Annotated in this window: 53 protein-coding genes and 1 pseudogene (1 of these 54 running past the window's edge); 11 read left to right on the forward strand and 43 right to left on the reverse strand. The window is 55.7% G+C overall.

The annotated features are described in order from the left end of the window. Positions 1–222 (forward strand): transposase (locus LARV_RS02385; protein ID WP_236709907.1); only part of this gene is annotated, 222 nt, incomplete at its 5' end. A 362-nt stretch (positions 223–584) separates the two neighbouring features. Here LARV_RS02385 and LARV_RS02390 read toward each other — a convergent pair. The 6 genes from LARV_RS02390 to LARV_RS02410 all read right to left on the reverse strand — a co-directional run bounded on the left by LARV_RS02390 (position 585) and on the right by LARV_RS02410 (position 7879). Then, a complete protein-coding gene (locus LARV_RS02390; protein ID WP_075072138.1) occupies positions 585–1283 on the reverse strand; it encodes a hypothetical protein in 699 nt (232 codons plus the stop codon). Continuing rightward, positions 1280–2689, reverse strand: coding sequence for a ComEC/Rec2 family competence protein (locus tag LARV_RS20020; RefSeq protein WP_152031665.1), 1410 nt, complete (start codon positions 2687–2689; stop codon positions 1280–1282). Before LARV_RS20020 ends, LARV_RS02390 begins: the two co-directional genes overlap by 4 nt. Positions 2690–2914: 225 nt before the next feature. Next, complete coding sequence (locus tag LARV_RS02395) at positions 2915–4495, reverse strand: xylulokinase (RefSeq protein ID WP_075072139.1); 1581 nt, start codon at positions 4493–4495, stop codon at positions 2915–2917. A 6-nt stretch (positions 4496–4501) separates the two neighbouring features. Continuing rightward, positions 4502–5734, reverse strand: a complete 1233-nt coding sequence (locus LARV_RS02400; protein ID WP_075072140.1) for an MFS transporter — start codon at positions 5732–5734, stop codon at positions 4502–4504. 10 nt (positions 5735–5744) lie between these two features. Beyond that, complete coding sequence (locus LARV_RS02405; RefSeq protein ID WP_075072141.1) at positions 5745–7190, reverse strand: aspartate aminotransferase family protein; 1446 nt, start codon at positions 7188–7190, stop codon at positions 5745–5747. Positions 7191–7192: 2 nt separating this feature from the next. Next, complete coding sequence (locus LARV_RS02410; protein WP_075072142.1) at positions 7193–7879, reverse strand: class II aldolase/adducin family protein; 687 nt, start codon at positions 7877–7879, stop codon at positions 7193–7195. Positions 7880–7964: 85 nt separating this feature from the next. Here LARV_RS02410 and LARV_RS02415 point away from each other — a divergent pair, with 85 nt between their 5' ends. Continuing rightward, on the forward strand, positions 7965–8594 hold the full coding sequence (locus tag LARV_RS02415) for a TetR/AcrR family transcriptional regulator (RefSeq protein WP_075072143.1): 630 nt from the start codon (positions 7965–7967) through the stop codon (positions 8592–8594). A gap of 39 nt (positions 8595–8633) precedes the next feature. Here LARV_RS02415 and LARV_RS02420 read toward each other — a convergent pair whose 3' ends face one another. Beyond that, positions 8634–9950, reverse strand: a complete 1317-nt coding sequence (locus tag LARV_RS02420) for a glycosyltransferase family 4 protein (RefSeq protein WP_201785856.1) — start codon at positions 9948–9950, stop codon at positions 8634–8636. A 323-nt stretch (positions 9951–10273) separates the two neighbouring features. Between LARV_RS02420 and LARV_RS02425 the strand changes: the two genes are divergently transcribed. The 3 genes from LARV_RS02425 to LARV_RS02435 all read left to right on the forward strand — a co-directional run bounded on the left by LARV_RS02425 (position 10274) and on the right by LARV_RS02435 (position 14082). Then, the gene (locus LARV_RS02425) at positions 10274–10780 is read left to right on the forward strand and encodes an REP-associated tyrosine transposase (protein WP_075075077.1); all 507 of its coding nucleotides are present in this window, start codon (positions 10274–10276) and stop codon (positions 10778–10780) included. A gap of 570 nt (positions 10781–11350) precedes the next feature. Further along, a complete protein-coding gene (locus LARV_RS02430) occupies positions 11351–12181 on the forward strand; it encodes a DUF2726 domain-containing protein (RefSeq protein WP_236709908.1) in 831 nt (276 codons plus the stop codon). Between the two features lie 380 nt (positions 12182–12561). Further along, complete coding sequence (locus tag LARV_RS02435) at positions 12562–14082, forward strand: DEAD/DEAH box helicase (protein WP_075072146.1); 1521 nt, start codon at positions 12562–12564, stop codon at positions 14080–14082. A gap of 115 nt (positions 14083–14197) precedes the next feature. On the opposite strand, the gene LARV_RS02440 is transcribed toward LARV_RS02435, so the two are convergent. The 13 genes from LARV_RS02440 to LARV_RS02500 all read right to left on the reverse strand — a co-directional run bounded on the left by LARV_RS02440 (position 14198) and on the right by LARV_RS02500 (position 25986). Then, positions 14198–14620: a nitroreductase/quinone reductase family protein gene (locus tag LARV_RS02440; RefSeq protein WP_075072147.1), complete on the reverse strand. Its 423-nt coding sequence runs from the start codon at positions 14618–14620 to the stop codon at positions 14198–14200. A gap of 172 nt (positions 14621–14792) precedes the next feature. Beyond that, positions 14793–15296, reverse strand: coding sequence for a lipopolysaccharide assembly protein LapA domain-containing protein (locus LARV_RS02445; RefSeq protein WP_075072148.1), 504 nt, complete (start codon positions 15294–15296; stop codon positions 14793–14795). A 175-nt stretch (positions 15297–15471) separates the two neighbouring features. Continuing rightward, on the reverse strand, positions 15472–15966 hold the full coding sequence (locus LARV_RS02450; protein WP_075072149.1) for a hypothetical protein: 495 nt from the start codon (positions 15964–15966) through the stop codon (positions 15472–15474). Between the two features lie 36 nt (positions 15967–16002). Continuing rightward, a complete protein-coding gene (locus tag LARV_RS02455) occupies positions 16003–16785 on the reverse strand; it encodes a hypothetical protein (RefSeq protein ID WP_075072150.1) in 783 nt (260 codons plus the stop codon). 113 nt (positions 16786–16898) lie between these two features. Then, the gene (locus LARV_RS02460; protein ID WP_075072151.1) at positions 16899–17588 is read right to left on the reverse strand and encodes a dienelactone hydrolase family protein; all 690 of its coding nucleotides are present in this window, start codon (positions 17586–17588) and stop codon (positions 16899–16901) included. Between the two features lie 49 nt (positions 17589–17637). Further along, positions 17638–17955 (reverse strand): hypothetical protein, encoded by a 318-nt coding sequence (locus LARV_RS02465; RefSeq protein WP_075072152.1) that lies wholly within the window; start codon positions 17953–17955, stop codon positions 17638–17640. A 132-nt stretch (positions 17956–18087) separates the two neighbouring features. Further along, a complete protein-coding gene (locus LARV_RS02470) occupies positions 18088–18852 on the reverse strand; it encodes a class I SAM-dependent methyltransferase (protein ID WP_075072153.1) in 765 nt (254 codons plus the stop codon). A 195-nt stretch (positions 18853–19047) separates the two neighbouring features. Continuing rightward, positions 19048–19890 (reverse strand): SAM hydrolase/SAM-dependent halogenase family protein, encoded by an 843-nt coding sequence (locus tag LARV_RS02475; RefSeq protein ID WP_075075078.1) that lies wholly within the window; start codon positions 19888–19890, stop codon positions 19048–19050. Between the two features lie 27 nt (positions 19891–19917). Further along, positions 19918–20754: an energy-coupling factor transporter transmembrane component T family protein gene (locus LARV_RS02480; protein ID WP_075072154.1), complete on the reverse strand. Its 837-nt coding sequence runs from the start codon at positions 20752–20754 to the stop codon at positions 19918–19920. Further along, a complete protein-coding gene (locus LARV_RS02485; RefSeq protein WP_075072155.1) occupies positions 20751–22460 on the reverse strand; it encodes an ABC transporter ATP-binding protein in 1710 nt (569 codons plus the stop codon). Before LARV_RS02485 ends, LARV_RS02480 begins: the two co-directional genes overlap by 4 nt. A 90-nt stretch (positions 22461–22550) precedes the next feature. Further along, positions 22551–23108, reverse strand: a complete 558-nt coding sequence (locus LARV_RS02490) for an ECF-type riboflavin transporter substrate-binding protein (protein ID WP_075072156.1) — start codon at positions 23106–23108, stop codon at positions 22551–22553. Positions 23109–23283: 175 nt separating this feature from the next. After that, complete coding sequence (locus LARV_RS02495; RefSeq protein ID WP_083522268.1) at positions 23284–24483, reverse strand: M24 family metallopeptidase; 1200 nt, start codon at positions 24481–24483, stop codon at positions 23284–23286. Between the two features lie 696 nt (positions 24484–25179). Next, positions 25180–25986 carry a CPBP family intramembrane glutamic endopeptidase gene (locus tag LARV_RS02500; RefSeq protein ID WP_075072157.1) on the reverse strand — a complete coding sequence of 269 codons (807 nt, stop codon included), beginning with the start codon at positions 25984–25986 and terminating at the stop codon, positions 25180–25182. 210 nt (positions 25987–26196) lie between these two features. Here LARV_RS02500 and LARV_RS02505 point away from each other — a divergent pair, with 210 nt between their 5' ends. Further along, positions 26197–26631, forward strand: a complete 435-nt coding sequence (locus tag LARV_RS02505) for a YajG family lipoprotein (RefSeq protein ID WP_075072158.1) — start codon at positions 26197–26199, stop codon at positions 26629–26631. A gap of 64 nt (positions 26632–26695) precedes the next feature. On the opposite strand, the gene LARV_RS20280 is transcribed toward LARV_RS02505, so the two are convergent. The 6 genes from LARV_RS20280 to LARV_RS02530 all read right to left on the reverse strand — a co-directional run bounded on the left by LARV_RS20280 (position 26696) and on the right by LARV_RS02530 (position 32569). Further along, positions 26696–26857: a DUF4143 domain-containing protein gene (locus LARV_RS20280; protein ID WP_236709909.1), complete on the reverse strand. Its 162-nt coding sequence runs from the start codon at positions 26855–26857 to the stop codon at positions 26696–26698. Positions 26858–27001: 144 nt separating this feature from the next. Beyond that, positions 27002–27529, reverse strand: a complete 528-nt coding sequence (locus LARV_RS02510; RefSeq protein ID WP_172797765.1) for a GNAT family N-acetyltransferase — start codon at positions 27527–27529, stop codon at positions 27002–27004. After that, a complete protein-coding gene (locus LARV_RS02515) occupies positions 27516–27944 on the reverse strand; it encodes a tetratricopeptide repeat protein (protein ID WP_075072160.1) in 429 nt (142 codons plus the stop codon). Before LARV_RS02515 ends, LARV_RS02510 begins: the two co-directional genes overlap by 14 nt. Before the next feature lie 173 nt (positions 27945–28117). Then, positions 28118–29539 (reverse strand): right-handed parallel beta-helix repeat-containing protein, encoded by a 1422-nt coding sequence (locus LARV_RS02520; RefSeq protein WP_075072161.1) that lies wholly within the window; start codon positions 29537–29539, stop codon positions 28118–28120. A gap of 571 nt (positions 29540–30110) precedes the next feature. Further along, positions 30111–31328, reverse strand: a complete 1218-nt coding sequence (locus tag LARV_RS02525; protein ID WP_075072162.1) for a glycosyltransferase — start codon at positions 31326–31328, stop codon at positions 30111–30113. Between the two features lie 254 nt (positions 31329–31582). Beyond that, complete coding sequence (locus LARV_RS02530) at positions 31583–32569, reverse strand: serine hydrolase domain-containing protein (protein WP_075072163.1); 987 nt, start codon at positions 32567–32569, stop codon at positions 31583–31585. 160 nt (positions 32570–32729) lie between these two features. On the opposite strand from LARV_RS02530, the gene ung reads away from it, so the two are divergent. After that, a complete protein-coding gene (gene ung / locus LARV_RS02535; RefSeq protein WP_075072164.1) occupies positions 32730–33401 on the forward strand; it encodes a uracil-DNA glycosylase in 672 nt (223 codons plus the stop codon). Between the two features lie 17 nt (positions 33402–33418). Here ung and LARV_RS02540 read toward each other — a convergent pair whose 3' ends face one another. Beyond that, entirely contained in the window at positions 33419–34504 is a 1086-nt protein-coding gene (locus tag LARV_RS02540; RefSeq protein ID WP_083522270.1) for an alpha/beta fold hydrolase, read from the reverse strand. Positions 34505–34737: 233 nt separating this feature from the next. Then, positions 34738–35394, reverse strand: coding sequence for a hypothetical protein (locus LARV_RS02545; RefSeq protein WP_075072165.1), 657 nt, complete (start codon positions 35392–35394; stop codon positions 34738–34740). 135 nt (positions 35395–35529) lie between these two features. On the opposite strand from LARV_RS02545, the gene LARV_RS02550 reads away from it, so the two are divergent. Together LARV_RS02550 and LARV_RS20895 are read left to right on the forward strand one after the other, a co-directional pair. Further along, complete coding sequence (locus LARV_RS02550; protein ID WP_075072166.1) at positions 35530–35808, forward strand: type II toxin-antitoxin system Phd/YefM family antitoxin; 279 nt, start codon at positions 35530–35532, stop codon at positions 35806–35808. Next, positions 35777–36068, forward strand: a pseudogene (locus tag LARV_RS20895) (Txe/YoeB family addiction module toxin). Before LARV_RS02550 ends, LARV_RS20895 begins: the two are co-directional and overlap by 32 nt. Positions 36069–36201: 133 nt before the next feature. Here the strand turns inward: LARV_RS20895 and katG are convergent. From katG to LARV_RS02575, 4 genes are all read right to left on the reverse strand, one after another. Continuing rightward, entirely contained in the window at positions 36202–38394 is a 2193-nt protein-coding gene (katG, locus tag LARV_RS02560) for a catalase/peroxidase HPI (protein ID WP_075072167.1), read from the reverse strand. Positions 38395–38717: 323 nt separating this feature from the next. After that, positions 38718–39140 (reverse strand): iron chaperone, encoded by a 423-nt coding sequence (locus LARV_RS02565; RefSeq protein ID WP_075072168.1) that lies wholly within the window; start codon positions 39138–39140, stop codon positions 38718–38720. Between the two features lie 308 nt (positions 39141–39448). Next, positions 39449–43225, reverse strand: coding sequence for an N-6 DNA methylase (locus tag LARV_RS02570; protein WP_075072169.1), 3777 nt, complete (start codon positions 43223–43225; stop codon positions 39449–39451). 581 nt (positions 43226–43806) lie between these two features. Next, positions 43807–44622: an alpha/beta fold hydrolase gene (locus LARV_RS02575; protein ID WP_075072170.1), complete on the reverse strand. Its 816-nt coding sequence runs from the start codon at positions 44620–44622 to the stop codon at positions 43807–43809. Between the two features lie 526 nt (positions 44623–45148). Between LARV_RS02575 and LARV_RS02580 the strand changes: the two genes are divergently transcribed. Next, positions 45149–45430 carry a hypothetical protein gene (locus LARV_RS02580; RefSeq protein WP_075072171.1) on the forward strand — a complete coding sequence of 94 codons (282 nt, stop codon included), beginning with the start codon at positions 45149–45151 and terminating at the stop codon, positions 45428–45430. Positions 45431–45650: 220 nt separating this feature from the next. Here the strand turns inward: LARV_RS02580 and LARV_RS02585 are convergent, their stop codons facing one another. The 4 genes from LARV_RS02585 to LARV_RS02605 form a co-directional block, all read right to left on the reverse strand. Beyond that, on the reverse strand, positions 45651–46595 hold the full coding sequence (locus LARV_RS02585) for a phosphotransferase family protein (RefSeq protein WP_075072172.1): 945 nt from the start codon (positions 46593–46595) through the stop codon (positions 45651–45653). Positions 46596–46844: 249 nt separating this feature from the next. Then, entirely contained in the window at positions 46845–47849 is a 1005-nt protein-coding gene (locus tag LARV_RS02595) for a C45 family autoproteolytic acyltransferase/hydolase (protein ID WP_075072174.1), read from the reverse strand. Between the two features lie 695 nt (positions 47850–48544). Next, on the reverse strand, positions 48545–49138 hold the full coding sequence (locus LARV_RS02600; RefSeq protein WP_075072175.1) for a DUF1254 domain-containing protein: 594 nt from the start codon (positions 49136–49138) through the stop codon (positions 48545–48547). Beyond that, positions 49135–49812, reverse strand: a complete 678-nt coding sequence (locus LARV_RS02605) for a DUF1214 domain-containing protein (protein WP_075072176.1) — start codon at positions 49810–49812, stop codon at positions 49135–49137. Before LARV_RS02605 ends, LARV_RS02600 begins: the two co-directional genes overlap by 4 nt. Before the next feature lie 653 nt (positions 49813–50465). Here LARV_RS02605 and LARV_RS02610 point away from each other — a divergent pair. Next, positions 50466–52541 (forward strand): LVIVD repeat-containing protein, encoded by a 2076-nt coding sequence (locus tag LARV_RS02610; RefSeq protein ID WP_075072177.1) that lies wholly within the window; start codon positions 50466–50468, stop codon positions 52539–52541. 219 nt (positions 52542–52760) lie between these two features. Here LARV_RS02610 and LARV_RS02615 read toward each other — a convergent pair whose 3' ends face one another. From LARV_RS02615 to LARV_RS02645, 7 genes are all read right to left on the reverse strand, one after another. Beyond that, positions 52761–53300, reverse strand: a complete 540-nt coding sequence (locus LARV_RS02615; RefSeq protein WP_075072178.1) for a DinB family protein — start codon at positions 53298–53300, stop codon at positions 52761–52763. 31 nt (positions 53301–53331) lie between these two features. Next, positions 53332–53940 carry a putative immunity protein gene (locus LARV_RS02620; protein ID WP_201785858.1) on the reverse strand — a complete coding sequence of 203 codons (609 nt, stop codon included), beginning with the start codon at positions 53938–53940 and terminating at the stop codon, positions 53332–53334. Between the two features lie 165 nt (positions 53941–54105). Next, positions 54106–54669, reverse strand: coding sequence for a shikimate kinase (locus LARV_RS02625; protein ID WP_075072180.1), 564 nt, complete (start codon positions 54667–54669; stop codon positions 54106–54108). Positions 54670–54832: 163 nt separating this feature from the next. Beyond that, the gene (locus tag LARV_RS02630; RefSeq protein WP_075072181.1) at positions 54833–55384 is read right to left on the reverse strand and encodes a cysteine hydrolase family protein; all 552 of its coding nucleotides are present in this window, start codon (positions 55382–55384) and stop codon (positions 54833–54835) included. Positions 55385–55557: 173 nt separating this feature from the next. Next, positions 55558–56151: a putative immunity protein gene (locus LARV_RS02635; protein WP_201785859.1), complete on the reverse strand. Its 594-nt coding sequence runs from the start codon at positions 56149–56151 to the stop codon at positions 55558–55560. Between the two features lie 73 nt (positions 56152–56224). Further along, complete coding sequence (locus LARV_RS02640) at positions 56225–57193, reverse strand: hypothetical protein (protein WP_075072183.1); 969 nt, start codon at positions 57191–57193, stop codon at positions 56225–56227. Beyond that, positions 57190–57671, reverse strand: the final stretch of a protein-coding gene (locus LARV_RS02645; protein WP_172797766.1) for an ATP-binding protein. The gene runs 1018 nt beyond the window's last position; the window shows 482 of its 1500 coding nt (coding positions 1019–1500); the start codon falls outside the window, past its right edge — the gene reads right to left on this strand; its stop codon occupies positions 57190–57192. Before LARV_RS02645 ends, LARV_RS02640 begins: the two co-directional genes overlap by 4 nt.

Below are 57671 nucleotides of genomic sequence, written 5' to 3' on the forward strand. Positions count from 1 at the left end.
AGGTCCTGCATTTTACAGAAACAATCCTACACTACTCACCAGCGTTTGATTCGCACCACCAATGGGCTGGAACGGCTCAATCGTGAAATCAAACGACGAACCCGGGTGGTAAGCATTTTCCCAAACGAAGGAGCCTGTTTGCGGTTGGTAAGTGCCATCCTGATGGAGACCAGCGATGAATGGGAAGTCGGCAGGCTTTACCTCAACCTGGAAGCAAGGTAGTTTTACTCGATTGAACCTTTACTTTGGAATAACCTGATCGATTTTACAGAAAAAGACTTGCTCAATCCCATACCGCGGCCTGAACGTCGGCTCTTCAGGGGAGTCTGGGGCAAATTGCAGCCTGTACCCGCCGCCCCCTCCGAGCCGACCTACATTGGGACTGTCAACGAAGAGCGCACCGCACCCACCACCAGCCTGGCCCCCTTCGACACATAGTTAATGAGAATAGAAACCGAAATGTGCGGTCAAAATGCCCCTACGGGACGCAGGCTGACCGTATTATCTATAAACTGTATCTTGTGCTTCATACTTTGTAATACTGACACGATGTCTATGAACCATACAATTATAAATCTTTGCTGTTAATAACAGAATTTCTTCTCAATAATATCAGTCATAAATTTCTCTACCTGTACTGGATCTTCAAGGCAATAACCTAGATATTCTTTTTCGCTTGGGAAATACTTCAAATGTAAATCGATAGCCTCAAGAATCAACATCCCTGCCATCTTTTTATAATTGTTTATGCTCTCACTTTCCCATTTATTATTACGATTCACTGTTCTTTTTTCCTCATTTGCTGAAACTAGAAAATAGACTATTAAAATTGAGAGTACTTCAATGGAAAAAAGGATTAAAAAGAAGAATCCAATAACATAATAGATCCATGAGCTTGGAATTTGGACAATAAGAGTAGGCAAGCTAATGCCTAGTATGCCTAACCCTGCGACAACTGCCTTAACCCAATAATTTCCTTTCGATAGTGGAGATAAATTTCTAAGATTTTCAAGGAGTTCATCTTTTTTCTTTTTTTTGCTCTCTATAGATTTCCAAACATCCGCAATCCTATCTCGTTCAACTGAAAATGCCCGGACATATGCAGAAATAACAGAGATCATTTCGTTGTTAAACTGTGATTCTATTGGGTTTTCCCCCAATGTTCTATATTCAAATAGAAAATCCATTATTTTCTCGCCGAATTTTTGATGTCCGGAATTATTTGAGCGATGTGCAGGAAGAGCTAATACTAACGATATTGCTTGTGGAATTTCGAGTCTCATTTTTTAACTCCATTCACAACAAATATCCTTGTTATATCTATATTTTTTTCCTTATTTTTTATTCGGCATCTTAAAAGATGTATACCTTCATATGATACTTCACGATCAAAATAAAATTTAGAAGTATTTTCATGATCACCCTTGTAGTAAATCTCCTGGTGTTCATGATCATCGTTTATTCCACCATTCGATACTTCCCAAGAAATATCCACTTTATTTGATGGTTCAAGAATCGGATCATGAGTCTTAATATAGAATTTCAAACCACTCCCAATTTTGAAATCGCCGCCTGAAGTACCAGGAATATTTTTATTCTCACCAAAATCATAATTGCAACCAATTTGAAAAGAATATTTTTCTGTAGATTCGTGCGGAGTAAAACATGATCGTGAAACAGTCCATCTATTATCTCGACTAATAAATCCGACAAATGTGCCTAAAACATTCGTCGTATATACTTGATTATTTACAGCGTTTTCCATATATATCTTTACTGCTTCTTCATCTGGATGCCCATACTGTTCTTTTTGACCACAAGAAATAAGTACAATTGCGGGATCGATAAAATTAATTGAATCTATATATGTGCTTTCAGGATTTTTTTTGCTATCAATTACTTCATTTAATTGGGGATCAGTAAAGAATGATCTTGAGCCATGATGCGAAGCAATCAATATATCCGATTTCAATCTGCCAAATTGGGAAAATTGAGGAACGATTTTGTCTCTCCATGCAATATAGTCTGAATCACTCGTTAATAAGAGATTGCGATTTCCATACGATATCGACAATACAATTGCGTTAGTGTGTTGGATTTTTGCTTCCTTAATAGTAGATGCTTCTTCTAATAAGAAATGTTCACCATATGACATTACCATTTTTTCACTTAAGAAGTCTCTGGAGGAACATAGACAGTAAACAGTAGCTCCTCCAAAATTACGAAGAGGAATTAATGATGGTGCGGGAACAACAACTGCATTTTCACCATATTTTTCAACTAATCTACGTCGTAGATCCATATAATACTGATAATCATCGTCATTTGTTGTGGCTCCAGACTCGCCCGAGTCCCAAATTGACTTAATACCAATTTTCTTTCCACCAAATTCAGAAACTATTTCCCTTAACCCTCTATAATGATCCCGATCCCTGTGCGAATTTACATAAATATCAATCCACTGAAGGATTTCTTTGGATTCTGAGTCAATTCTCCATGGAATATTTGTTTTTAAGTAGTCAATGACTCTATCCTTATTCCCTTCCATAATATTGCAGTCATAAATCATGGTAGTTTGGTCGGGAAATACAATCAATATCATCAAGCCTTGTTCTACATCAATTACATGAAATAGGAGAGGCAAATCATCTTCAACATTATAAAAACTAATAGGTCGTGGAATGTTCATTTTCCCCCCGTAAAGAGTAGTATTGATATTGTAAAGCAGGAAATATTTTCTATTTTAGCATAGTGTCATGTAGAGAATGTGGGTTACGTTAGTGATTAAACACACCTCAGCCACCGCTAACCTGCTTCTTCGGTAAACAGATATTTAAAATTATAGTATAAAAATTGGAAATCACAATCAAAATATCATGGTGCGGTCAATAATAGACCGCAACCTACGCAAAATCTATTTCGTTCTATTCAACCGCGCGTACACGCCCTTCATCTGTGTATAGATCTGTTTGAACACAGCGAACTTCTCATCGTACAGCGCGCGGTTCCGCGCCTGCGGGCTATAGATCATCCTGAATTGCACCAGGTTGGGAATATCTTCGAAGCGGATCTCGCCCATGCCGACCGCGCCGATCCAGGCCGCGCCGCGCGCGTTGGCGTACAGCGGATCGCTGACCTGCCGGATCTCGACGTTCATCACGTCGGCGAAGATCTGGCACCACACGTCCGACTGGGCGCCGCCGCCGACGATGTTGATCGACTTCACCCTGCGCCCGAGGAACTTCTCGACCGGCGCCATCAGCCAGCGCGTATTGAAGGCGATGCCCTCCAGGAAGGCGCGGATGATATCCTCGCGGGTGTTGTTCAGCGACAGGTTGTACAGCCCGGCGCGCAGCGTGCGGTCCTCCACGGGCGCGCGCTCGCCCCAGATCCAGGGCGTGTAGAGCACGCCGTTGGCCCCGGCCGGGACGCGCTCGGCGATCTGGTCGAGCACCTTGAAGATATCCGGCACGTCGGCTTCCTGGAGCAGCTCGTCTTTGTGATACAGGATGTTGTCGCGCAAATAGGTCAGGTTGCCGCCGGCGGTGGCCTGCAGCGCGGTCAGCAGATAGCGCCCCGGTACGGCGCACGGGATGGACGCCAGGCTGGAGGCCACGTCCGTCTTCTTGAAGGGCACGTGCGCGGTGATCCAGGAGGAGGTGCCGATGTACAGGTGCGCGGCGTAATCCTCGACCGCCCCGGCGCCGATGGCGGCGGCGGTGTTGTCGATGGCGCCGGCCACCACTTTGACGTCCGTGGAAAGTCTCAGCGCAACGGCCACGTCGCGGCGCAGGCAGCCGATCACGTGCGTGCACGGCACCAGGTCCGGCAGCTTCCGGCGGTCGATGCCCAGGATGCCGATCAACGAATCATCGTAATGGATCGCGTTCGGGTCGCGGTTGTCGGTCACCCAGGAGGTCACGATCGAATCGTAACTGGCGACGAACTCGCCGGTCAGGCGTAGGTTCAGATAATCGAGCACGTTCAGGAATTTATAGGTCCGCGCGTAGACCTCGGGCAGATCGTCGCGGATGAACGGCATGTGCGCGGCGGGGTCCTTGCCGGTCATGGAGGGCATGCCGCCGGTCAGGCGCACGAAGCGCAGCACCTTAAAGAGGTCCGCGCCGTCCAGGTTGAACCAACCCCGCATCTGCCTTTTCAGGTTCGGCTCGCCGCGCATGTCCATCCACAGGATGGCGTTGCCCAGGGCGTTGCCGGCGCGGTCGACCGCCACCGTCCCCTCGCCCTGCGTGGAACAGCACACCGCGATCACGTCCGCGGCTGCATCGCGGTGGCGCGCCAGCATCCGCCCGGACGCCGAAAGAAAGGCCTGCCACCACTCCTCTGGCGACTGCTCCGCGCCGCCGTCTGGGGTGAGGATGAGGCGCACGGGTTCACTTTCCCAGCCCAGCACCTTGCCGCTGAGGGTGATCAGGGCCACTTTCATGCCGGACGTGCCAAGGTCCACTGCGAGGATGATTTTTTCGTTGGGCATAGGGGTTTAGTCGATTGCAGGCTGGCTTTCGAGTTCAGGGGGTTTTTCGGGGTTCTTCATCCGGGTCACCAGCAGCGCGCTCAGCACCAGCAGCCCGATCATCAGAACCATGGCCGGCGTGAAGGAGCCGTCGGCGGTCTTCAGGGCTTCCATGATGTAGACGAAGACGACCGATGCCTGGCCGAACAATTGGATCAGGCCGTTGGAGGTGCCTTCGGGGGTCGGGTGGGTGATTTCGGCGGCGTACTGCATGCCGACCGGGTTGGTGCTCACCAGGAAGAAGCCCATGACGAAGGCGGAGATGAAGATCAACGGGCGGCTGGTGGCGAAGGTCACCCCGATCAGGCCGGGGATGGCCAGCAGCAGTCCGAGCAGGATGTAGGGCTGGCGCTTGTGGCTCTTATCCGAGAAGGGCGGGATGATCACCGCGCCCAGCACGCCGCCCACCAGCATCAGCGCGCCCAGCGTACCGGCGTCGGTGGGGGTCAGGCCGCGCGGGCGGATGATGTTCTCGACCCAGGTGGTGATGCCGTTGAAGAGCCCCAGTCCGATGAACGAAACGCACAGGTACAACCAGAAGGATTTCACCGTGAGGGCGTGTTTGAGGCCGTCCAGCATCAGAGCGCGCGCCTCGCTGCCGGCCGGGCCGGGCGGGGTGGCGGGGGCTTCGCGGGCGAAGACCAGGAACAGAACGGATGAAAAAGCCGCAATGCCGCCGTAGATCCATTGTACGTTCGGAATGGAAATGGTCTCGATCAAAATGGGGGTCAGCACCATGCCCAGCGCCGTGCCGACCAGGTTGGCAAGCTGGACCATGCCCACGGCGGTGGCGCGTTCTTCGATGGAAAACCACTTGGCCGGGACCGTGGTCCACGCGTTGAGCAGAAACGGCTGCGCCGCGGCGATACCGATGGTGCTCCACAGGACGAGGGTATAGTTTTGGCCGGCGAAGCCGCGCAGCAGACCGAAGACGCCCATCAGCACCGCGCCGATGCTGACGGCCAGCCGGAAGCCGTAGGTGTCGATGACCCACGAGACCGGGATCGACAGCGGGATGAAGGCGATCATGAAGGACATCGCCAGGAAGCCGATCTGCAAATCCGTCACGCCGTAATACGCCGCCGCCGGCCCGGTGATCGGGGCGTAGGCGATCCACAACATCTGGATGGTCAGATTGATGAACATGAAAACGGCCAGCACCACCCAGCGGTACTTGTAGAGTTTGAAATCGGTCGCCATGCTGTTCCCCCTAAGCGCAAGCCGCCAGAACCGTCTCAAATTTGCCCAAGGCGTCGTCGATGACTTCGTCCGTGTCCGCCAGGGAGGTGTACATGCGCGAACCCGCCAGCGTGATCAGGCCCTGCGACATGTACGCCGCTCCCATTTCTTCCATCATGCGCTTGCGCGGTTTGAGCTCGCGCGCCAGCCGGATGGGGTTGCGCAGGTCGAGCAGCATCACCCCCGAGGTCTCCAGGTGGACGATCGAGCCCTGGTTGTAGGTCACGAAGGGCAGGCTGTATTTGTCGATAAGGACTTGCAGGCCCTGTGTCAGCCGGTCGCCGGCCCGCCCGGCGATGACCGGGGCATTGGTGCGCTCGAGCTCGAGCAGCGAATGATAACCCGCCACGCACGAGAGCGGGTTGGCCGAGAGCGTCCCGCCGATGTAGGCGCGCTCGCCGGTGCCGCCGATGCCGGCCGCGAAACAGCGGATCACGTCCGCCCGCCCACCGACGCCGCCCGCCATGGGGTAGCCGCCGGTGATGCACTTGCCGAACACGGTCAGGTCAGGCTTGATGCCGAAATAGCCCTGGGCGCCGCCCAACCCCACGCGGAAACCGGTGACGACTTCGTCGAAGATGAGCAGCGCGCCGAACTCGTCGCACAGCTCGCGTACCTTCTGGTTGAAATCGTACGGCACGGGGCGGGTGCCCGATTCGGGTCCCAACGGTTCGACGATAACCGCCGCGGTCCCGCCGCGCAACCGGTTGAGGATCAGATGCCGCTTCAAGTCCGCCAGGCTGTTGGGGAAAATTTCCTCGGTCGAAGAGGTGCCCCCGCGCGGGATGCCGGTCGATTCGAGGCGGCCGGTGCCCGGCACGTGCAGGCCGTAGACCATCGAATCACTCCAGCCGTGATAGGCGCCGCCGACCTTGATGACGTAGCGCTTTTTGGTGAACGCCCGCGCCGCGCGGATGGCCGCCATCACGCCCTCGGTGCCCGAACCCAGCATGCGGAACATCTCCACGGCCGGCATGAGGCGGTTGACGAGCTGGGCCAGCTTCAATTCGTATTCGTGGAACAGGCCGGTCACCGGACCGCAGGTCTCGAGCATCTCGAAGACCTTCCGGCGCACCGGTTCGTAGTTGCTGCCGAGCAGTGTGGGACCGCCCGCCTGCAGAAAGTCGATGTAGCGGTTGCCGTCCACATCCCACAGGTAGGCGCTGTCGGTCTTCTCGATGGCCATGGGGAAGGGATAATTGAAGGCCAGGTTGTGCTGCACGCCGCCGGGGATGAACTGCCCGGCCTCGTCCGAGAGCTGCTTCGAACGCTGGCAGTGATCGTCGAAGTAGGCCAAAAATTCCTGCATCTTCTCGCGCCGGACCGGGCGCATGGGCTGGCCGATGAGCCGGTCCAGCCTGGCATAGACTTCTTTGACGTCCGGATACTGGCTGATGGCGTATTTTTGCTCGTCCATGATTATTCTCCGCTTGCCTCGAGTGCGTTCTTTGCGACCCGCTCCTGGTCCTTGCGCAGTTTGGCGAAGGCAATCTCGCGCACGGCCAGCGGCACTTTGCTGACCTTGCGCTCGCTGCAGATCGCCAGCAGGTAAGCCAGGGAGCATTTTTCCAGGATTTCGACGTTGTGTGCGGCGCGTTCCATGTCGGTGCCGAAGACCAGCGCGCCATGGTTCTGCATCATGAAGGCGTTGTTGTGATTCCGGATGTGTTTGGCCACCGTGTTTTTGAGAAGCCCCGTGCCCGAGGGCACGTAGGGGATGATCTCCACGCTGCGCCCCAAAAAGCGGGTCTGCTCGTCGAACAGGGCCGGGATGGGCGCCTGGATCAGGGTCAGCGCGCTGGCGTACACCTGGTGGGTGTGGACGATGGCGTTCACGTCCGCCCGCACCTGGTACACGGCGGCGTGCATGGCCGATTCGACCGACGGCTTGAGGCGGCCTTCGAGCCTCTTGAGGTCGAAATCCAGCACGCAGACGTCATCCGGCGTCATTTTGAAATAATCGTAGTCGGAGGGAGTGATGGCAAAAGCGTTTTGTCCCGGGATGCGGACTGACAGGTTGCCGCCGGTCGCCATCAGATAGCCCTTGCGGGTCAGATCCTGGGCGGTATCCACCACCTGCTTTTTAAATGCGTCGTAGTTTCCCATAAGTCGCCCCTTTTCAATCTAGACACTGTAAAGATTATAGACTTTAATCTTTACAGCGTCAAGATTTTCCTATAAAATATTACATATGTCACTCGATAATTATCATCACGGCGATCTGAAGAACGCGCTCATCCAGGCCGGGATCGAGATCCTGGCTGAGGAAGGCGTGGGCGGCCTGAGCCTGCGCAAGGCGGCCCGCCGGGCCGGCGTCAGCCACGCTGCGCCGTACGCCCACTTCGCCGACAAGCAAACCCTGATCGCGGCCATCGCTTCCGACGGGCACGCCCGGATTCACGAACGCATCGAAAAGGTGCTGGCGGACCATCCCGAAGACCCGCTGCGCCAGTTGGTCGGCGCGGCCTGGGCCTACGTCCAGTTCGGGTTGGAAGCCCCGGCGCACTATAAGATCACTTTTTCGGGCGCCATCCAGGACGAACACGGGCACCCGGAATTCATGGAGATCTCGCAGCGCAACATGCAGGTGCTGAAGGCCATCGTCGAGCGCTGCCGCGCAGCCGGGATCATGGACAGCGGCGGTATGGATGCCGAACTGCAGGCCGTCAGCCTGTGGGGGTTGATCCACGGGCTGGTTTCGCTGTGGATTCAGGGCCAGCTTCCCAGCCACCTGATGCAGCGCATCACCCCGGAAGCGATGCTCATCGCCGCGCTGCAGCAGGTAGTCAAAACGCCCATCGCAAAGGACGTGCTCGCCTGAGGCTGCCCCTGCGCGGGGGAACGCTTTTACCGGCAGCTTCTAACCATCCATCCCCAGGCAATTCGTCACCAGCAGTTTCAACTGGTGTTCGAGCATGGTATACGAATAATAACGGCGGGCCAGCTCGAAGTTGCGCTCCCACTTTTCGGCGTACTTTTGCGGGTTCAACAGAATGTCGCGGGCCTTCTGGATGGTCTGGTCGCTGATGAAGCCGTCGAACTCGACCACCTCGAAGCCCTTGGGCTTGATATCCGCCTCGAAGATCGAGTAATTGTTGATCACCAGCGGGCGTTTGTAATACACCGCCTCCAGGAAGGCGTTGCCGAAGCCCTCCAGGCTGGAGGGATAGGTGACCAGGTCGGCCAGCGGATAGATATCGCCCAGCGAATAGATTTTTCGCCCGTCTTCGGTCGTTCCGCGGGTGCGCGAGACGATGTTCGACTCGAAGTTGACCGTCACGTTCAAAAGGTTGGCAAACTCGCGGACGTGTTTTTCATATTCCGTGCCCTCGTCGCCGGAGGCGTGGCTGATGACCAGCCTGGCCGGTAGGTCCAGGCGGCGGGTCAACTCGATAGCGTGCTCGATGCCCTTGCGCTGGATGATGCGGGTCGGCTGCAGGATCAGGTATTCGCCGTCAGCCAGTCCCAGGTCTTTGCGCGCGTTTTTCGCGTACCCGTTGATCAGAGGCGGCGGCGAGGCGTAATCCATGACGTTCGGAATCTGGGTCGAAGGCACCCCGACCCGCGCGGCCAGGGCCTTGGCCTGGATCGAGTTCAGCACCACGTGCCGGATCGAAGGCAGTTTGGGCGGGAAGGCCGCCGCCAGATAATCGTCCACCGAATTGTTCAGGAAACGCTGGCGTTCCCAGTAGAAATCGTGATGGTGGGCGATGACCGGGTAGCCCGTCTCGGCCACGAAATCGGTGATCGCCAGGCCCAGGGGGATGTTCAAAGGAATGGCCAGGGCGTTCTCGACGATCAGCAGTTCCAGCTCAAAGCGCCTGGCGAAGCGGTACAACTCCTCCAGCAGGAGAGCCCGCAGCGCCTGGATCTTCTTCGTGATGTCCCGGGGGCGGATATAGATCGAAAAATAATCCCGGCTCAACCCCTTGAGCCCATTGTTTTCGGTAAACATCCGGTGCATCTGGCCCCAGGAGCCGTTGAAAACGATCTGGTTGATTTCATCGATTTCCGGGTGGCGGTAGAAGGCCTCCGGCACCACGCTGCTGACGGAAGCCGGCCGGTCGCTCAGGCCGCAGAAGTAAAAACAGTGGTGCCCCATGCCTTCCAGGACCGCGGCCCATTTTGCAGTTTCCAGCGATACCCCATCGGTTCCCGCGAAGCGGGTTGAGATCAATCCTATTCTTCTGGATGCGCCCATCGTTCACCCTTTCTACAACTCCCCCCTATTGCGTTGCAAGGCAGTGGGTCGATCTATGGCTCCAGTTGATATTGCAAGTTTGGTACCGGCAGCCGGGCGGAAAGCAGCGGTGCAGGGAATCATTTGTCCAGGCAGGATTGTTAGAGATGATTTAATTATAACGACTCAGTAAAGGGTAGGTCGGGTTGAAATAAAGGGTAGGTCGGTTCGGAGGGGGTGTCGGGCAAGTGCCATAATTCGGTATTTTCTCCCCCGGAGAACCGACATTCCGAGCCGTCGTTGTGCTCTATAATCTTTTCATGAAATATCGCCGACTGCTGATTCCGGGCGGCACCTATTTCTTCACATTGGTAACCCACCAACGGAAGAGGATCTTCCACATTCCTCAGCATGTCGACCTGTTGCGCGAATCGCGCCGCCAGGTTCAAACCAGGCACCCCTTTACCATCGTTGCAGCCGTTATTTTGCCCGACCACCTTCACATGATCTGGACCTTACCCGAAAACGACGCAGATTATTCGATGCGCTGGCGCTTGATCAAAGCGGGTTTTACCATCGAATACCAACAGATAACAGGCGACACGCAGCCCTGGCAAAACCGGTATTGGGAGCATTTTCTACACGACGATCAGGATCTTGAAAGACACATGGAATATATTCACTACAACCCGGTAAAACATGGTTGGGTTGAAAAACCGGAAGATTGGAAATATTCGAGCATTCACAAATTGATGCGGGATGGGGCATACCCGGAGATATTAGATTCCAACGAAATTCGGGGAATGATCGCCGCTGGAGATGGATAGGTCCATAACGTCGGTTCTCCGGGGGAGCATGGGCCAAATTGCGGCGTTCGCCCCTCACCCCCTCCGAACCGACCTACATTGTGGCCATCAACGACGCGTAGGTCGGGTTGAGGGACTGCATTGCAAGCCTTGACCGCCAGCCTCTACCGAGGGGACCGCCAAACCGTTGTCCCGAAACCCGACGTCCCAAGCCGCGGCATCAACGTCGGTTCTCCGGGGGCGCATGGGCCAAATTGCGGCATGCACCAGTCACCCCCTCCGAACCGACCTACATTGTGGCTATCAACAACGGTAGGTCGGGTTGAGGGACTGCATTGCAAGCCTTGACCGCCAGCCTTTACCGGGGGGGACCGTCAGATCCTTGTCCCTCAACCCGACGTCCAAAGCCGCGGCCCGAACGTCGGTTCTCCGGGGGCGCATGGGCCAAATTGCGATGCGCGCCTGCCACCCCCTCCGAACCGACCTACTCGGGGCGATTATTGTCCCTTTACCCGATGGGAATACATCCTTGCCGGAAGCAAAAGAGGTTTATGATCTATCATTTCTAATTTTCTTGTAGAATAGTTACATTTGAGAAATGTCGAGGCGAATCGATATATCGACTTTCTCCACCCCCAATATTTTCGTTTTGAACACGATCACAACAAGAAGGCTAACATGACAGATACGCTCAATGAAAATCCAGGCTGCCTGGGCGCAATTTTCAATCTCTTTGGAGGAAAAAAGAAAGTAAAGCGTGTCGATTCTTCAGCCGACACGACCATCGATGAACCAGAGGAAGTCTTCCCCTACCGTCTGCGGGATGACTTCCTTTCGCCCGCCGAATTTTCATTCTATCGGATCCTCTCATCGTTAACAGGTACGGAAAGGGTCGTTCAATCCAAGGTCCGGTTGGCGGATCTCTTTTTTGTGGCCCGCCCCAATGAAAACGCCAAATATTACAACAAAATCACCGCAAAGCATCTGGATTTTCTGGTTTGCGATGCAACCACCATGAAGCCGCTGCTGGGGATCGAGTTGGACGACGCGAGTCATCAAAGATCGGAAAGAATCGAGCGGGATGAGTTCGTGGACAAAGTTTTTCAGGCGGCGAGCCTGCCCTTACTGCACGTCCCCAATCAGCGCAGCTACAGCACCCGCGAAATCGATGCCTTGATTTCGCCGCATATCGACATAACCAACAGCCATAAAGAAACGAGTCCGGCGGAAAGCAAACCGCCTGCAGTGCAAATTTCAGAAAATAAACCCGCTTCACCCGCCGCGGCGCCGATTTGCCCCAAATGCGGAATTCCCATGGTGCTCCGCATCGTTACCCAGGGCGAACATAAAGGCAAGAAGTTTTACGGCTGCCCAAATTTCCCGCGCTGCCGGGAAGTGAAGCCGTATTCTAATCAAAGTTAACCGTTCATGATCCGCGGCCTGGACGTCGGTTCTCCGGGGCGCATGGGCCAAATTGCGGCATGCACCGGTCACCCCCTCCGTACCGACCTACATTGTGGCTATCAACAACGGTAGGTCGGGTTGAGGGACTGCATTGCAAGCCTTGACCGCCAGCCTCTACCGAGGGGACCGTCAGACCGTTGTCCCTCAACCCGACGTCCCAAGCCGCGCCATCAAAGTCGGTTCTCCGGGGGCGCATGGGCCAAATTGCGGCGTGCGCCCCTCACCCCCTCCGAACCGACCTACTTAAACGAATCCTTCCGTAAACTTCCTCTATCTCGATCGGTATATCCAAGTTACAATCTTAGATGAAACTCTTATGATTAGAAAGTAGTCAAACAATGGAAGAAAACGATTATTCCACGGGCAACCCGCCTACCAGCGAACCCCTGAACCCGGCGCCGCAGGATGTTTTGCCCGAGGCCAGACTGGCCGATTTACCCGAAAAACTGCGCCAGGGCGCCGCGCTGGCGGGCTGGAGCGAGCTGCTGCCCGTTCAGGCCAAGGCCATCCCCTACCTTTTCTCGCAGCGCGATATGATGATCCAATCGCGCACCGGCAGCGGCAAGACCGGCGCGTATTTGCTGCCCATGCTCGAGCTGGTCAATCCGCTCCAAAACGCGGCCCAGGTGCTGATCCTGGTTCCGACCCGCGAGCTGGCCCTGCAGGTGGCCACCGAAGCCGAGTTGCTCGGCCAGACAACCGGCGTGCGTTCCATCGCCGTCTACGGGGGCGTCGGCTATCGCGCCCAACTGGACGCCTTCAAAAACGGGGCGCAGATTGTCATCGGCACCCCCGGGCGTATCCTCGATCACCTGCTGCGCCGCTCGCTGTCGCTCAGGGACCTGAAATACCTGATCTTCGATGAGGCCGACCGCATGCTTTCGATGGGTTTTTACCCCGACATGCGCCGGGTGCAGAGCTACCTGCCGGACCGGCCCATCAGCACGTATATGTTCTCGGCCACTTTCCCGCCCCAGGTGATGCGCCTGACCAGCCAGTTCCTGCGCGACCCCGGATTTATCAACCTCAGCAGCGATCACATTCAGGTCACCGAAACCGAGCATGTCTATTACAACGTCCCGCGCATGGACAAGGACCGCAGCCTGGTGCGCATCATCGAAGTCGAGAACCCGCTTTCGGCCATCATCTTCTGCAATACGAAGGTCCGCGTCGAATATGTGACCACCGTCCTGCGGCGCTTCGGGTATGACGTGGATATGCTGACCTCCGACCTTTCGCAAGCAGCGCGCGAAGCGGTGCTCACCCGCATTCGACAGGGCGCGCTGCGCTTCCTGGTCGCCACCGATGTGGCCGCGCGTGGCATCGACCTGCCGGAACTGTCGCACGTCATCCAGTACGAGCCGCCGGAAGATCCCGAGGCCTACATTCACCGCTCCGGGCGAACCGGGCGGGCCGGCGGCAGCGGCACGGCCATCACGCTGGTCAACGTGCTCGAACGCGCCGAATTGATGCGCATCGCCAAACGCTATTCGTTCACGATCGAAGAGCGTCCGCTGCCGACCGACGAAACGGTGCAGCAGGTGGTCACGGAGCGCGTCATCACCCTGCTGGAATCGCGCCTGCGCGCCCGCGACAACTTGCAGGCCGAACGCATGCAGCGCTTCATTCCGCTGGCCAGCAGCCTGGCCGGGAATGACGAGGACGGCCTGCTGGCCATGCTCCTGGATGACTTCTACCAAGAGACTTTTTACGGCCCGGTCGTGCCGCCGCCCTCCGAGGACAAACCCGAACGCCGGCATGATTTCCGCCGGTCGGAGGCGCGTTCAGGGGACGAGTCAGAACGACGGGGCGGCCAATCCGGCCATCGCGGGGGCGGTCACAAACGCCGGCCGAGGTAGAACGATCTGTGAGAGGGACGCGCGCGCCCACCTTTCCACCTGCCTGCCCATCCTGTAAATGGATCACCGGGTGCGCAGGGCTGGTGAGGGCCCACCGTCCTTACCTGTCACGTAATCAACCCACCCGCTCGAATACCATAATCGGAATGGGGCGGGTGGTCATCTTCTGGTACTCCAGGTAGGGCGGATGACGCCCGGTGGCGAACTGCCACAGGCGCTCATATTCCTCGCCCCGGGCTTCGTGGGCCATCACCGGGACGATCCTGCCATCGACCTCCACCCTGGCGTGGGGGTCCTTTTTTAGATTGAGATACCAATCCGCCTGAGTGTCTTTTCCCCAATTCGAGGCAACAATCAAATAGCGGCCTTCGTAGGAAAAATAGGCAATGGGCGTCGCGCGGTCCTGGCCCGACCTGCGGCCAATGGTGTGCAGGATGAGGATGGTCTGCGTCCCAAGCCGGCTCCCGATCCGCCCCCGGCTGAGCCGGAGAAGCAGGGTATTGATCGACATGAACCATTTGATGAAGACGTTTTTCATGAGGGGTCATCTTCCTGAGCCAAATGTGTAAACAAATCCCGGCGGCGGCGCCACGAAAGCAATCCACAGGCAGCATTTCGGGGTTGAAAGCACCGTTTTAGCACGCGGGCCGTTCATTTCCCCGGGTATTGCACCTCCGGCCGGATCTGCGCGCCAGGTAGGTGTCTTTTTATCAAGGATTATTCCCCATGTCCGCAGGTGGATTCTCCGCCGGTGTGGCCGGGCTCGCCGAAGGCGGCGGCGTTTGCGGCGGCAGCGCGCCGGAAGGCGGGGTTGAGTTCAGCCTCTCCTGGGCTTCGTCCAGGGCGGCGGAAAAGCTTGCCAGTCGTTCTTCCAGATCCGAGATTTCCTTCTCCGATTCTTCCAATTTCTTCAAGGCCTGTTCTCGAACCGACGCGGCCTCATCAGCTTTCCGTTTCAGATTGTCGCGTTCCACTTCAAGGCTGGAGAACTTCTTTTTGCTCGAAGCGTTATTCCAGCCGCGTCTTACCATCCCGGGAATCGAAACCAAGACCGATATCAGCACCCCGGCGCCCAACGCCAACAACAGGGCAACCGCCAGGGAAACCTGGATATGCCAGGCAAAAAAACTGATCGACACAACGGCCACATTTTGAACCGCGAAAATCACCGCGAGAATTGCGATCAACAGGGCAAGGATCAAGAAAATCTGCATTGTCCCTCCTCCATGATTTCATCTGTATTCATTATAATCCGCAGCCCAAAAAGAGTCTTTCGACCGAACGCCTCAAGCGCAGAACGATTTCAGCGGCCCGGTTCCCGATCCAACGGCTCATCGTCCGCGGGCGGGTTGGCCAGCCCGGCGGCCTCGATGGTGGAAGGGCCGATGCTCACTTCACGCCCTGGATGACCGCCAGCATTTCCTCCACGACCATTTCCGGCGTCTTTCCGGCGGTGTCGATCTTGAGCGTATCGGTGAGCGACCGGGTTCGCTCGAGCAGTAGGAAGCAGGGATCGACGTTCTCGTCCCGCAGCCGGGCGCGTTCGGCCAGGGTGGCCGCGTCGCACATCAGGGTAATGGATATCAACGTGTAATCCACGCCCTGGATCCGTTCCAGGATGCGGGCGGTGATGGCCGGCTCGCTCAAGACGATCGACGACAGGATGACGTAATCGAAGCGCGACTGGAGATAGGTCTGCAGGACGAACGCCATGTTGACGTCGCTGGTGCGCAGCCGGGGGTCGTCCAGCGACCAGGGATTCACCCGCCAGACATCGTCGCCGTCCAGCCAGGCTGAATTGTTCAGGCGCCGGTATAGAATTTCAGCGCAGGTGCTCTTGCCGGTCCAGGCTTCGCCGCCGATGAGGATCAGTTTGGGTTTCAAGTGGTTTCGAGCCTTTCTCCCTGGGCTGCCAGCCTACTATTCGCGGACGACCTGGGGCTGATCCTTGCGGGTCGCGAAGTAAAAGAGGCCGCTGATGCCCACCGTCACCAACAGGGCGATCGTATAGGTCAGCGCGATCCCCAGGTGGGTCAAACCCATGCCCACGATCAAAAAGAAGAAGGCATAGGATACCGAACTCAGGACGATCCCGTGCAGCAATCGAGCGACCGCATTCGGGCCCTGCTGGGAATGCGTGAACGTGGCGAAGACCACCCCAAAAATCGGGAAGGTTGATATCAACCCGCTCAGTTGAGGGCCCAATACATTCGCGAACGTCGTGAGAAGGATCACGAACGTCGTCGCCACGACGATCCGGGCGGGCAGATCCCATTTGGGGTAGGATGAAGATTCCGAGGCAAAGGAATGACGGGGAATGGATCGCTCGGCCACCGCAATTACGAGAACCAGCGCGATGAACGCCGGCAGGATCTGCCAGACGAATTGATTTAGAAGAAAAGTCGTCAGCAGGAAGGCGGACACGGCCAGGAAAGCGCTGGTCAACCAGGCGCGTTTTTGCGCGGCCAAACTGTAGATCAGGCAAAAAACGCACATCGAGATTTGCCCGGCCAGGTTGCCTGCCGCGGCCTGGGAGGCAAACGCCAATCCATACTCGTGCGCCAGGATGAACGAGATGGGTCCGGTCGTCAGGGGCAGCCCGACCAGCAGGCCATTCACGGCCGGCCCCCATTTCCGCCCGGCGAGGGTGGCGGAACCGATAAAGAACGGAGTAATCAAGAGCTTGAATAAAAAGATCTGCAAGGAAATGACCTGTTTGGAGCCGGGATGGGAAATTTATGCCATGAATCCGCTTCACGCTTTGGATCTGGGTTTATTGGGCGCAGTGGAAGAACGACGGACGTCGATCCTAGGGGTTATCCAGCCTCTTCATCTTCTGTATCCCTGTTTTCTAATTCCGCGGGACGGTTGAGGAAGGCCAGGGTTCGCTCCCAGGCCAGGCCCGCCGCGGCCGGATGGTAGGCATCGCTCCGGTCGGGCTCGAAGAACCAGTGCCCGGTGCCTGGGTAGCGGTGGAACGTCACCGGGCAGCCGGCCTGTTTCAGGGCCAGCTCCAGGGCGTCCACTTCGGCCGGAGGTTCGTAAGGATCGTGCCCGGCAAAGTGGCCGAGGAAAGCGGCCTTCGAACGGCTGAAGTCGCCGCCGCCGGTGCCGTAGAAGAGCACGACGGAGCGCAGGCGGTCGGAATCCGCTGCAGCCAAATCGAGCGCGTAGAAGGCGCCCAGCGAGAATCCGATCACGGCCAATCCGCGCCCGGAACCCCCGGCGCGCTGGCTGACGAAGCGCGCCGCTTCGGCGACCTCGGCTTTGGCTCGGGGATATTGGGGACGCAGCGCCCCGGCGAGCGCTTCGGCGGCGGGGATGGTATCAGCGACCCGGCCGTGATACAGGTCCGGCGCGAAAGCGACAAAACCGGCCCCGGCCAGGCGGTCGCAGAACGCCTTGAGCGCGGCGTTCAGGCCCCACCAGGCGTGCAGGACCAGCACAGGGTGTCCGCCCTCAGCGGGTGGAGCGGCAAGGTAACCTTCGGGTTGGGCAGGAGACATGGATCACTCCTCGATCTGCTCGCCGGTCGGCAGGCGTTCCGGAAACGGGTTATTGAAGCAGGACCAGCGAGGACTTCAAAAGGCGCAGATCGTGTTTGATCTGCGGATAATTGGCCGGATCGTGGATCTTTTCCGGCAGTTCCTGAATGGCCGCCTCGGCCAGCAGGCGGACGATGGCTTTATCGGGGTGGCTGATATTCTCGTCGGCGTTCACACGCGACCACATCGCTTCGGCCGCCGCGCTCAGGGCCTGCTGAGCGCTCAGAATCTGGCGGGTGTCCTGGCCGTCGAGCGCTTCGTACAAGGCGCGCGCAAGTTCGGTGATTTTCTGGATGGCCGCGGCCTGTTCGGGGTTGACCTCTGACATGGAAAGGATCTCCTGGTGCATTGATTAAATATCGATAAGGATTGCACGGACTGCTGTTCAGCCTTACGAACAGCATCCCTATTATACTCAGGGCCGCCCCGGTTCCAGGAGGATCGTACGGGGAAGAGCGGCTTAGTCGGCCTTTTCCAACACCCAGATCATGAACGGGCTGTCTTCGTTGAATGAAATCCGGGAATAATCACCGTAAAGCGCGTTGACCCGAAAACCCGCCGCCCGGGCGAGCGCTTCGAATTCGTCCCGCTGCGTAAAACGGTAATACAGTTCGATATAACGCTTGGAAAAGAGTACTCCCCTGGAATCATATTCCTCGTAGAACTGCAAGGCCTCGACAATCCGGGCATCCTCCGGGACCCGGTTTTCGACGATCCACAGGAGCAGTTCGCCTCCGGTTTCCGGCAGGGGGTAAATGCGGAGCAAACGCAGTTGGCCGTCGACGGTTTTCTGGCGGACCTTTGGATTGGTCAGGGTGCAGATGAAAATGCCGCCTGGCCGCAGGTGCTGCCGGATGCGTTCGAGCGTTTTTCGCTGGTCCACGGGCGAGGTGATGTGAGAAAAGGAGTTGAAGGGAATGATGGCCATGGCGAACTGCCTGCCCAACTCGAGTTCGCGAACGTCCATCTGGTGAATCTCTGCCTTCAGCCCCAAATCTTCAAGCTTTTTGGCGAAGACCGCGTTGAGTTCGGCCGATTTGTCCACGCAGGTCAGGTTCACGCCGGCTTCGATCAGGGGGATCGAAACCCGGCCGGTGCCCGACATCAGTTCCAGCACGTCGCCGGAGATCTTTTTGGTTTCGGTGATAAAGAAATCGATGTCGAAGGTGGCGGGGACGTAGATATCGTATAAATCAGCAACCGCAGCGTAGTCGTTGATTCCCATTTTTTCATCCCTTGGGTTAATCGGCAAATCCCCCCGAGGCCGAGGATTAAGGAATATTGTACATTTTTTTACACAGATGATGGTATCGATATCAAAAGGGTTGGAGGAAAGTCGGGATCATCGTTGGATGTCCGGACCCCATTCTTGTAAGGGCAATTCATGAATTGCCCTTACAAGAATGCCATGGGCAAAGGATTATTTTTCGAATTCGACTTCCCAATCGGGGCCGTAACCGAGATCGTAGCGCCTGGCAAAGCTGCCCTGGTTGACCGCCACCGAGACCTTCATCAGTTCGTTGTTGTAGATCACCACGTCGCCTTTAGCGGTGTAGCCGAAGGAGCGCTGGAAGGTCACGCGCTGGTCGAAGGCCACCTGCCCGGCGTGCCGCACGGTCAGATGGAGCGTATCACCGTAGGCAAAGCCGGCTTTCTCGAACGTCGATAGCGGGATGTTCGTCCACAGGTTACCAAAATTCGGGTCGCCGATCTCGAAGATGCCGCGCACTTTACCGCCCTCCAGGGCCGGCTCCAGGATGGGAAAGGTGACAATCTCCTCCACCGGATACGCCGGGCCAACGCCAGCGTAATCGATGACGCCGGAGGCCAGGCGGGCCGCCGTGTAGCCGAACACGTCCCGGCCGTGGAACACGCTGGTCTCCTCGGTGTCCTTACCGCGCAGGCGGTTGACTTTCAGGTCGATCTCGCGCACTTCGCAAAGGCCCACCCAGGCCTTGACGTGGGTCAGCGAACCGTTGTCCGGCGTCACCACGAAATAGCCGTCCACCGTGCGGGCCACGCAGCCCCGGCGTGCCGTGCCGACGCCGGGATCGACCACCGAGACGAAGATCGTGCCTTGCGGCCAGAAGCGCATGGGTTGGTACAGGCGGTAGGATGCGCTCCAGATGTCGTACTGCGGGATCTCGTGAGTGGCGTCGATGATCTCGAGTTCGCGGTCGACGCTCTTGACTACGCCGTACATGGCGCAGACCGCGCTTTCCTGATAGGTAAAGTCCGTTTGAAAAACCAGGATGGGTTTCACCATGGGTTTCACCGCTGAAGTCTCTTTCTAGATGAATGGATTGTAGAACCGGCTGTGATTGATGAAGATCGAAACGCACACCGTGATCACAAAGATCAGCGCCGAGACGCCGATCGCCAGGTAATCCCCACGGTTCATCCTGCGCGAGGTATACCAGGTGCGCGTCTTGCTCTTCGAAAAACCACGCAGGTCCATGGCGTTGCTGATCAGCTCGACCCGGTCGAGCGTGGAGAAAATGAGCGGGATGACGATCATTAGCGAGTTCTTGAACCGGTCGAGGAATTTGGCCTTATTCGAGAGCTCCAACCCGCGCGCCTGCTGGGAAAGGTAGATATCGTGATAATCACGCTGGATATCCGGGAAGTAGCGCAGCGTCAGCGCCAGCGCATAGGCGGCCTTGTAACTGACTCCGATGCCGTTCAGCGAAGAAGCGAACTCGCTGGGGTTGGTGGTCATCAGGAAGATCATGCCCAACGGGATGACCGAGATGTATTTGAAGAACTTGGTCACCTGGTAAAAGAGCTGTTCATATGTCAGCGAGATTCCGAAAACGCGCGCGAACGCGTGGCGCGTGCCGTAGATGGTCACCCCGTATTCCGGCGAGAAGAGGAAACTGATGACCGCGTTCGTGAGCACGAAGATCAGCACGTAGATCACCATCACCCGGATCTGCGAATAGCGGATCAACGACACGCGCATGAGCAGGATGGAAAAAACCATCACGGCCAGGATGACCCGGATGTCGTACGAATACATGACCGCGAAAGACAGGAACAGAAAGCAGATCAGTTTGGTCAGCCCGGAAAGCCGGTGAATGTAGGTGTCGGCGAGGTTGTAGGAGAAGAACTTCATTTTGAGGTTCATCGATTTTTCAACCTCCGTTCGTAATCAATGAAACCCTGAACGAACTGCGTGCCGTTCGCGATGCCCACCATATGAGACAGGGCGAACAGGGAGGTCTCCTTCAGGTTGGCCTCGGCGATGACCCCGGGGTCGGTCAGCACCACGGAGGCCGCGGTGTCGGCGATCTTGCGCCCGCCGGCCAGCACGATGGCGCGCGGGGTATATTCGAGCATCAGGTGCATATCGTGGGTGATCAGAATGACCGTCACTCCCAGCCGGTTGACCTGCACCAGGAATTCCATGATCTCGGTGTAATGGTGAAAATCCTGGCCGGCGGTGGGCTCATCCAGGATGAGAATCTTCGGATCCAACACCAGAATGGAAGCGATGGTGACGCGCTTCTTCTGACCGTAGCTCAACGCGGCGATCGGCCAGTCGATGAACGGCGCCAGGCCGCAAATCTTCAAGACCTTCTCCACGCGGGGCTTGATTTCGTCCTCGGGTACCTGGCGCAGGTGCAGACCCAAGGCCACCTCGTCGTAGATCATGGCCTTCGAAATCATCTGGTTGGGGTTTTGCATCACCAGGCCGATGATCTCGGCCCGTTCCTTGATGGATTGATCCCGGATATCCCTGCCCGCATAGAGAATCCTGCCGCAGTCTTCCTTCTCGAAGCCGCACAGCAGCTTGGAAAGCGTGGATTTGCCGGCACCGTTCTTGCCGACGATGGAGACCATCTCGCCTTCTTGAATGTCGAAATGGATATCCTGCAGCACGGGGCGAACGCCGTCGTAGGAAAAGGAGACGCCTTCCATCGTGAGGATGGATGGGCGGTCATCCACCTTCTTTTCTTTCTGAATGCTGCCGTACCAGTGCTGCAGCGCTTCGCGAGAGAGGTCGGCTTTCAGGGTCTCGATGTGCCCGGCCTGCATTTCTTCGGTCACCTTCACGCCGGCATATTTCAGCGCAGTGACGTACAGAGGTTCGCGGATGCCCACCTCCTGCAAAATCGGCGAAGCGACCAGGGCATGCGCGTTCATGTCCGCAATGATGCGCCCGTCGTTGACGACGATGATGCGGTCGATATCCCGGTGCAGCACGTCCTCGAGGCGGTGCTCGATGATGATGACGGTCTTGCTGGATTCCCGATGGATGTCTTCGATGATCTCGATGGCCGTCTTGCCGGTGGCCGGGTCCAGATTGGCGAGGGGTTCATCGAAGAGCAGGATCTCAACGTCATTGATCATCACGCCGGCCAGCGAGGTGCGCTGCTTCTGCCCGCCCGACAGTTCGAAGGGCGACGAGGTCAGCAGATGGTCCATGTCCACCATCCGGGCCACCTGCTGCACGCGTTCGCGCATCTCGGCGTGCGGGACGTTGTCGTTTTCCAACACGAAGGCGATATCCTCGCCCGCCGTCAACCCGACGAACTGGCCGTCCGAATCCTGCAGAACGGTGCCGATCATCTTCGATAACTCGAAGATGTTGAGCGAACTGGTTTCGAGACCCTTGATCTTCAGGCTGCCCTGGATTTCGCCCTTGTAGGCGAATGGGATCAGCCCGTTCAGGCAGTGACCCAGCGTGCTTTTGCCGCTGCCGCTGGGTCCGACGATCAGGATCTTTTCGCCAGGATAGATTTTCAGATTGATATCGTGCAGGGTTGGCTCTGCCTGGCTAAAGTACTGGAAGGAGAAGTGGGTGAATTCGATGATCGGTTGTGGGTTCATTCGGGTTCTTTACTCAATAAAAAGCTCAGACCTGTTATACCACATGAGTCTGAGCTTTCAGAAAGCGCGAAAAAAACAGAAGTGTAAATCTTACTTCTTGCTCAAGCTGCCCTTCTTGGTGCGGGTGGCTGCGTAGGCAATCAGCAGCAGGGTGCCGATGATGCCGGCGCTGACCGCGTTCATGGCCGCGGCGGCAGCGCCCTGGGTGAAGACCAGGTTGGCCGGTTCCTGGTAGATGAGGATATCCAGCACGGGAGCAACCACGAGCCAGGAAATGGCATTGCCGATCACCTGGATGATGTTGAAGGTCAGGATGTCCTTGCCCTTGAATTCACCTTCCTCGACCCGGGTGCGCTTGAAGGCAAAACCAAAGAGGAAGCCGGAGACACCGCTGGCGATGACCCAGCTCCACCAGGGGGAACCGTATTGCGCGAAATCGCTGAAGGCATGACCGATGAAAGCAATCAAAGCGCCGGCAATCGGGCCAAACAGCGTGGCGAAAAAGGCGCTCACGCCGTAAGCCGTCTGGAAGCTGGTTTCAGGAATGGGGGACGGGATTTTGACGAACATGAATAATAGCCAGAAAATCGCCGCGCCCAACCCGGTGGCTACGATGGTCTTGGTGGTCACCTTGAATAAACCCTTCATTTCATCTCCTCCTAAAGAAGTATTGAATGAAATCATCCAACGGGATAATCTTCATTGTATCCAAACGCCGAACTTCCGTCAATTAAAACACCGGTGCTTCTTGGCACTGAATGGCTTGATCGTCCCCTTTCGGCTGTCCCGCCGAAAAGGATTCGTTGCCTTGTTCGAGCCGGGCTCAGTAATGGATCGCCTTGCGGATGATCCTGCCCTTGAGCTGCAGGAACAGACGCTTCTCGTGCACGATGAGCGATTCGAGGTCGTCCGGATACTGCGTGATGCGCTCATAGCCATCCTTCGTCACCAGAACCGTATCCGAATGGCGGAAACCGCCGATCTCCGGGAAATACAGCGCGGGTTCGATGCTGATCACCATGTTTTCGGCCAGCACGTCCTGGCTGCCGGAGCTCAGCCAGGGCTGCTCGTGGTTGCCCAAACCGATGCCGTGTCCGGTGCGGTGGATGACCCGGTCGCCGTGGCCCTTCGACTTGAAGAATTCCTGCGTGGCAACGTCGATGTCGCTGCAGCGAACGCCGGGTTTGACCATTCCATAAGCGATGGCTCTGGCCTGCATGACGATATCGTAGAGCCGGCGCTCTTCCGTTGTCGGATCGCCGAGGAACACCGTGCGCTCGACCTCGGCGGCGTAGCCGTTCACGCGGTTATAACTCATCAGAACGATCGGGCCGGAACCCATGCGCATGTGCATGTCGGGCAGGCTGTGGGGTTGGGCGCTCTTCGGCGCGGCCCAGCCGGCGGTGATGAAACTGCAGTTGAAATAGTCGAACTCGCCGGATGAGATGACGCCGGTCTGGAGGGTCTTGGCGGGCATGGTCGTCTCGATCACGGATTGACCGCGGTACAGCCCATGGTGAACCAGGTGCATGCCCTTGTCCGTCCACGCCGCCGCGTTGCGGATGGCCGCGATCTCATCCGGAGTCTTGATCCTGCGCATTTCGGTGATGAAGGGCGAGACGACCGTCTCCTTCACCTTCAGCAGCGCGGCTTTCGACACCGAAAGCTCCGGCTCGATGGCGACCACAGCCTGCCCGCCGAGCATGCTGTTCAATTTGTCGTACCAGTTCTCGCCTTCGATGGACGGGTACTCGAAATACGATCCAATCTCCCCGAATCCCTCGACCTTGCGCATGTGGTCGTATTCGAGCTGCGGCACCACCAGTTGGGGAACGCCCTCCGGGTGAACCACAATGAAAAAGGGGCGCTCCACCGGCATGTAGGATGCGCCGGAAAGGTAGTAGATGGAATCCTGAGTGGAGACAATGAACGCGTCCAGGTTGTTGGACTTCATAAACGCTTGCAATTTCAAAATTCGGGCTTTGTAATCGTGTTTGATCGACTGCGGCATTGGGGATTTCATGATTTGCTCCTTTTGCAATAATGTTCATCATCGCGTGGATGACTTCGATGCCATAACCCGGGGCGGTCCGGACAACGGATTCTTATTTCAAAAGAAATCATCCGGTCATTTTTCAAGGCCCAATCGCTTGCGAGTTCCACGCGCCGTCGCGGAATTCTCTCACCTCCAAGGTCGACACGAGGCACCGGGCCCATGGGGCCGCGGCTATCCCCCGACCCGCCAACTGTGTGCGCAGGGAAGAGCCGGTTCGTTGGGTTCAACCAGTAACCAAAGCATCATGGGAATTGGCCCGGTTATTCAATTTAATCGTCAACTGGATTGGGAAATCGGCTGGCGGCGTTCCAGGTCTGAACGCGTTGCAACAAAATCAAACACAAATTCCTATTTTTATTATATACGGCACGTGAAAAAGCGCCATTTCCCAGTGGGAGGCGTTTCGCAGGGCCCAGCGAATCCAGACAAGGTTCAGACTGCTAAAACCCGGGCAGGGATCTCAAATACTTTACGCGGGTCAACGTGAAAGCGTAGCCGCCTTCTGCATCCAACCCGACATCCTGCATGCCAATCTTCTCCATGACCCGCTTCGAAGCCAGGTTCTCCGGCGCGGCGCCAGCGTGGATTCAGGGCAATTCTATTCGCGTAAAAGCATCGTCGAGCAACGCGTTGCGTTCGGATTGAAATCTTGCACCGGAAGGATCACGCGAGATTCGAGAAAATGCCGAGCATGATCGGAATATCCATGCCGCCATCGAACCATATCGAGCCCCACATACTGTCGGTCTTTTGCATGAGATATCCCCAGAGTAAAGCCAGTGGAAAGGTCACGGCCAGAAAAAGTAAATTATCTGCCGAATAAGTTACCGTGCCATGCAGGCCGGTGCATACGAAAGCGACCAGGAAATTCGAAATGATCTTGCCAAAGAATGGTTGCAATTTTCGCAGGAACAACCCCCGAAACATCAGTTCTTCCATGGTGCCGTTTACCAGCACATAGATCAACAGCCAGGGAATCCACGGAGTGATCCTGGCGATGCTCAAGTCGCGTGCTTTGAACAGGCCAGCCATGAGGAAGGAGCCTGCCGCAGCGAGCAGGAAAGTAGCCGCCCCGATGATGAGACCCAGTTTCAGGTTGCCCTTCTGGAGGTAGATCGAACCCGGGCTGTCCCCGGCTGTCTTGTTCAAGAGAATGATCGCACTGATGACGATGAAACCTTCATTTAATTTCTGGACAGCCCAGCCGACAGGGGCAATATCGGTGACGCCCAGGGCCTTGATCAGGTAAGTGCCAAAGATCAAGTCCAATGAGACCGCGACAGAGAGGATGAGAAGACCTACCAGGATCTGCCGATACCTTTCCAGGCGCGCACTTCGATAGGTCAATTCCACGACCATCAGGAGAGCGGCGGATATCCCGATTCTGCCAAGATAGTCTTTAACCTCGCTCTCGAGCAGAGGCCGCCACGGGCTGAATACGAGGATGATCAACGCCGCAAGATTATTCAAGAATCAAAAAGCGTCTTCAATCGGATAAATCGCTTCAAAAAAGAGACGCTTCCCTTTTACATCATTGGCTTAATCGGATCCTCATCGAGGGCTTTGCGCGGTTACAGGCCCTCACCTGAGCCGAGTCACATGCCCGCAGCCGAGATCATGCTCGGGAACCATTGACCCTCCAGCGACGTCTTCACTTTGTTCAATAAATGGAGAATAACGATGAAAAAGGTCACTTTGCTGTTCACTTTTACAATGATCTTTAGCCTGCTGCTGGCAGGCTGCGCCTTGCAACCTGCCCCGACGCAGGGGATACCGCCGGAAATTCGTACACCAACCCCAAACCCTACCGGCGCCGGTGATTCGAAAACGATTACTTTGGAGGATTCCGGCAAAACAATCCAGCTAGCGGTTGGCGAGCGTTTCCTGTTGAAATTGGGGAATGAGTATACCTGGGATATTTCCATCAGCGATCAGACGGTGGTGGAGCGGGTGAAGAACGTCATGGTGATTCTGGGAGCGCAGGGACTCTATGACGCGCTAAAGCCGGGAACGGTTACACTGAGCGCTACGGGCGACCCGGTATGCAATCAGGCGGTTCCATCCTGCAAGGCGCCATCCATTCAATTCAGCATCGCCATCGAGGTGACCCCATAAGTCCAGGGCCTGCCGGGTAGAATCGATATCAAATCTCGAAAACGACCCACCGTTGACGCCTGGATCATAACGGGTTCCAAAACTGAAAAACCAGGTCGAGTTCAGCGCCGGCCTGCGTACCCCAAAAATGCGCGGCATTGGGATGCGGAATTTGCGTGGCCTGTTCCAGGACAAATCCCTCCCAGGAAGCGCCGACCCCTGGGATGTCCATGCAGGCAGTGAACATCCGGAATATCCAGAAGGCTGTGCAATAACCCTGTATCCCGGAGTCAGATTTTGGAAGATTTCACCTGGCGTTTGCCCAGGTTCTCGAACCAGGGCTGAAGCTGGCAAATCACGATCGTGCCGGAACAGACTCGCCTTACCGAATTTACGAATCCAGAAATTCTTTCCGAGAAATCGTGAAAGCGTAGCCGCCTTCTTCATCCAGCCCCACGTATTTCATACCGATTTTCTCCATCACCCGCTTCGAAGCCAGGTTCTCCGGCGCGGCGCCGCCGTGGATGCTGGGCAATTCCATTCGCGTAAAAGCGTAATCGAGCAGCGCCCGGGCTGCCTCGGTGGCCAATCCCTTACCCCAATCGTCCGATTTCAGCAGGTAAAACAAAGCCGGGTCGGCATCCGCCGGCTGGGTATGATCCAGGCCGCACCAGCCGATGAATTCGTTTGTCTCTTTCGAGAGGATCGCCAGACACAGGTGGACGATCTTTCCGGGCCGGTTTTGGGCGTGATTCGCGCGCATCCTTTGGATGACCCGTTCCGCCTCCGGCAGAGGGATGGGGCCTTCATCCAACTTCCAACTGGAAGCGACGCCAGCCACGTCCGCCGGGGTGACGGTGCGAAGGATCAGCCGGGCTGTTTCGATGAAGCATTCACCGGCCATTTCAGGATTTGCCATCCACACCCCCTTCGGCATCGGCCATTTCCCATGCGATTCCCAGCGCCCGGCATTTTTCGATTGCCTCACGGCAGCCGTTGCGAGCCGAAGTCCGATACCAGGATTCGGCGAACGCCCTATCCGGCTGCGTTCCCAGCCCTTTTTCGTACTGTTCGGCCAGATTGCACTGCGCATCGCGATCGCCGTGTCTGGCGGCGCGCCGGTTCCAGTACAGCGCCTTCGAGGCATTGCGCGCCACGCCCAGTCCCTGCATATAAAAATAGCCGATCTGGCATTCCGCCAACGGGTAGCCCTTGAGGGCGAGCTTCATGTGTTCCTTGAAACAGGTGGAATAATCACCGGTCAAAAAATAATCTTGGATGATTTCATCGCAGCGGGTGAGCTCAGGGCTAGGGGGATAATATCGTTCGGACATGGCTCACCCATTATAGGTTCCTTTGGGCAGCAGCAGCGTCCAGTTTTGGCGGCAATTTGGCGGGTTGGCTGCGAATTTGCTTGCTCCCGGGACGGGCATAAATAAAAGCGGAGCCGGTGTATCCTGGCTCCGCGCGTTTATTTTCGAGAGATTGGCTTTCGCCGTTCAGATGGCTAATTGATGGCGCTGCCGTTTACATACAACGTGTGTCCGTTCGTCACCACATTGTCCATGCTCCCGTTGAACGCGCTGACGTAGCTGTCGGCAGTGAGGGTCCAGGTGCTGGTCGAATCCAGCGTCACCGAGAGCGAAGAGGCCTGGGTGCCGTCCGGGTTGATCGCGCCGGTGAAGGCGGAGGAATTCGAGATCTTCATGTCCAGGGTCGAGATCGCGTCGACGAAGATATCGCCGGAAAGGGTCTGCCCGGAAAGATCGAAGGTCGCATTGCCGCCGTTCGATCCGGCCGTGCCCCAGCCGCGCGAGCCGTCGTTGCCGGAAACCCGCAGCAGGTACGCGCCGTCAGCCAGGGTCAGATCGACGCCGCTCAGGGTGATGACGCTGTTGGTGTTCGTCACATAGAACATATCACCGTTCTTCGAAACCAGCGTTCCGCCGGTCATGGTGAAGCTGCTGGTTCCGGTTTCGGCGTCGCCCGACATGCTCTGATAAAGCATGACATTGTGGATGTTCTCGCCGCTGGCCTGACCGTAGGTGCCGCTCATGTTGCCGGTGACCGTGCAGTCATTGAGCGTCACCGAGTTGAAGCCTTCGACGACCACGGCCTCGGAATCGTTGGCGGTCAGCGTGGCGTTGTTGGCGGTGATATTCGCGGTGCTGTAGATGGCCGGCGCACCGGAGCTGCCGCTGGTGGTATAGGTCCCGCCGTCCACGGTCAGGGTGCCGCCCCCGCGGTCGCTGCGGATGGCGGCCTTGACGGTCGAATTGACGGTCAGGTTGGTGGCGGTCAGGGTGGCCCCGCCCGAAACCTCGATCCCGCCGGCGTTACCGCCCGAAACGTTGATCGTCGTATCCTGGATGTGGATGGTCGAGCCGTCGTAGGCGAAGACGCCGTTCGCACCTTCGGCGCTGGCCGTGACCGTGCCGCCGGTGATGTTCAGGGTGGCGGTGTCGAGGGCCAGAATGGCCGCGTTCAGACCGTAGAAGCTGCTGGCATCGCTGCTCGAAGCTACGCCGGCGCTCTTCTCGACCGTCACATCGTTCAGCGAAGCCGTGACATCGCCCTCGGCGCGGAGCGCGTTTTCATCCGCGTTGGTCGAGGTGTAAGTGCCGCCGTTGAGCGCTTCGCCGTCGGCCAGCGTGTAAGCGCCTGTACCGGTATCGACGCTGGCAGCCCCGCCGCCGGGGGCTCCACCGGGAGCATTACCGGGCGCCCCGCCAGGCCCGTCAGCCGGAGCGCCAGCGGGCGGCGCCGCGGGGACCGATTGGGTGGCGGCGCTGGTGGCAGCGGCCGTCGTTTGGGTGGGGGTGGTCGCAGCAGCGGTACTGGACGCCGTCGCCGCGCAGCCGGTCAACAGCGCAAGAAGGATGGCGCCCGTGCAAATGGTCATTCCGATTTTGAAAAGTAAACTTCGCATCAGACATCTCCAGGAACAAAGAATGGATAGACAAAATATATGCGCTCTTCCGCTGGAGGTGGTTTAGGAATGGTATAGGCACACCCGGCGCTTCGGGTACTGATAATAAAAGCTCTCCACAGCGGGAGAGCGCTGGTTGCGATCCGCCCGACCGGCAGGCCGATCGCACAGAGTCAGCGCAACGCGAAAGGCGCGTGCACCGGTCGAACCGATCCGGCTCATGCCGCATTCCTCTACGAGGGTTTTCCCCTTTGCGGTTTTTTCTCTGCCAGGACCTTAGCCGTGGACACCGCCTGATAGGTGATTTTTGTGGTGGATTTCGCGGGGATTCCCATCAGCAAATCGGCCGGGATGCCCAAGTTTGCCGCCAACCTCTTATAACTTGCCTTCATGACAAACACAAGCGACAGCCACTACAGTGTCATACCGATTTCAATAAATAATCGAATAAGGCCGAATGCAAAACGTGCATCCAAAATACGAATTCACGTTCTCGATCGAAATCACCCTCACTATTCAATCCTGACTCGTTTTTTCTTCTTTCAACCACAGAAGTGGAATTTCCTTTTCCTTATCCCTTGTCAACCACATCGGTGATCAACTCAATCGCGCGCTCAACCCCTCTCTCAGACCGGATCTGCTGCCCCAGGGTGTTTGCTTTCATCCGAATAACCTCATCCTCCATAACTTTTCGGATCGCTTCGGTGAGGATTTCGCTCTTCAACTGCGCCCGGCTGATGGGCTGCGGGCCAACCCCCAACTCCTGGACTTTTTGGCCCCAGATAAACTGGTCAATAATGTGGGGAATCACGATCTGGGGGATACCCGCCCGGAAACCGGCAGCCGTCGTACCAAATCCACCGTGGTGCATCAGCGCTGCCGACCGTGGCAGCAACCATTCATGGGGGATCGAACCCGCATGAAAGATGTTCGCTGGAAGGGTCATTTTTCCAATGGGTTCATCCCAACCCTGGATGATCGCCCGCGCGCCCGCATCCTGTACGGCATGTATGGTAATTTCAGCCGCTTCCTGTGCATCTTCTCCACTGATGGACATCGCTCCCAGACTGACAATAACCGGTGGAACGCCTTCATCCATAAAAGCTTGCAGATCAACTGGCGGAGTCCATTCCAGCGGCGATGGAGCAAACCAATACCCTGTCATCTGATGTCGGGTTTCCCATCGTGGATTCGGTGAATAGATTTCCGGGCTAATTGGGATGAGATTGAGTTTCGGAGAAGTAATCCCGGTCGGTCCCATGGGTTGAACTCCAACGCGTTTGCGAATTTGATTCAACGGACGCGTCATCACCATCCCCATTCCCGCTCCCGCAATCCGCATCAGGCCGCGTTTGATCAGAGAGTCGGCCGGGTCTGGGGCAGGAATGGCTTGCGGTGACAGAGTTACGCTGATTGCGGGCATTCCCAATTGGTCAGCTTCGATGCTCCCCGCAGCGGTATGCGACACGATCACCCAATCATTCTGGCGGCACAATTTTAGTAAATCCGGGTGGCATTGTTCAAGCATAATGAAGGAAAATTTCATCACGCGCATAAAACCAATCATCCAATTGGGTGAATGGCCGCGGATGATCGCTGTTTCGCGGGCAATATCGATATCCGGTCCCATCGGCGCGAAGTGTATGCCATAGGACTCAACCAGTGACCGCATGCATGGGTGGGAGGCAATGGTTGCTTCGTGACCGGCGTGATTAAGACCCAAAGCAAGGGCGATATACGGCTGCACATCACCCCGCGTTCCTATGGTTGGAATGAGAAATTTGCTCAATTGTTACTCCGTTTTGACAATAATATTAAATAAACACAATCAGGGATCTGGGATTTAGGTAGAAGGCCGGTCATGGTGAAGGCCATCTTTTGGCCTGAAACATCTACAATTTTACATCCGAGATCCTTCCTCATTTTTTTGGTTCTCCCAAATTCAGGTTAACATGATAAACCATAGAACAAAAACCCGGTAGGGATGGTCAAAACCGAAAGGTGCGTTCAAAATGCCCCTGCGGGGCACAGGCCGAACGCGCCTTATGCCGATACACAATTTTCAAATAGCGGCTCAATATACTCTTTAATGAATTCTATTCGATCCTTAGCGCGTAACCCAACAAGAGAAGCGATCGAAACTACCATATTTTTCTTTGTATTGACATAAATCACATTTCCGCCTTGCCCCAAAGCTGCATAGATCGGTTCATCATCCTCAATAATCCACCAAAGATAGCCATACGACAGCTTGCCCCATCGGCTATGTTCCTTTGTACTTTCATCGATCCATCCGGTCGATAGTATTTGTTTGCTTTCCCATATCCCATTATTTAAGTACAATTGGCCTATTTTCGCCATATCCGCAGGTGTCAAGAAAAGTCCCCAGCCTGCCGTGTTGATCCCCTGCGGGTCAGCAACCCAACCACGGGTGTTTTTATCTTTCATAACGGCGATCTGTTCTTCTTTACTATGAAACACCACATTGTTTGGAACATGGATTCCCAGCGGAGAGAATAGATTTTCCATTGCGAAGGCAAGCACCGGCTGACCCGTCACGTTTGCAAGAATGCCCGACAGGATATCCGGCCCCACGACCGGAGTGTAGCGGAACTCGCCGACCTGCCCTTTGCCGCCCAGCAGGTCGAGCGCGGCCTTTACCCAGCTTTCACTGGTGAAATACTTTGTGTAGGGTTCCGACTTGAACTTATATGGCACCGTCATCGTCAGCAGGTCCCTGATTCTGATATTTTGGATCGTTTTTTCTCCTCTTTTAACGGTGTATCCCGGGAAAAACTCCAATACCCTTTGCTCCGTGCTCTCGATATATCCCTTTTCCATGGCGATTCCCATCAAGGCGGAAATAACGCTCTTTGTCACTGAGTACACATGCGTGGGATTATCGGCGGTATATCCATTAAAGTAGTTTTCGTATACTTTTATACCGTTTTTTTGTACAATCATGCCCGCGATATTGCCATAGTCACTGTTTATTGTTTTTTCAAGTTCTCTAATTTTTTCCTGATTCATACAATCACTTTCCTTCTTTAAGGTATAAAGGATATCCGTTACACGAAGGATAAGTTGATTAAAAATATTTTGCAAGATCAATTGGGTTGTAAAATAAACCCTGTCATCCCAATTCAGCCGCGGTGGGTTGCAAATCCGCGGCGCGTGCAAGGAGCCCTGAATGCCCATTCCAGAAAGCTGGCTTCCCGCTCTGGTCGACGAAACCACCCAACCCTACTACCAGCAGCTCTACCGCTTCGTCGCCGAGGAACGCCGCAAATATCGGATCTATCCGTCCGGACAGGATGTGTTCAACGCCCTGCGCTACACACCCTTCGAACAGGTGCGCGTGGTGATCATCGGGCAGGATCCGTACCATGAAGAAAACCAGGCCCAGGGGCTGGCATTTTCGGTGCGCCCGGGCGTGGCCGCTCCGCCGTCCCTGATCAATATCTTCAAGGAACTGCACGAAGACGTCCAGTTTCGCGTGCCCAACAACGGCTGCCTGATTCCCTGGGCCGAACAGGGGGTGCTGCTGTTGAATGCCGTGCTGACCGTGCGCGAACACCAGGCCAACTCGCACCAGGGCAAAGGCTGGGAAGCGTTCACCGACGCCGTGCTGCGGGCGGTGAATGCCAAAAGCAGCCGGGTAGTCTTCCTGCTGTGGGGCAGCTACGCCCAGCGCAAGGCCGAATGGATCGATACCAGCCGCCACACCGTGCTGAAAGCGCCGCACCCCTCGCCGCTCTCCGCCACGCGCGGGTTTTTCGGCTGCCGGCATTTCTCCAAAACCAACGCCGCGCTCCAATCGGTGGGCCTGGCGCCCATCGACTGGCAGTTGCCCGATTTGTGAGCCAAAGCGCGACGGGTCTAGTGCGCGTCGGCCAGGTTGTTCGTACCCTCGAGCACGTCCTCGCGGAGGATGTGCCTCATTTTTTCCGGTTCCTCGAACATCGGGCTGTGGGCGGATTGGTGAAACGTGTAAAATCCCTTGATGGGGGCCTGTAATTTCTCGAGATACCCCTTCGCCAGGGCGTAGGAAACGGTGTAATCGTAAATTCCACTGAAGAAATAGACGGGCAGATCCAACCCGGGCACCTTTTGAGCCAGATCCGTGGCGATGATCTCTTTCCACAGCGAACTGACGCCGGATTTCGCTTTCGCGCGCCACAGATTGATCTTTTCCGGCAGGGTGTACGCCCGGCAGGCCAGGGAAGCGAAAAAGACCCCCGTGATCACCGATTTCATCGCGCGCGTCGTGCCGATTCCAAGGCTGTGCATGGCGGCGTCGCGCAGGGCCAAATAAGCATCCGGAATGCCGCCCGGCAGGCTGACGGGCGCCGCTTCAAGTTTTCGCGCCATCTTCCGGTTTCCGGCGGTTCTGAACGCCTGAAGCATATAATCGTAGGCCATTTTCTCGGATTGCAACTGATCGACCATCTGAGCCACGCCCAGATAAGCGAAATACAATTCCGGGGCCCTGGCTGCCGCCTGCAAGGCGATGAAGGATCCGCCTGAATGCCCCAGCAGGTAGATCTTTTCTTTGCCGAAGCGCGCGCGCAGGTAATTCGTCACCTCGATCGTATCGCGGATGAACTGTTCAAGGTTGATCGTCTCCGGCGGCAGATCGGCGCGATAGGAGAGTCCCGAGCCGCGCTGTTCCCACCAGACCACGGTGAAATCATCCTCGAGGCGGGTCGGATAATTCCGGGCCAGAAAATATTCCGGCATGCCCCCATGAACATACAACAGCACCGGGTTGGTTGCATCCCTGCCCCGGATGAACAGGCCTTGTTTCGCCCCCTGGATGGTTACAAAGGTTTTTTCCGAAAGGCTGCCGGCCAACGGTTTGCCGCTTTCATCCAGAAAAGGCTCGGGGTTTCCGGGACTGTTTGCCAGGAGAACGCCCAATAAAATCGATAAACACGCCAGGAAAACGCCGAAGACGATCCACATTCCGCTTTAGCCCTTCGCGCAGCCGAAATTAATCAATATCGCAGGTTCGCCAGCCCAATAACCCCTCAGGCTCATGACAATTCAACGTTTATTCTATACCTAATCGGATTTCAGACCTCGCGATCGGCTTCCCGGCAGCGGCTTTCCGCCGGCCGGCCCGGGTCAGTAGAAAGCAAAAGGGTGTGTTCGAGGATCGAACGCGCCCTTTTCGCAGGCGCAAGCTTTGCACCAAATCAGGAAATCTTGACCAACTGGCCGTTCTCCAGGCGGAAAGTCCATGTGGCGCTCTGGCTGGGGCAGCACATGCCGTCATTGGGTCCCTGCACGCGCATGTTGAGCGTGATCAGGCCGTCCTGGATCGTCCCGGACTCGACCACGACCCGGTCGCCCAACGCCACCGTCGAGACATTGCTGGGTTGGCCGTTCAAATTGAGGACCGCCGCCATCTCAATGAAGTGCCCGGTGCCGCCATTCTGGGTGGCAAGGAACACCAGCGCGTCCCCGGCGCCGTCCGAATTCAAGTCCCCATACAGAACCGTATCCAGCATGCGGGTGGTATACGCCTCAGGCGACTCCTGTGAGGTGGGCGGGGTGCGGTAATAGATGCCCTCCGTCAGTTGAAACTCGTCCCAATCCGGCGAGGTGTACACGCCGTTGCGAAGAGACTCCACGGAGAGTGCGGCGGGCGTTTGCGGCGGCGCTGCCGTTGCGGTGTCTGCCGGTGTGGCAGTTGGCGCTGCCGTCAGCGGCGTTTCGGTGGGCGCGGGGGTCGGCGCCATGGCTGTCAGGGTGGCATTCACGCGTTCGGTCAGGTCCGGAGTGGGTTGGAACTGCGCCGCGCATGCGGCCAGGACGAGAAGAAAGGGAAGCAGGAAGAGAATCTTTTTCATGGTTTTTCCTACAGCTTAAGACGAAAGGCGGCTGAATACGGTTCCGTGATGGATTTTCCCACACTTTTTATTTTCGTGACTCCTTGACAAGCAGGCTCTACTATTGTCAGTAACTCTGTACAGAATGGGAAAAAAATGACCATTCATACCACCGATACCCAGGCTCGTGATGGGCTGGCAAAATTACGGGATCAAGTGACCCACAACCGCGAAGTGGTTGTGATTCAACGCCGCGGTGAAGAAGAAGTTGACATGCTCGCCGCCGCGGAACTGGAAAGCCTGATGGAGACCGCCTATCGGCTGCGCTCACCGGCCAATGCCGAACGCCTGCTCGCGGCGCCTGGCAGGGCATTGAAAAATGAAGCCCAACCGATAAGCGCGGATGAATTACGGCGCGAGGTCGATCTTGAGTAAAAAAACGCATACGGCCGTATTCCAGCCGGAGCTCATCGAAGATCTGCGTTGCCGGGTGGAAACAGACCGTAAGCTTGCCATGCGGGCATTCGACCTCATCGAGGCCATTCTGCGAGAACCTTTCGAGTGAACCGGCAAACCCGAACCCTTAAATATCTGACTCGGGGGCCTGGTCAAGAAGGCTGACCCCGGAGCATCGCATCGTCTACCTGGTGCGCAACGATCGAATCGATTTCCTGCAGGCGCGTTACCATTATTAGGCCTGCTGTGCCTAGATCAATACGCCCCGCCCATGGATTGAGCGGGGCGTTGATTTTTGAACTCAGGAGCACACCCCGAGCCGGAACCTGTCAGCGCTTCTGCGATGCAGCCCTGGCAGGCGTTTCGCGGCGATCAGGCCAGGTCGAAACGGTCGAGGTTCATCACCTTGTTCCAGGCCGCCACGAAGTCGCGCACGAACTTCTCGCGCGCGTCCTGGCTGGCGTAGACCTCCGCCAGGGCCCGCAGTTGCGCATTCGAGCCGAAGATCAAATCGACGCGCGTGCCGGTCCACTTGAGCTCGCCCGTGGCGCGGTCGCGACCCTCGAACACGTTTTCGTCCGGGGTGGCGCTCCACACCGTGCCCATGTCGAGCAGGTTCACGAAGAAGTCGTTGGTGAGCGTTTCCGGCCGTTGGGTGAAAACGCCGTGGCTGGACCTGGCGTGGTTGGCGTTCAAAACGCGCAACCCGCCAACCAGCACCGTCATCTCGGGCGCAGTCAGCCGCAGCAACTGAGCGCGGTCCACCAGCAGTTCCTCCGCGCTGAGCGGACCTTTCGCCTTGAGGTAGTTGCGGAAGCCGTCCGCCAGCGGTTCGAGCACGGCGAACGACGCCACGTCGGTTTGGTCCTGGCGCGCGTCCGTGCGCCCCGGGGTGAAGGGCACGCCCACCGCGTAACCGGCGTTCTGCGCGGCCTGCTCCACGGCGGCGCAGCCGCCCAGCACGATCAGGTCGGCCAGCGAGACCCGCTTCCCGCCGGATTGCGCATCGTTGAACTCCTTTTGAATCCGCTCGAGGGTCTGCAGCACCGTTTTCAGTTGGGCCGGCTGGTTGACCTCCCAATCCACCTGCGGCGCGAGGCGAATGCGCGCCCCATTCGCGCCGCCGCGCTTGTCGGAGCCGCGGAAGGTGGAGGCCGATGCCCAGGCGGTGCTGACCAGTTGGGCGATCGACAATCCCGACGCGAGGAGCCTGGCCTTGAGTGCAGCGACGTCCTGCACGTCGATCAACGCGTGATCAACCGGGGGCACCGGGTCCTGCCAGATCAACTCTTCGGCCGGCACCTCGGGACCCAGGTAGCGCGAGCGCGGCCCCATGTCGCGGTGGGTCAGCTTGAACCACGCCCGGGCGAACGCGTCGGCGAACTGGTCGGGGTTCTCATAGAAGCGCCTGGCGATCTTCTCGTAGGCCGGGTCGAAGCGCAGGGCCAGGTCGGTGGTCAGCATGGACGGCGCGCGGCGTTTGGCCGGGTCGTGGGCATCCGGGATGGTGCCGGCACCGGCGCCTGCCTTGGGCTGCCATTGGTGCGCGCCGGCGGGGCTCTTGCTCAGCTCCCAATCGTAGCCGAACAGGTTCGAGAAGAAGTCGCTGCCCCATTGGGTTGGCGTGCTGGTCCAGGTGACCTCCAGCCCGCTGGTGATCGCGTCGCCGCCCTTGCCGCTGCCGAAGCGGCTCTTCCAGCCCAGGCCCTGCTGCTCGATGGGGGCGCCTTCCGGCTCAGGCCCCACCAGCGACGCATCGCCGGCGCCGTGGGTTTTGCCAAAGGTATGCCCGCCGGCAATCAGCGCCACCGTTTCCTCGTCGTTCATCGCCATGCGCGCAAAGGTCTCGCGGATGTCGCGGGCGGCGGCCAGCGGATCGGGGTTGCCGTTGGGCCCTTCCGGGTTGACGTAAATCAGGCCCATCTGCACGGCGGCCAGGGGATTCTCGAGGTCGCGCTCGCCGCTGTAACGCTGGTCGTCCAGCCACTTGCGTTCGCTGCCCCAGTAGACGCCCTCCTCCGGCTCCCAGATGTCCTCGCGCCCGCCGCCAAAACCGAAGGTCTTGAAGCCCATCGATTCCAGCGCGACGTTTCCGGCCAGCACCATCAGGTCGGCCCACGAGATGCTGCGGCCGTACTTCTGCTTGACCGGCCAGAGCAGGCGGCGCGCCTTGTCGAGGTTGGCGTTGTCGGGCCAGCTGTTGAGCGGCGCAAAGCGCTGGTTGCCCGAGCCCGCGCCGCCGCGGCCGTCCCCGATGCGGTAGGTGCCCGCGCTGTGCCACGCCATGCGAATGAAGAGCGGCCCGTAGTGGCCGAAGTCGGCCGGCCACCAGTCCTGCGAGTCGGTCATCAGCGCGGCCAGGTCCTTCTTGACGGCCGCCAGGTCGAGTTTTTTGAATTCCTCGGCGTAATCGAACTCAGAGCCCAGCGGGCTGCTGGTGGGGCCGTTCTGGTGAAGAGCCTTCAGGTTCAACTGGTTCGGCCACCAGTCCCGGTTGGATGGACCCCGGCCGGCCGGTTGTGGGTTGGTTCCGCCCGCGAGCGGGTGCTTGCTGTCGTCGGTCATACCACTACCTCCTATCGAATACGGAGCTCAGCGAATTGCCGCTGCCAATAAATGACATCCTTGATCGTTTAGCTAAATAATAATTATAGGCCATTCGCGGAGTTAAATCCACATCCCCCGGCCACAAAAGAATTCTTTCAGCCAATCGCCGGTGATGCGCTGCCCGGTCCTGCCCGGGAGGATTTCAGGCGCGCCGGCGAGTCGTTCAGGCCCTTGCCCGCCAGAAATTGCGGCAGGCACTACTCGACGCGCGCTGCGCGGGTTTGGGATTGTTTGGGCGCGGAAAAATACAGCAGGCAGGCCCTTTGCCGGGCCGCCCGGCCTCAGCCCGCCGCCTTCTTCACCAGCGCGACGATGCGGGCCTCATCAGCGGGCGTCAATGCCTTCAGCGCGAAGGCCACCGGCCACAGGGCGCCGTCGTCGAGCCTGGCCGCGTCGCTGAAGCCGAGCGTGGCGTAGCGCGTCTTGAACTTCTGCGCGCTCTGGAAAAAGCAGACGATCCTGCCGTCCCTGGCATAGGCGGGCATGCCGTACCAGGTTTTTGGCGCGAGCGGCGGTGCGCTGGCCTGGATGAGCTCGTGCAGCCGCATGGCCATGCTGCGTTCCGGCTCAGGCAGCTCGGCGATTTTGGCGAGCACCGCGCTTTCGCCGTCCTCCTTTTCCTTTTCGGCTTTCAGCTCCCGGGCGCGCTCCTTCATTGCAGCGCGTTCCCCGGCCGTGAATCCGGCGTTTTTAGTGGCGCTCATGGAAAACTCCCTGTGATTGTTCGAATGCGTGTCCCGCGGGACAACCTGGAAGGAAGTATAGCGCGCGCGGATTAAAATATCAACAAAATGGATAATGATTGTCGTGGAAAAGGAGGAGGAGGAACAATCGAACGCGCCCTCCGTGGATGGAGAACGCGTCAAAGTTTCGATCAAACCAATGCACCCCGACCGGAATTTACAACCGACGATACGATTCGGCGCGGCGAGATGTCTAGATTAATTCCTAACGATCAGGTTCAGCCAAACGCGGGACGAAACATGTTGGTTTGCCCCCATTATCAGGCGCATTACAAATACTTTTGCATCACCGCCTGCCGCCGTGCCGGGGCAGAGGCAATAACAGCGTAAGTAGATTGAAGCAAGGCTTGTTTGCGGGTTATCTCTTCGACAACATTATCCAATTCATTCTCTTGAGGAACGCGAACCTGTAAATTTCGCATCTTTTCCCACGATGTTCTTGGTAATTGTTGTCCACTTACTGTAGCAAGAACTTTTCGATTGAATTCTTCCGTTAACAAATAATGCTTCAGGTAAATTCCATTCCGTGAATCCTTCATGCGTAACACAAGAATATCTGTAGAACAGACACCTTCCTGTTGCGCCAGATAGACTTTATTCAGGTTTGGGCGTAATTTGCCGTAGAGAATGTCCCCTGATTTGAAAACTGACTTGGCGCTCTTGATAGTTGAGCAATCAGTGAGCGGGTTTCCAACCAATTCGCCTGTATCGCTTTCTATATTCTCCAGCCCAACATAAAATATATCGCCCTGTTGGATAAATGGATCAATACGGTCATCCACTAGCAACACAAGGTCATCAAGCCGCTTGAACATCGAAGAACGGTGAACCTGTATCAGAATTTCTTGCTCAAGTTTGGGAATCACCCCTTCCGCCTGCTCCACTTCCGCGTCAATCGCCTGACACGCCGCCACAATTTGCGCCTGCACGTCCATCGGCGGAATTGGAATAGCAAAATTTTGAATAGTCGTTGTATTTATCTCTTTGTATTTCGTTCCGGCAGGCACAAGATCTTCAAGCAAATGACGATGTTGCTCAAAGAAGTAATACAGGTATTCTGGATTCAAGGCAGAAGGGACACAAACAAAACTCTTGAAACCTTGATTAGTGGTTAATTCCTTCTTGGTGATTGCTACTCTTCCGATGGTGGCACGAGTAGATAACACAACGGCATTTTCAGGAATCAAAGTGGCATTACTGTTTTCAAGCCCTACTTGGTTAATCTTTCTAACAGTATCATAGAGATTCTTTTGTTTCATATCCTCCAAAGTTACCCAGAGAATATTACCATTCCAATACGATTGAATAGCAGTATCAGGTGTGCCACCATTAATGATTTGTTGGATAATTCTCTTGTCGCTCAATTTATACATTTGCCATCTACTATGCACCTGCGCGATTGCCTTCTTCGACGTAAGAGAAACCTGCTTATCGAAACTTACGCGGCTGAAGTTGAGCAGGTCCACCAAAGGGGTAAACGTGGCATATGGCTGAAGGGCATCGGGGACGCTAACTGTCTGCCCCATAAAGTTTTGGCGTATGAGCGTGCTGATTTTTTCAGGATTGTCGCGGTTCTGCGGGTCAAAGAGTGGGGTTTCGATGAAATCGATAGCGCCTCTGAGATACTTTATGCCTTCCTGCCCCTTGGCAGCACTCCATTCGTAGCCCATAAATCTTTTCATTTCTTCCGTGCTCTGTGGACTGCGCGCCACAAGCACCGGGCAGGGCTGGGCATAGGCAAGTGCGAAGTAATATACCTTTTCGCGCTCGATGGCGCGTACATAATCTATAAAACGCTTATCTAGTTCGGCTTGTTGTTCAGCCTGGCTTTTTTGCTGGAAGAATCTCTTCTTCTTGAGAGCTTTCACTTCGCTGCTGTTTTCAAAGACGCGGCGACATTCTTTGAAAATATCGGTATCTAAAAGCTTTTGGCTGGGGTTTGATTGCAGGAGTGTTTTGTAATCATCCAGTAGAACGCCGATATGTTCACAATAGGCGAGCAAAAAGTGGACATCGGCAAATACTCCATCTTTCCTTGTATCGTTGTCAAACCATGCATTTACGCGGATGCGGCAATGGTCGGCAGGCGCGGGGTTATCGTCCTTGCGGCGAAGGAATAGCGTCACAGTATTGGTACCGGTTTTGCCAAATGTGCCACTGCCCAATTCCACAAGAGCAATGATATCGAACTGCTGTAAAAGAATCTCGCGCACACGGGTATAGACGCTGGCAGCATTGGAAAGAATGGATGACGGCATGATGATGGCCGCCACACCGCTCGGCGCAAGCAACTGCCGGGCGCGTTCCACGAAAAAGGCTTCAATGGCATTGTTGGTTGAAAAACTTTTGGGGTCAATGATCTCGATGAGCCCATAGTGGTCGCGTTCGGCTTCGGGAAGTGTTTCCAAAAAGCCCTTGACGCTGTAGGGTGGGTTAGAGACCAACAAGGCGAATTTGCCTTCGGAGACGTCGGGGTGATGCGCCAGTGCATCGGCATATATAATATTGATCTCATCCTGGTTGTACATAAACGCCGACACTTTGGCGACTTTGGATAGGCGGTATTCTTTCTCTATACCGTAGAACTGGCGGTAAAAAACGCTTACATCTTGCACCTGGCGCAAGCCGCGTAATTGGGATGCCATCTCGGTTAAAAAGTGACCTGCACCGCAGGCATAGTCAATTACTTTGGGCGGATTCTTTCCATCGCTGAAAACAGTTTCCAAAGGCAATGAAAGTACGATAAACCGCGTCACCGGCAAGGGGGTGAAAAACTGTCCTTCTGTCTGCTTGAAGCCTTGATCGAGGAAAAACTCGAACATGTCTCCCAGAAATTGATTTTGCTGATTACCATTTAAGTGGATATCTTGAAGCATCCGCGTAATTTTGAGTAAAATTGCCGCATTCTGGTAAAAGAGTTGTTCGTTGTGAACATCTAGAAAAGAAAAATCATTATTGGTGAAATATTTCTGCTGGCGGAAGTAATCCAAAATTTTCTCGCGAGTGGCGTCGGGGTCGTTCTTGAAGAATTTAAAGGCATCATTGATGGTTTGGTTGTCAATGTAGGTTACGTCTTCCTTGAGAAACTCGCGCATTCCATCGCGGTGCAGACGTTGCAGACGGTCAATCAGGTCAAAGTAGGTATCGAAAGCAATTCCGCGCCAGTAAAACTGCAAATCATTGGGGTTGTGTTTCTCGTCGACAATTTTGCATAGAAACAGATTGACCAATTTATCGAAGGCGTTTTCGCGTCCCGAAACGTTGTGTTGGCGCAGGATAGTTGCAAATTCATGGTATTTGGGCTGGATATCCGCTTCGGTGACGACTTGCAGATCAGCAACAGTGTATTTAGCTTTGCCAATTTGGTAGGGTTGAACATCCTGCTCGAAAATGCCGCGCGTGGCGTAATCACTCTCATAAGTACGCTTCCAGGTTTCGTATAGCTCTTTAGCACTATCGGCATCGCGATAGGTTAACGGTTTTTCCACCGCTTTGCGCTTGAGAATATCATTGTTATCGCGCATGGCAACGATATGACTAGCATACTTTAGCGCGCCGTCTTCCAGCCCTGAGGCATATAAGCAAAGGTATTGTGTACTACGTTCTTGGTGGGCATAAGTGAACAATTGCCCTTTGCCGTTCAGGGTGTCTTTCCAGGCATCATCAAATTCGCCACCCCATGTCTTGCATTCGATGATGAGCAACGCCTTTCTGTCATTGTCGCGAACAAGAATATCTGCTCGCCCGCCGCTTAGACCGTGCCCAACTTGCCAGCGTGGTTCAAGTTCGATGTGTTGTGGCTTATAGCCTTTATCGAATAAGCGATAAACGCACTCAAAAACGACAAAGTTCTCGTTCGACTTGAAATTGCACGTTTGCCGCTCATTAATTTTCAAGCCTTTATCTTCGGGGTAAGTCAATTCCTGCTTATCAAAATCCACCCGCAGATAGGCATCTCCCGCAGGGAAATGTTTGTAAAACACATTACCTGTCTGCGAGAAACCAAGTTGAAAGAGTAAATCTTTGATGTTCGCTGTTGTAATCATCTTGTGTAATATTTTACCGCGTTGTAGTCCCTGAAAATGCGATCAACTATTAATTATACGGAATTATGATTCGCTGCAATATGCCGTATAACTTTACTCATTGGCGCTTATTTTTCCAAACCATTCAAGCACAATCCAATCGTATATAAAAATATATATCAAGGATTATATGCCGCGAACTTACATAAGTGATCGAACAGTTCAAAACCCAGAAAGCTGTTAGATCAGTTTTGTGACACTATCCCAAATAAGTATCACTGATATTCCTGATAATTACAAATCAAAAGCGTCCTCAAATTCAGGAAGGCGCTCCATCATTCAAGCTTTATCTTTTCAGGCTCAAAACCGGCTGGATCCTTCACCCGTCTATTCGTTTCCTCCCTCTTCGTGGACTCTAAAATACTCCGTCCGGCGGACTTTAAAAATCCGCCGGGTGCACTTCCCCCCAATTCGGCCCGGCCAAGGCCTGCAATGTAATTAGGCCTTGTTCAACTCGATGACGTAGGAGATAATCCCCACTAGTTTCCCACGCGAAATTCGAAAGACGTCGCAACCGGCGGACGGGGGGGGTTATCGCCCCGTTATAGCGCGTTCTGAAAAAAGCCGAGCAGCAATTCGACGAACGCCGTGGGCTGTTCGTAGGCCGGGACGTGACCGCACGCGTTCATGATGGCTTTTTTGGCGTGGGGGATGCGCGCAGCCATTTCGTCGGCGGCGCGCAGCACTTCTGCATGATCGAGCGCCCCCGCGACCACCAGCGTGGGGCAGTGAACCGATTCCAACCGCGTCACGGCGGGCGGGTTGAGAGGCTGCGCGTCGGCGCTGAAGAAGGTGCCCTGCGCCACGGGAATGCGGTTCATTTCCAGGGCCTTCTGGCGCAGTCCGTCATCCACCTGTCCCGGCTCGCGCTGTGCGCCGTCCAGCCAGATGCGGATCTGCAGCTCGTTGGCGCGGTCGACGTCGCCGTTCTGCAGGGCGCCGATCATCTCCATCAGGTAGCGCGGAGGCTCACCCTGGAGCTCGAAACCGCTCGGGGTGGAGTCCACCAGGGTCAATGAAGCGACGCGTTGCGGCTGTTCGAGCGCCAGGTCGAGGCTGATCTGCCCGCCGTTGGAACAACCCACCAGGTGCGCGCGCGCCACGCCCAGGTGATTCAACAGCGCATCGAGGTCGCGGCGCCGGCACAGCGGCCCTGTCGTCGGGCTGGACCTGCCAAAGCCGCGCATGTCGTAGCGAATGACCTGAAACTGTTCCGCCAGCGGTTCCCAAATGTCATCGAACATGCGGCTGTCGAGAAATGCCGCGTGGGTGAGCACCAGCGCTTCACCCTTGCCCGCGGTCTCGTAATACAAGCGCCCGTCGTCCAGATCGAGGGTATCTTTCGTTGTCGGGTTCATTTTGTTGCTCCTTTGGCTTATCGCAATATTCCGATCCAAAAAAGGAAGGCAAATTTTATCTGTGTTCCATATTAGAACATAAATTCTGTTTTGTCAAGAAAATAACGCACCGGATCCCCTGGCTCACGCCCGCGGGAGTGAGAGCCCGCCTCTGTTGGATGCGGTTTCAAACCACATCATCAGCCGGCGCGTTGACCATGAGGCCGGCCGACCAGTCTCCCAGGGCCAGGGTCCCGCCATCCGGCGACCAGCGGAGCCTGGGGCAGGTGCCGCCGGTTTCGATTAAGTTGGATGCCAGCTATAGGTTGGACAGGTTTCAGTGAATAATTGACTTGATCCTTTCTATTGTAAATTTGATGTTTTTGTGCCATTCTTTAATACGTATATAAAAAATACCGACATTTCTCCCCTGCGCAATCCAATGCTGGTTATTGTAAAGTTCTTGAAATTCGGCCAAACGAATTTGATTATTTGAACAGCCACAAAATAATATCGACAAAATGTCGGGCAAAAAGGAAGGGAACCTATGGCATCAGAAAACCTGAAAACGGATGGAAACAGGTCGATCGGCACAGTGGAAATCTATGCTCTGCTGATTTTTATCGGCTGTATTTTGGTGGGTATATTCATACCCCTTGGGTCTGCGCCTTTGATGGTCTTCTTGTTGATCTACGGTATGATCAATAGACGCAGCGAAAAGAATTCCGTCGCCTGGCGCCTATCCAGATCTGCGCTTGCCAGCGCGATCGTGCTGGCTGTGATTTCGATTGTGTTTAATCTATTTTTCCGGATGGTCTATATCAAATAATCCGGCGGCGAGAACTCGAGGGTGTAGCTGGCGCCAATTTTCAACGGCTTATTCAACATGGACCGATTTCCTACGGGTCTGACAGTGGGCGTTACGGGCGGCGGGACGGGATCCCATCTGCAGCGAGGCTGTCAATGTCTGGCATTGTTCCTCTTTATGTCCAACCGGCAGAACTCACAGGGCCGGGATGCGCCGCCCTTCTGTGTTCCGGAGATATTCTCTATATTGCGATTTCTCCAAGCAAATCATCGACGCGTCCATCCATCCAACCGACAAGGCGAGGAACCCTCCAGGATTCGGCTTGACCGGCATTCCAGATGATCTGTTGCAGTTCATGTTCAATTTGATACAGGGTCAAGCGCTGCGCAAGGTCGGGAACCCGGGTACATTTGGGGGATGCTTTGAATAGAGCGCGCAGAAATGGCCTGAAATCCAGGCCGGATTCTGGCGGATATAGGCACCAGTGAATGAGGTGGCACAATTCGAAATCCGCTTCGCCATACTGCGAACATTCCCAATCGATCACCCCTGAAAATTTGCCTTGATGAAGCAGGATATTTTTAAGATGAAAATCGTTGTGCAACAGCCGGGGGCCGGTCTGAAAACCCAACACAGCAATGGATGCCTGCAGGAACCGATAGGCTCTTTCGAAAACCCGGATACTGTCCGGCTTCAAGGGCAATTTTTCAGATTCCTGCCTGAGGTGTTCCCAATATTCTTGATGACCCTCTCGCCAGGTTCCGGAAAAGCATGGAAGCGCCGCCACATAGAGACCGATATCGTAATGCGTTCCGGTCAACTCCTGCAAATCATCCAGGAACCCGGCAACATTCTCACCGAGTTGTTTCTGTTGGGCTTCCGTAGTTTCAGGATAGACGTTTACTAAATCATCGCCCGGCAGTAAGGTCAAGAGGGTATAGTAGATCGGCCCGGTTTCCCGCTGGAGGATACCCGTGTGAATAATTTTCGGCACAAAATTAAGCGCGGCAATTCGTTTGAACTTCTCCTGTTCGAGCGCCATGGATGTTTCTGACACGCGTAAGAGAAATTCTTGATTGATCGCAAATATTTTCTTACCAAAGTTCCCGGTGATTAATTTTAGATCCCTGATTTGGATCTGATGGCTGGCGCATATCTGGCGTGCTTCGGTGAAATTGATTTCCATTTTCGATCTTCTCAAACCCGGCGACCGGGATCGTTTTTAGGATGCTGCAACGCACTCAACACTGAATTCAGGCTCAAATTATACCGGATGGCCATCCGGAAAGAGTCATCTATTCGGAAAAATTCAGGCGCAGGCGCGTGATCCCCTCTACCGACATGCCACACATCACAGCGGAAGTGAAAGGCGCGTTCGACCCTCTTCGAGGGCAGGCCCCTCTTCGAGGGCAGGCGATCGAACGCGTCTTCCATACTATGATATTTCAAGTCTGAAAAGCTTGTACTCGTTCTCGCAGGGTCTCCCATGAGCGACGTGGATTTCACCTGTACCCAGTTCAGCGACCCAGGAATAGATGGTGCCAAAGGGCTCAGACCTGGTCTCGCCATGATCACAAAGGCCAACCTCATGGTCGCTGCAAAGCCTCTTTGCAGCATCCAGGTCGATCTGGCCTTTGCGTTCATCATACCAGGCCGGGATGCGCTTCTGGTGCCGATAGACGATGTTCTCCTGACCAAGAGTGAGCTCAAGCCCGCCCATGCGTTGCGACTGGAAAAGGTTGATGGCTGCCAGCATGCCGTCTCTCGTGATGGCGACATCCACGCGTTCGGGCGCGGCCTCCACACGAGCAATGCACCCCTCCTTGTCCGCAACCAGGTACGAGATGCCCTCGTGATGCGGAATGCGCTTGAGATAATCGACAGCGCTCTGCGTATCTGAGAAGTTATCCAGCACCCAGCGTGTGACGACGTTCATGCGCAGGCCCGGCTGCGGCTTGTTCCGGTAGTAGATCGCGGCGCCAGCCATCGCAAGCCCCGCTTCATTGACGCCGTCATATCGTCCCGGATCTGCAAAGCCAAACCCGATGCTCCTTAGACCGTTCCTGGGACTCGTGTCGAAACAGGTCACCCATTGTTGATCTTCATCGCAATAGTCGTGATTGCGCGCGAAGATGGTCCGGCCATTTCGACATTGAGTTCCGGTGACAGCAACCACGTTACAGGCCGGCTGCCCATAGTAGGTTACCGTCATGTTCGACAGGATCAGATCATAGTCCCTCTGGCACGCGTCGGCCATTCCCCGGATCTCTTCGAGAAACCCCGGCGCATAAATGGCAATCTCACGCTCACATGCCTTGACGAGCGCAAGTTTGTCCTCACCCGGCGGTGTCCACCACCAGTCGAGCTTGTTTTCAGACACGATTCGCCCATATTTCAGACCCAGTTCATAGTTTGAACCTGCTATTTCAACACGTCGCATGGAATCTTCCTCTTTTGAACACGGCTGCTTTGGAAACACGCGGAGTATGAGGGCAGACGTTCGTCCTTTGTCGCCCATCAGTAGGCCTGGGAAATTCTCTCCCGGTGCACCCAACTATTAATTATACGGACTAATGAAAGACTGCTATTCCATTTGTTTATTCCATGTACGAAACTGGAACCCCTTCTTACGAAATTATTTACCTATAACTTTTGAAACCAAAATTCCTGAATGTGTGCAATCCCCTCCAAAATTCTGGAGACTTCTCGGCTTGCTTCGCGATGCGATCCATTTGAAGCATTTCCCCTTTAAATCGAGCGAGATCATTTTCTCGGATCAAAATTAAAAAACGCCCTCCATTCCCGGAGAGCGCTTCTCAAATTCTGAATGAAAAAAATAATGAGCCATCACCGGCTGGACCTTATCCTCTGCGAGAATTTTTCCAATAAACCAGCATGTTTCTTCGATTGCCATCTTCGCGCAATTTTCACCCCTACCGAGTGCAGGCGCGTCACCATCTCGACCGACATGCCGATCTCAACAGCCGATCCCCCAGGCGGTTGAAGGCGAATGATGCGCCTAAAATATCCCTTCGGGGTACAGGTGCCCCTTCGGGGTACAGGTGCCCCTTCGGGGTACAGGTGCCCCTTCGGGGTACAGGTGCCCCTTCGGGGTACAGGCCGAACGCACCCTATCTATGGACCGGGTTGCCATCCGCTTAGCGGTGTCAGTTGGATCTGCTTCGAAAGAGCATGGGCAGCCGGCAGGTCGCTGTCGCCGAACACGAGCACGCGTCCGAACACGAGCACCGAATTGTTCGGCGAGGATATGCGCGGCATGCCGCCCGGCACCTGTCCTTCCCAGCCGGGGCCGCTCACGAGGTAGTCGCCCGCCTGCGTGCCCGTGGCGCGTTTGCCGACGTAGGCAAAATTGGTGTTGTCCGATGGATCGGTGAACTGCACGCTGTAGTAGCGACCGGCCATTTCCGGCACATGTAAGACCTGGGGTCCTTTTGAAAGATCGAGCCAGCCGGCCGTCATGAGTGTGTCGCGGTTCACACCCGTTGTCGCCAGTTTTGAGGCCGAGGCAGGCACGTGGAGGGGATCTGCAAAAAGCGTTTGGGGCTCCGTATAGAGCGTGTTGATCGGAATGGGGCCGTCGCCGAACCCTTTATCGAGAATCGCTCTCTTGAATACCGACAGAAGCAGGCGTGGCCAAAAGTAGGTGAAAAGAAACCATGCCGCGACCATGACCGAACCGAATATCAGCAAATGCTCCAGAGGTGTCATGATTTCACCTCGACCACCGGCGGCACCCTATACTCGCCACTGAGAATGGCCGCGCCGGGTATGTACACGCGCAGCCAGAGGATGAACTTGCCCGAAGGCGCGGGCAGCCAGTTGGACTCGCGCCCTGCCGGAATCGTGTTCTGAATGCAAATATCGACCGAACCGTCGGCATTTGGCACGAGACCCGAGCGGTCGCTGACGCTGTACCGATGAATCGGATTCGCCACAAAGTGATTCCGCGCATCCCCCATGGTGATCGACCAGAATGCATTGTTCGGCGGAAGTTGGCCTGCCGGAAAGTGCATGACGTAGTCGTGCACTCCGGAGAGCGCATGGCCCGCGCCATCCGTGTTCGTCCACCAATACATCGCCTCTTGCGGAATGTTCACCGGGCCGGGAAAGTACTGGGCGTGGGCGGCTCGCAGCAACATGCCGTTGCCGGGGACGCCCAATCCAACCATGGTGATCCAGCCGTTGACCTTCCTGGCCTTGATCCGCGCATAAATTTGAGCCGTGACAAAGGCCAGCGCGAAGCCGATGAGGATGCCCTGCACAATGTCACTCCGCACAGTTCTTGAACCGGTAAAAAAGTGGCCCAAGAAGAATGCATAGATGATGAAAAAGCCGCATATCCCGCCGTTGAGTATCACCAGATAAGTGGTTGTTCTGCTCATATTGATTATTGTATCCCGTATGGCGTTGGGGTGTTGGCTGGACCTGCTTCGCGGACCCATAGGCGGTCGGAAGATCGCTGTACACGAGGTTGCGGCCGAGGGCAAGCACCGGGTTGTTCGGAAAGCAAACTAATTTGCCGCTCTCTCTGCATAGATTATCCTTTCGACTTCCATCAAAGGAATCCCTCTTTTCACCGGTTTCAGGTAGTGCTCTTCCTATTCAACATTCCCTGCTGTTCCAACTCTCGCCAGGCAGATTGGCCCAGGAATGTACCTGCCGCTTCGGGTTCCATATTTCTTCCCGGCTGATTGGATCCAGTGCGCCACTCTTCATTATATAGAATATGGATATGCTGCAATTAACAACCCATAACGCCGGCATAGTATCCGGAGGACGCAACTTGATCCAGAATGCTTGATTCGACCGCAACCGAATCTCGTGCTTTTACCACGATCCACAGACAGGGTATGGGTGGAGATTCGAGGGTCCAGGATTGTTGCATCGCCGCGGGTGGAAAAAGAATACAATGAAGATAAATGGAATGAGAAATCCACGGCTCCGGCGTTTCGCCGTGCGCCGGGCATCCTCGATACCCAGATTGGATTGGAAACGGCCCCGGGTTTTCGGGGACGGGTCATGGGAGGTGACGAAGATGATCCAAAGGATGCTGGTGTTCTTCGTATTGGCCGGGATGCTGGTTTCCTGCGCGAGCGTGACGCCGCCCACCCCGCCAGCCGCAACTCCCGGCGCAACCCGGATCCCAACGATTGCGCCAACGGCATCCCTCACCCCGGCGCCAACCAGCGACCGGACGCTCGAGCGCCTCGCGCAGACCGGCGGGAGCATCAACGGCATCACCGTGATGGGCGACCTGGCCTACGTCGGCCTGGGACCCCGCGTGGCAGTCATCGACCTCCGCCAACCGGAAAGCCCGCGGCTGGTCAGCCAGAGTGAGCCGCTGCCCGGTCTTGTCAGCCAGTTGATCCAGGTTTCCGGCGGCCGGGCCGCGCGCCTGCTGGTCAACGCCGGGAAATACCTGGTCCTGATGGATGGTTCCGACCCGGAAGCCATCCTTCCCATCCGCCGGTTGGACCTGGGCGGGGCGATCACGGCCATGGTGTGGGATGAGCGCGCCAACATCCTGTACGCCGGCGGGTCGATCTACCAGCGTCCCTTTTCACTGGGCTATACCGGCTTCGTCTCGGCGGTCGGCCTCGGGCCGGATGACGATCTCAAGGTGATGAGCACGGTTGCCCTGCCCGCCCGGGTCCTCAGCCTGGCGCTGGGCCAGGCGAGCCTGTTTGCCGGGGCGGAAGGCGAGGAGAGCGGGCTGTACCATGTGCGGGTGAGCACGCCCGGCAGCCTGTCCGCGCCCCGCCGCGTGATTGCCTCGACGCCTGAAGATCCCCTGCAGCCCACCTCCATGCAGGTGATTGGCGACCGTTTATACCTGGGTTACCGGTCGATCGATGCGTACGATATCACGAACCCCGACCAACCCGCGCGGGCCTGGCGAGTGTATGCATCCATCGTGGTGAAAAGCTTCCAGGTGGCCGGCGAACAGGTCATCGCTTTTGGCTGGACCATCACCAATGAGTTCATGCTGAACACGATCACCCCATCTGAGCCCATCCAGGGCGCTCCGATTGGGGTCATCTCTTCCGTCACGGCGATGCACGGCACAGGTTTTCTGGTTGCCTACAATGACCTCGAGATCCATGACGCGGTCGACCCGCAAACTCCCCGCCTGGTGGGGAGCTTCAAGGCGCCGGTGACGCATGCCATCGATGCGGCGGCCGGCGATAGCGCCGTTTTCGTGGTCGACAACGGGACGGGGGCCAGCAACAGCGGCGCGATCCTGCGGGGCTTCCGTCTTCCTGATCTCGAACCCCTCGGCCAGGCGCCGATCGAATTCCCCGTCGGATCGGGCTGGTATGCGTACGATGGGATGGCCCTGGAAGGCGATCGGGTCTATATCGCCAAAGCGGACGGAGTGTGGGCCTATGCCATCAGCGGTTCAGAACCCACCCTGCTGGGCAAGGTCGCGCTCGAGGATGAGCGGTTCGAAGCCATCGCGGCGACCCGGTTGGACGGGAAGAGGCTGCTGCTAACCGCGCAATCCACTGAGGATCACTTTATCACGCTGAAGGTCTACGACCTGACCGATCTGCAGAATCCAAACCGGCCGGGCGATCCGTTGACGCTCGATCAGGGATCGGGAGTGCAGATGGTCTGGAACGGAGCGGCCATCGATCTTCTCCTGGACAGAAGCTATTTTTCGCCGGAAAGCGACCGGCTATATGCCATTACGTATGAAAATCGTGCGTTGGAACGGAAGCAATCGCTCGAGATACCCGGTTACATCGAAGGCATGGCAGCCGGTGAAGGCTTCCTGCTGCTGACCGGCATCGACGAGTCGCTGAGCGAAGCGTTCGTCCTGGTGGTCGAGAGCGGGCCGTTGAAGATCGCGTCGCGGACGACCCTGCCCGAAGTCGGGTTGGGAGTCGCCGCGGTGGGGGATCAGGCCCGGGTTGTGGCGGGCGGCGGTGAGGCCGGCGCGGCGCAATTGCTGACCCTCGACGTTCACGACCTCGCCGATCCACGCCAGGTGGACGCGCTGGACATTGCCAGCAGCCAAAACAATGCGGTGCCCATTCTGGCGACCCCTTCCTATGTGATCCTGGCGAACGGCTCCGGCGGGGTCGAGGTTCTGGCGTTCGGGCGTTGATTTGAAGGCTGCTGCCGGCACTGCTTGCGAGCCTCAGGCGTCCGGCGGCAGGCTCAGGCCGCGGATGCCTTTATCCAGCGCGTTGAGCAGCCCGTCCAGCTGTTAGGCGTACGGTCAGATCCAGTTCCTGGCAACCTCGATACCGATGCGAACCCGGTCGGCTCCGAAACTGCTTTGATAATTCCGGATGACATACTTATGCATCGCCTGGCCTGCGACTCACCGGCGGACTGGGGCGTCCGGTGATGGTGGTGTTGGGTGAGAGTTATGGTTGACCCACTTGCGGATCTGTGTCTTCGCCCAGGCATAATGATTGCAGGTGTTGCCGGCGACATAGTCGGCCAACAGCAACTTCCCCGTCCAATCTATCCTGCCATGTCCAAACAGATCTTCCTCTGACATTGCTTCAATCGCGGTCAAAACTTGCTTATACGATTTATTGAACTCGGAAATTACCTCGTTGAGCGGGCGGTCTTTGTTTTTCTCATAGATGGCTTGATTTAATCGGTCGATTTTCTTGCGGGACATGCCGACCGGCAGTATGGTTGAGGAACCGCCCCGCAAGCCAGCCTGATACCACTCAAGCAGGAGACGCTCCCAGGCGGCCAGGTGAGCGAGAATATCTTTGACCGACCAGTCTCCGGTCACCCCGGGTTGTTCCAGTTCATCATTCGTCAATTCAGACAGGCAATTTTCCAGGCGGTTGCGCTCAGTCTGAATATCCCGCAATAGTTGATCTTTACTGGTCTGCTTTACCATGTTTTTCCGACATTCTGCCTTACAGCCGGAGTCAATTCGTTAAATAATTATATCCCCCCAATGGAACAAACCGACTGCGGATGCCCGCATCCAGTTGGACCATGAGCTGGTCCAGGCGGGTCTTGCCGGGCGAACGGGCAGGCATCTGCAGCAGAATGGCGCGCGCTTCAGCAGGGATGCACTCAACCGCCCGGCGCACTTCAGCCTCGCCGATGGCTGCATCGCCGCCACCGGCCAGCTCGACCGCCAATGCGGCATAGGCCGCCGGGCCGAGGATGTGTTTGGTTTGCCCGACGTCCGCCAACGGGTGCGTGTACGCGGACGATGCGGCAAAGCCCGCGGCGCGCGCAGCGGCGGCCGCGGCCGGATCGTTAACCTCGCGGGCGGCAGCCAGCGCTGCCAGGGCCAGCGTGCGCAGTTGCGCGGTGCGCCTTTCCCCGCCGGCAAAGGCGCGGATGCCCTCAATCGCCGCGCGGGGGCGGAGATCGGTGGGAGCGTGGCGTTCGAAGAGCGGCAGCGCGCGTTCGGCGCAGTCCGCGGCCCAGCCGGCAAGGATGCGGAGGGTGTCGAGGGTGAGGGAAAAGTAGGATTTTTCGCCGCCCATAATGCACCTTCTAAAATTGATACCTGATCTCGTCAATGTTACCCCGTACGCCGAATGCGTCCGCCTGACGGAATGCGTTAGCCGCGGTGGGGCGGGAAAGCAGGACAAATATTATTTTAGCGCCACTTTTGGCAAGCCGACGCAGTTTTGAGTGATGCAAGCCAACTGTCCAATTGGAGCTGGTGAAGGGCCGCATTTTTCTCAATGAACAACAAGAGCGAGAATCTCATTCCCCGTTTCTTCAGGCAGCTTGCCTTTAGTGAAAACAATATGCTTAGCTATTGTGAAGTAAGCTCCGTTCTCCAGGAAATGTCGATTGAAGTCAAAGTTTAGATCCACCGGAGGATTTTTATCTCTGCTTTTCAAAATTTGAAGGGATTCTTCCAAGTCAGGAGAAGGTAAGATCAGGAAGATATTGGGGTAGGAGCTTAGTGCGCGTTGTATTCGGATAAGACTTTCCCGGCTTTCTGAAACACCGTTACCAGCTCCCAGATCAAAAATGCAGTTATGATGATCAGCCAACATGCGCTCGATAGCATATGCATCAAAGAGATTCCAGTAAAGAAAAAGAGCAAGAAAGCCACCATGTTGGCGGAAAGACTCAGCGAGCTTTTCATCATAGCCGATTTCTTGATAATAGTTTCGACGCAGATTATCGAGCGATACTTGAGGCTTACCAAGTGTTTCAGAAAGCAATTTGCCCAGAGTGCTTTTTCCGGTTCGAACTGGTCCGATCAATATAATTTCTGAGTTCGTGGTGGACATTGCAACTCGATTTCCAGGATCAATACCACCCTGCCCCATGTTCATATAAAGCGACCCCACAATTAATTATACGGATTCACGCCACAAAAACTGCTTGAAAAACGCGCACGCCGCAAAGCGGAAGTCCCACTGGTCGATTGCACGCTGGGTTGGGCAGCCCGGCTTACAATTGAGATCCGGATTGCAGCCACTCGATGACGCTTGCCGCTGGCAAAACTTTGACTTCATTTCTTGGAAGGATCAAGTTTTTCCACATCCAGTTGTGGTGACGAATAATCGATTTGGCATCCAGGTGTGGCTTATCCCTGGTTGTGTGCGCATCTTCAACAACCACCACATCATAATTTCGACTCGCAGCCGCGCGGATGGTGGTATCGACACAAAAATCAGTTGCACAGCCTGTGATGATGATCTCCCGGGCACGATATTGTTCGAGGAGATCCGCCAAATTGGTTTCATAGAACGCATCACAAGCCTGTTTGTGCACCAACAAATCTGGATCTGCCCGTTCAAGAATCGGAAGGATTTCCCAACCTTGTGTTCCTCGCTGAAGACCGCCCTTGTCTTCATGCTGGATGAATATCACGACGCCCCCGGTCGCGCGCACCACCCTGGCGAGCTCATTGATGCGCTGGATGACACCCTTGGCGTCGTAACGGGGTGAGTTTCCTTCAAACAATCCCACTTGCATATCGACCACCAGAAGAGCTCTCATTCCATAACCTCACTTCGCTGAATTGGGCAGCCTGACTATTAATTATACGGAACATTGATAGGCTGCAATCAGGCAATCAAAAACCAAAAGCGCTCTCCAATGGTGCAGAGCGCTTCAACTTTCAACCAGGGCCAGCGAATCACCGGCCGGGCCATCGCCCGCGCAGGCCGGCGTCAGGCTTCGCGTGGCAGGCTCGGGGCGCGGATGCCTTTATCCAGCGCGTAGAGCAGACCCTCCAGGCGGCTTTTCCCCGGCTGGCGGGCCGGCATTTGCAGCAGCAGCTCGCGCACTTCCGCGGGGACCTGCTCGATCGCCCGGTGCACTTCAGCCTCGCCGATGGCTGCATCGCCGCCGCCGGCCAGCTCGGGCGCCAGCGCGGCATAGGCCGCCGGGCCGAGGATGTGTTTGGTCTGCTGGACATCCGCCAGGGGATGCGTGTACGCGGACGCTGCCGCAAAACCCGCGGCGCGCGCGGCGGCGGCCGCAGCCGGATCGTTGACCTCGCGGGCGGCAGCCAGCGCCGCCAGGGCCAGCGTGCGCAACAATGCCGTGCGTTTGCCGCCAGCGGCAAAGGCACGGATGCCTGAAAGGGCCGCGCGCGGACGCGGATCAGTTGGGGCGTGGCGTTCGAAGAGCGGCAGGGCGCGATCGGCGCAATCGGCGGCCCAGCCGGCAAGGATGCGCAGCGTGTCGAGGGAGAGGGGGAAGTAGGATTTGTCAGCCATCTTTATTGCGGCCAGGTGATTTATGATTCGGAAGAATGCCACGCCGCTAGTTGGAAAAGCGAGGGGGCAAGGGACGGCGCGTTTAAAAAAACTGAGCACACCTTACTCACTCTTTTTATCTGATAGGGTTCACCTCACCATCTTCATTAATAAAGCCAACCTGTTGAAAAATATTGCGAATCCCGTTATGGTATTCTGTTAATACCTGCGCAGCAGCATCCGGATTTATATGGAAGTTGAAAACCCACGTTACCATAGGGGCACCACCGCCACCTGTATACGAATAATTATGTACTGTACTAATTATCCAGCCATTATTACTGGCATATTGCACAAGCAGCTTTGGAATTAATACCATTAAAACTTTTTGCATTTCCCTTTGAGTAATGTTGGTAAAATCTATTTGACCACTGAAAAGAGATACAGCGATCTTTTCCCCTAAGTGGATTATCAACAATTCTTTAAAAGTGGCATCGTAGTTGCAATTATCAATCAATAATTTAATTACCTGTGCATTCACAATATTATTCCAAAATATCTCACCATGAAGGGTTAAGCACAATGACCAATCTATTCTGTCTTCCCTATGTAATAAACTAAATTTTTTTATCCATTCGATAACGGGGATAGCAATTTCATTTACAGTTTCACCAACTTTTATTGGTTCATTCAAATCTAAATTAATAATTTTAGCTTTGCAGTAAATAATCTCATCTTTGTTTTCCGGAAAATTACGTTGACCATCTCCCTTAATTAAACTTTGAATAGGCATCTGTAAAACATTCATGCCAGGATATCGTCTCAAGAGTTCAATTTGAGCTGCTTTTGATGATTCTAAAGCGACTATTTTGTGAGAATCTTCACTATGAATGGCTCCAGTTTCTGTCCGTCTAACGATTCCATGTTCAATAAGTAGATTGATTTCCCCTCCCAATCTTCCAGGTAAAGTTAAATATAAAGGATAATGAGAATCATATCCCTCCTGTTCAGCCCTTTGGATCTCATCTAACCATAAATGCCTAACGAAATTCTTTTCGGGGCGGTTAGCCGCCATTGCATCATCGATGGGTCGTTGGTGGATCATCCCCTAAACCTCTTTGTTAGTTTCTCAACGAATTTAGCCAATTGATCAGAAGATAGAAATTCTTTCCCGATATCCAAAATAATTTCATAAATTTCGTCAATAGAATATTTCTTTAGCAATTGTGATCTACCTAAAGTTTCAGTAGTTGCTCCCGTCCACGATTGTGTAATCTGCTTAGGTTCTTCTAACGGCAAGGACAGACTTGCTTCCTCTAACTGCTCGGTTATTCTTGTTTCAATAACGCGCGCTTGTTCTATTTTTCTTATTTCCCCTTGCTTGTTATATATATCTGTCCGGATCGAACTAATGAAGGTAGATAGGAATTGATGAACAGCAAGTTGCAGCTCAACATACGCCTCGTGAGTAATTCGGAATGTTTTGCGATCTATAACCATTGCATCTTCCAACCTGTCATCTGCGTATATCTCTGCAGAAATCCAGTTTTGGAATAGTGCAGCGGTTGTAGGGGAAAATTTCA

The organism is Longilinea arvoryzae (genome assembly GCF_001050235.1).
GTDB lineage: Bacteria > Chloroflexota > Anaerolineae > Anaerolineales > Anaerolineaceae > Longilinea > Longilinea arvoryzae.

Excerpts from the sequence above, each read along its gene's own strand:
- LARV_RS02390 (WP_075072138.1), bottom strand. The coding sequence starts at position 1,283 with ATGAGACTCGAAATTCCACAAGCAATATCGTTAGTATTAGCTCTTCCT.
- LARV_RS20020 (WP_152031665.1), bottom strand. The coding sequence starts at position 2,689 with ATGAACATTCCACGACCTATTAGTTTTTATAATGTTGAAGATGATTTG.
- LARV_RS02395 (WP_075072139.1), bottom strand. The coding sequence starts at position 4,495 with ATGCCCAACGAAAAAATCATCCTCGCAGTGGACCTTGGCACGTCCGGC.
- LARV_RS02400 (WP_075072140.1), bottom strand. The coding sequence starts at position 5,734 with ATGGCGACCGATTTCAAACTCTACAAGTACCGCTGGGTGGTGCTGGCC.
- LARV_RS02405 (WP_075072141.1), bottom strand. The coding sequence starts at position 7,190 with ATGGACGAGCAAAAATACGCCATCAGCCAGTATCCGGACGTCAAAGAA.
- LARV_RS02410 (WP_075072142.1), bottom strand. The coding sequence starts at position 7,879 with ATGGGAAACTACGACGCATTTAAAAAGCAGGTGGTGGATACCGCCCAG.
- LARV_RS02415 (WP_075072143.1), top strand. The coding sequence starts at position 7,965 with ATGTCACTCGATAATTATCATCACGGCGATCTGAAGAACGCGCTCATC.
- LARV_RS02425 (WP_075075077.1), top strand. The coding sequence starts at position 10,274 with ATGAAATATCGCCGACTGCTGATTCCGGGCGGCACCTATTTCTTCACA.
- LARV_RS02435 (WP_075072146.1), top strand. The coding sequence starts at position 12,562 with ATGGAAGAAAACGATTATTCCACGGGCAACCCGCCTACCAGCGAACCC.
- LARV_RS02440 (WP_075072147.1), bottom strand. The coding sequence starts at position 14,620 with ATGAAAAACGTCTTCATCAAATGGTTCATGTCGATCAATACCCTGCTT.
- LARV_RS02445 (WP_075072148.1), bottom strand. The coding sequence starts at position 15,296 with ATGCAGATTTTCTTGATCCTTGCCCTGTTGATCGCAATTCTCGCGGTG.
- LARV_RS02460 (WP_075072151.1), bottom strand. The coding sequence starts at position 17,588 with ATGTCTCCTGCCCAACCCGAAGGTTACCTTGCCGCTCCACCCGCTGAG.
- LARV_RS02465 (WP_075072152.1), bottom strand. The coding sequence starts at position 17,955 with ATGTCAGAGGTCAACCCCGAACAGGCCGCGGCCATCCAGAAAATCACC.
- LARV_RS02470 (WP_075072153.1), bottom strand. The coding sequence starts at position 18,852 with ATGGGAATCAACGACTACGCTGCGGTTGCTGATTTATACGATATCTAC.
- LARV_RS02480 (WP_075072154.1), bottom strand. The coding sequence starts at position 20,754 with ATGAACCTCAAAATGAAGTTCTTCTCCTACAACCTCGCCGACACCTAC.
- LARV_RS02485 (WP_075072155.1), bottom strand. The coding sequence starts at position 22,460 with ATGAACCCACAACCGATCATCGAATTCACCCACTTCTCCTTCCAGTAC.
- LARV_RS02490 (WP_075072156.1), bottom strand. The coding sequence starts at position 23,108 with ATGAAGGGTTTATTCAAGGTGACCACCAAGACCATCGTAGCCACCGGG.
- LARV_RS02495 (WP_083522268.1), bottom strand. The coding sequence starts at position 24,483 with ATGAAATCCCCAATGCCGCAGTCGATCAAACACGATTACAAAGCCCGA.
- LARV_RS02505 (WP_075072158.1), top strand. The coding sequence starts at position 26,197 with ATGAAAAAGGTCACTTTGCTGTTCACTTTTACAATGATCTTTAGCCTG.
- LARV_RS20280 (WP_236709909.1), bottom strand. The coding sequence starts at position 26,857 with ATGTTCACTGCCTGCATGGACATCCCAGGGGTCGGCGCTTCCTGGGAG.
- LARV_RS02510 (WP_172797765.1), bottom strand. The coding sequence starts at position 27,529 with ATGGCAAATCCTGAAATGGCCGGTGAATGCTTCATCGAAACAGCCCGG.
- LARV_RS02515 (WP_075072160.1), bottom strand. The coding sequence starts at position 27,944 with ATGTCCGAACGATATTATCCCCCTAGCCCTGAGCTCACCCGCTGCGAT.
- LARV_RS02520 (WP_075072161.1), bottom strand. The coding sequence starts at position 29,539 with ATGCGAAGTTTACTTTTCAAAATCGGAATGACCATTTGCACGGGCGCC.
- LARV_RS02530 (WP_075072163.1), bottom strand. The coding sequence starts at position 32,569 with ATGAATCAGGAAAAAATTAGAGAACTTGAAAAAACAATAAACAGTGAC.
- ung (WP_075072164.1), top strand. The coding sequence starts at position 32,730 with ATGCCCATTCCAGAAAGCTGGCTTCCCGCTCTGGTCGACGAAACCACC.
- LARV_RS02540 (WP_083522270.1), bottom strand. The coding sequence starts at position 34,504 with ATGTGGATCGTCTTCGGCGTTTTCCTGGCGTGTTTATCGATTTTATTG.
- LARV_RS02545 (WP_075072165.1), bottom strand. The coding sequence starts at position 35,394 with ATGAAAAAGATTCTCTTCCTGCTTCCCTTTCTTCTCGTCCTGGCCGCA.
- LARV_RS02550 (WP_075072166.1), top strand. The coding sequence starts at position 35,530 with ATGACCATTCATACCACCGATACCCAGGCTCGTGATGGGCTGGCAAAA.
- katG (WP_075072167.1), bottom strand. The coding sequence starts at position 38,394 with ATGACCGACGACAGCAAGCACCCGCTCGCGGGCGGAACCAACCCACAA.
- LARV_RS02565 (WP_075072168.1), bottom strand. The coding sequence starts at position 39,140 with ATGAGCGCCACTAAAAACGCCGGATTCACGGCCGGGGAACGCGCTGCA.
- LARV_RS02570 (WP_075072169.1), bottom strand. The coding sequence starts at position 43,225 with ATGATTACAACAGCGAACATCAAAGATTTACTCTTTCAACTTGGTTTC.
- LARV_RS02575 (WP_075072170.1), bottom strand. The coding sequence starts at position 44,622 with ATGAACCCGACAACGAAAGATACCCTCGATCTGGACGACGGGCGCTTG.
- LARV_RS02580 (WP_075072171.1), top strand. The coding sequence starts at position 45,149 with ATGGCATCAGAAAACCTGAAAACGGATGGAAACAGGTCGATCGGCACA.
- LARV_RS02585 (WP_075072172.1), bottom strand. The coding sequence starts at position 46,595 with ATGGAAATCAATTTCACCGAAGCACGCCAGATATGCGCCAGCCATCAG.
- LARV_RS02595 (WP_075072174.1), bottom strand. The coding sequence starts at position 47,849 with ATGCGACGTGTTGAAATAGCAGGTTCAAACTATGAACTGGGTCTGAAA.
- LARV_RS02600 (WP_075072175.1), bottom strand. The coding sequence starts at position 49,138 with ATGACACCTCTGGAGCATTTGCTGATATTCGGTTCGGTCATGGTCGCG.
- LARV_RS02605 (WP_075072176.1), bottom strand. The coding sequence starts at position 49,812 with ATGAGCAGAACAACCACTTATCTGGTGATACTCAACGGCGGGATATGC.
- LARV_RS02610 (WP_075072177.1), top strand. The coding sequence starts at position 50,466 with ATGATCCAAAGGATGCTGGTGTTCTTCGTATTGGCCGGGATGCTGGTT.
- LARV_RS02615 (WP_075072178.1), bottom strand. The coding sequence starts at position 53,300 with ATGGTAAAGCAGACCAGTAAAGATCAACTATTGCGGGATATTCAGACT.
- LARV_RS02625 (WP_075072180.1), bottom strand. The coding sequence starts at position 54,669 with ATGTCCACCACGAACTCAGAAATTATATTGATCGGACCAGTTCGAACC.
- LARV_RS02630 (WP_075072181.1), bottom strand. The coding sequence starts at position 55,384 with ATGAGAGCTCTTCTGGTGGTCGATATGCAAGTGGGATTGTTTGAAGGA.
- LARV_RS02640 (WP_075072183.1), bottom strand. The coding sequence starts at position 57,193 with ATGATCCACCAACGACCCATCGATGATGCAATGGCGGCTAACCGCCCC.